The sequence below is a fragment of the Streptomyces vilmorinianum genome (assembly GCF_005517195.1).
Taxonomy (GTDB): domain Bacteria; phylum Actinomycetota; class Actinomycetes; order Streptomycetales; family Streptomycetaceae; genus Streptomyces; species Streptomyces vilmorinianum.
This window is the reverse complement of record NZ_CP040244.1, coordinates 843,694-901,364: the sequence shown is the minus strand read 5'-3', so window position 1 is coordinate 901,364 and position 57,671 is coordinate 843,694. Positions and strand designations below refer to the sequence as shown.

42 protein-coding genes and 1 riboswitch (2 of these 43 only partly in view) are annotated in these 57,671 nt (G+C 71.2%); of the genes, 9 read left to right on the top strand and 33 right to left on the bottom strand.

Annotated elements, in window-relative coordinates; translation table 11 throughout:
- The 8 genes from FDM97_RS04340 to FDM97_RS04305 all read right to left on the bottom strand — a co-directional run.
- Positions 1-769, bottom strand: partial view of an NAD(P)/FAD-dependent oxidoreductase gene (locus tag FDM97_RS04340; protein WP_137988946.1) — the 5' portion only. It extends 611 nt beyond the left edge of the window; 769 of the gene's 1,380 nt are visible here — the first part of the coding sequence; it begins with the start codon at positions 767-769; the stop codon falls past the left edge of the window.
- A gap of 380 nt (positions 770-1,149) precedes the next feature.
- Positions 1,150-2,064 (bottom strand): Ppx/GppA phosphatase family protein, encoded by a 915-nt coding sequence (locus tag FDM97_RS04335; protein ID WP_137988945.1) that lies wholly within the window; start codon positions 2,062-2,064, stop codon positions 1,150-1,152.
- Complete coding sequence (locus FDM97_RS04330; protein ID WP_137988944.1) at positions 2,061-2,618, bottom strand: DUF501 domain-containing protein; 558 nt, start codon at positions 2,616-2,618, stop codon at positions 2,061-2,063. Before FDM97_RS04330 ends, FDM97_RS04335 begins: the two co-directional genes overlap by 4 nt.
- Positions 2,619-2,680: 62 nt before the next feature.
- Positions 2,681-3,154, bottom strand: coding sequence for an FtsB family cell division protein (locus FDM97_RS04325; protein WP_137988943.1), 474 nt, complete (start codon positions 3,152-3,154; stop codon positions 2,681-2,683).
- Between the two features lie 87 nt (positions 3,155-3,241).
- Positions 3,242-4,522 (bottom strand): phosphopyruvate hydratase, encoded by a 1,281-nt coding sequence (eno, locus tag FDM97_RS04320; protein ID WP_137988942.1) that lies wholly within the window; start codon positions 4,520-4,522, stop codon positions 3,242-3,244.
- A gap of 292 nt (positions 4,523-4,814) precedes the next feature.
- Positions 4,815-5,501 (bottom strand): LysM peptidoglycan-binding domain-containing protein, encoded by a 687-nt coding sequence (locus FDM97_RS04315; protein ID WP_137988941.1) that lies wholly within the window; start codon positions 5,499-5,501, stop codon positions 4,815-4,817.
- Between the two features lie 3 nt (positions 5,502-5,504).
- A riboswitch (cyclic di-AMP (ydaO/yuaA leader) is annotated at positions 5,505-5,680 on the bottom strand.
- A gap of 259 nt (positions 5,681-5,939) precedes the next feature.
- Complete coding sequence (locus FDM97_RS04310; protein WP_137988940.1) at positions 5,940-6,923, bottom strand: LysM peptidoglycan-binding domain-containing protein; 984 nt, start codon at positions 6,921-6,923, stop codon at positions 5,940-5,942.
- A 113-nt stretch (positions 6,924-7,036) separates the two neighbouring features.
- Positions 7,037-8,278 (bottom strand): cytochrome P450 family protein, encoded by a 1,242-nt coding sequence (locus tag FDM97_RS04305; RefSeq protein ID WP_254705495.1) that lies wholly within the window; start codon positions 8,276-8,278, stop codon positions 7,037-7,039.
- A gap of 76 nt (positions 8,279-8,354) precedes the next feature.
- Here FDM97_RS04305 and FDM97_RS04300 point away from each other — a divergent pair, with 76 nt between their 5' ends.
- Positions 8,355-9,566: a globin domain-containing protein gene (locus FDM97_RS04300; RefSeq protein ID WP_137988938.1), complete on the top strand. Its 1,212-nt coding sequence runs from the start codon at positions 8,355-8,357 to the stop codon at positions 9,564-9,566.
- Here the strand turns inward: FDM97_RS04300 and FDM97_RS04295 are convergent.
- The 3 genes from FDM97_RS04295 to FDM97_RS04285 all read right to left on the bottom strand — a co-directional run bounded on the left by FDM97_RS04295 (position 9,560) and on the right by FDM97_RS04285 (position 12,296).
- Positions 9,560-10,540 (bottom strand): nucleoside triphosphate pyrophosphohydrolase, encoded by a 981-nt coding sequence (locus tag FDM97_RS04295; RefSeq protein WP_137988937.1) that lies wholly within the window; start codon positions 10,538-10,540, stop codon positions 9,560-9,562. The two genes, FDM97_RS04300 and FDM97_RS04295, sit on opposite strands and share 7 nt — an antisense overlap.
- Before the next feature lie 31 nt (positions 10,541-10,571).
- Positions 10,572-11,216 (bottom strand): SurA N-terminal domain-containing protein, encoded by a 645-nt coding sequence (locus tag FDM97_RS04290; protein ID WP_137988936.1) that lies wholly within the window; start codon positions 11,214-11,216, stop codon positions 10,572-10,574.
- Between the two features lie 81 nt (positions 11,217-11,297).
- Positions 11,298-12,296 (bottom strand): glycosyltransferase family 2 protein, encoded by a 999-nt coding sequence (locus FDM97_RS04285; RefSeq protein WP_254705494.1) that lies wholly within the window; start codon positions 12,294-12,296, stop codon positions 11,298-11,300.
- Between the two features lie 125 nt (positions 12,297-12,421).
- Here FDM97_RS04285 and FDM97_RS04280 point away from each other — a divergent pair, with 125 nt between their 5' ends.
- Together FDM97_RS04280 and FDM97_RS04275 are read left to right on the top strand one after the other, a co-directional pair.
- Positions 12,422-14,851, top strand: a complete 2,430-nt coding sequence (locus FDM97_RS04280) for a YfhO family protein (RefSeq protein ID WP_137988934.1) — start codon at positions 12,422-12,424, stop codon at positions 14,849-14,851.
- 88 nt (positions 14,852-14,939) lie between these two features.
- The gene (locus FDM97_RS04275; RefSeq protein ID WP_137988933.1) at positions 14,940-16,163 is read left to right on the top strand and encodes an acyltransferase family protein; all 1,224 of its coding nucleotides are present in this window, start codon (positions 14,940-14,942) and stop codon (positions 16,161-16,163) included.
- A 2-nt stretch (positions 16,164-16,165) separates the two neighbouring features.
- Here FDM97_RS04275 and FDM97_RS04270 read toward each other — a convergent pair whose 3' ends face one another.
- The 9 genes from FDM97_RS04270 to FDM97_RS04230 form a co-directional block, all read right to left on the bottom strand.
- Positions 16,166-16,708: a GNAT family N-acetyltransferase gene (locus FDM97_RS04270; RefSeq protein WP_137988932.1), complete on the bottom strand. Its 543-nt coding sequence runs from the start codon at positions 16,706-16,708 to the stop codon at positions 16,166-16,168.
- Between the two features lie 45 nt (positions 16,709-16,753).
- On the bottom strand, positions 16,754-17,134 hold the full coding sequence (locus FDM97_RS04265) for a PIN domain-containing protein (protein WP_137988931.1): 381 nt from the start codon (positions 17,132-17,134) through the stop codon (positions 16,754-16,756).
- On the bottom strand, positions 17,131-17,379 hold the full coding sequence (locus FDM97_RS04260) for a ribbon-helix-helix protein (RefSeq protein ID WP_137988930.1): 249 nt from the start codon (positions 17,377-17,379) through the stop codon (positions 17,131-17,133). Before FDM97_RS04260 ends, FDM97_RS04265 begins: the two co-directional genes overlap by 4 nt.
- A 44-nt stretch (positions 17,380-17,423) precedes the next feature.
- The gene (locus tag FDM97_RS04255) at positions 17,424-18,188 is read right to left on the bottom strand and encodes a helix-turn-helix domain-containing protein (protein ID WP_349775374.1); all 765 of its coding nucleotides are present in this window, start codon (positions 18,186-18,188) and stop codon (positions 17,424-17,426) included.
- A 384-nt stretch (positions 18,189-18,572) separates the two neighbouring features.
- Entirely contained in the window at positions 18,573-18,956 is a 384-nt protein-coding gene (locus FDM97_RS04250; RefSeq protein WP_137988928.1) for an LppU/SCO3897 family protein, read from the bottom strand.
- A 127-nt stretch (positions 18,957-19,083) separates the two neighbouring features.
- Positions 19,084-20,343, bottom strand: a complete 1,260-nt coding sequence (locus FDM97_RS04245; protein WP_254705493.1) for a phospholipase D-like domain-containing protein — start codon at positions 20,341-20,343, stop codon at positions 19,084-19,086.
- Between the two features lie 10 nt (positions 20,344-20,353).
- Entirely contained in the window at positions 20,354-21,862 is a 1,509-nt protein-coding gene (locus FDM97_RS04240) for a serine/threonine-protein kinase (RefSeq protein ID WP_137988927.1), read from the bottom strand.
- Positions 21,859-22,407 (bottom strand): hypothetical protein, encoded by a 549-nt coding sequence (locus tag FDM97_RS04235; protein ID WP_137988926.1) that lies wholly within the window; start codon positions 22,405-22,407, stop codon positions 21,859-21,861. The genes FDM97_RS04240 and FDM97_RS04235 overlap by 4 nt, the downstream gene beginning before the upstream one ends.
- Before the next feature lie 106 nt (positions 22,408-22,513).
- The gene (locus FDM97_RS04230; protein ID WP_137988925.1) at positions 22,514-24,577 is read right to left on the bottom strand and encodes an N-6 DNA methylase; all 2,064 of its coding nucleotides are present in this window, start codon (positions 24,575-24,577) and stop codon (positions 22,514-22,516) included.
- 129 nt (positions 24,578-24,706) lie between these two features.
- On the opposite strand from FDM97_RS04230, the gene FDM97_RS04225 reads away from it, so the two are divergent.
- Positions 24,707-25,402, top strand: a complete 696-nt coding sequence (locus FDM97_RS04225; RefSeq protein WP_137988924.1) for a tetratricopeptide repeat protein — start codon at positions 24,707-24,709, stop codon at positions 25,400-25,402.
- A gap of 127 nt (positions 25,403-25,529) precedes the next feature.
- Here the strand turns inward: FDM97_RS04225 and FDM97_RS04220 are convergent, their stop codons facing one another.
- The 6 genes from FDM97_RS04220 to FDM97_RS04200 form a co-directional block, all read right to left on the bottom strand.
- A complete protein-coding gene (locus tag FDM97_RS04220; RefSeq protein WP_137988923.1) occupies positions 25,530-26,021 on the bottom strand; it encodes a DUF4265 domain-containing protein in 492 nt (163 codons plus the stop codon).
- A gap of 80 nt (positions 26,022-26,101) precedes the next feature.
- Positions 26,102-36,748 carry a LamG-like jellyroll fold domain-containing protein gene (locus FDM97_RS04215; protein ID WP_254705492.1) on the bottom strand — a complete coding sequence of 3,549 codons (10,647 nt, stop codon included), beginning with the start codon at positions 36,746-36,748 and terminating at the stop codon, positions 26,102-26,104.
- 235 nt (positions 36,749-36,983) lie between these two features.
- Complete coding sequence (locus tag FDM97_RS04210) at positions 36,984-37,589, bottom strand: type 1 periplasmic-binding domain-containing protein (protein ID WP_137994646.1); 606 nt, start codon at positions 37,587-37,589, stop codon at positions 36,984-36,986.
- The gene (locus FDM97_RS35675; RefSeq protein WP_175439031.1) at positions 37,586-37,978 is read right to left on the bottom strand and encodes a hypothetical protein; all 393 of its coding nucleotides are present in this window, start codon (positions 37,976-37,978) and stop codon (positions 37,586-37,588) included. The genes FDM97_RS04210 and FDM97_RS35675 overlap by 4 nt, the downstream gene beginning before the upstream one ends.
- Before the next feature lie 106 nt (positions 37,979-38,084).
- A complete protein-coding gene (locus FDM97_RS04205; RefSeq protein ID WP_137988921.1) occupies positions 38,085-38,831 on the bottom strand; it encodes an N-acetyltransferase in 747 nt (248 codons plus the stop codon).
- 42 nt (positions 38,832-38,873) lie between these two features.
- Positions 38,874-39,554: an HNH endonuclease family protein gene (locus tag FDM97_RS04200; RefSeq protein ID WP_137988920.1), complete on the bottom strand. Its 681-nt coding sequence runs from the start codon at positions 39,552-39,554 to the stop codon at positions 38,874-38,876.
- A 121-nt stretch (positions 39,555-39,675) separates the two neighbouring features.
- On the opposite strand from FDM97_RS04200, the gene FDM97_RS04195 reads away from it, so the two are divergent.
- On the top strand, positions 39,676-39,867 hold the full coding sequence (locus FDM97_RS04195; RefSeq protein WP_137988919.1) for an antitoxin: 192 nt from the start codon (positions 39,676-39,678) through the stop codon (positions 39,865-39,867).
- Between the two features lie 74 nt (positions 39,868-39,941).
- Here the strand turns inward: FDM97_RS04195 and FDM97_RS04190 are convergent, their stop codons facing one another.
- Positions 39,942-40,805 (bottom strand): SCO6745 family protein, encoded by an 864-nt coding sequence (locus FDM97_RS04190; protein ID WP_137988918.1) that lies wholly within the window; start codon positions 40,803-40,805, stop codon positions 39,942-39,944.
- Positions 40,806-40,910: 105 nt separating this feature from the next.
- On the opposite strand from FDM97_RS04190, the gene FDM97_RS04185 reads away from it, so the two are divergent.
- Together FDM97_RS04185 and FDM97_RS04180 are read left to right on the top strand one after the other, a co-directional pair.
- Entirely contained in the window at positions 40,911-41,498 is a 588-nt protein-coding gene (locus FDM97_RS04185) for a TetR/AcrR family transcriptional regulator (RefSeq protein ID WP_137988917.1), read from the top strand.
- 170 nt (positions 41,499-41,668) lie between these two features.
- The gene (locus tag FDM97_RS04180; protein ID WP_254705491.1) at positions 41,669-42,850 is read left to right on the top strand and encodes an SGNH/GDSL hydrolase family protein; all 1,182 of its coding nucleotides are present in this window, start codon (positions 41,669-41,671) and stop codon (positions 42,848-42,850) included.
- 155 nt (positions 42,851-43,005) lie between these two features.
- Here FDM97_RS04180 and mfd read toward each other — a convergent pair whose 3' ends face one another.
- The 3 genes from mfd to FDM97_RS04160 form a co-directional block, all read right to left on the bottom strand.
- Positions 43,006-46,545: a transcription-repair coupling factor gene (gene mfd / locus FDM97_RS04170; RefSeq protein ID WP_137988915.1), complete on the bottom strand. Its 3,540-nt coding sequence runs from the start codon at positions 46,543-46,545 to the stop codon at positions 43,006-43,008.
- A 226-nt stretch (positions 46,546-46,771) separates the two neighbouring features.
- Entirely contained in the window at positions 46,772-49,345 is a 2,574-nt protein-coding gene (locus FDM97_RS04165) for an ABC transporter permease (protein ID WP_137988914.1), read from the bottom strand.
- Complete coding sequence (locus FDM97_RS04160) at positions 49,342-50,130, bottom strand: ABC transporter ATP-binding protein (RefSeq protein WP_137988913.1); 789 nt, start codon at positions 50,128-50,130, stop codon at positions 49,342-49,344. The genes FDM97_RS04165 and FDM97_RS04160 overlap by 4 nt, the downstream gene beginning before the upstream one ends.
- Positions 50,131-50,372: 242 nt before the next feature.
- Here FDM97_RS04160 and FDM97_RS04155 point away from each other — a divergent pair, with 242 nt between their 5' ends.
- Positions 50,373-52,025 (top strand): MFS transporter, encoded by a 1,653-nt coding sequence (locus FDM97_RS04155; RefSeq protein ID WP_137988912.1) that lies wholly within the window; start codon positions 50,373-50,375, stop codon positions 52,023-52,025.
- A gap of 105 nt (positions 52,026-52,130) precedes the next feature.
- Here FDM97_RS04155 and FDM97_RS04150 read toward each other — a convergent pair whose 3' ends face one another.
- The 3 genes from FDM97_RS04150 to FDM97_RS04140 all read right to left on the bottom strand — a co-directional run bounded on the left by FDM97_RS04150 (position 52,131) and on the right by FDM97_RS04140 (position 57,000).
- Complete coding sequence (locus FDM97_RS04150; protein WP_137988911.1) at positions 52,131-53,051, bottom strand: coiled-coil domain-containing protein; 921 nt, start codon at positions 53,049-53,051, stop codon at positions 52,131-52,133.
- 117 nt (positions 53,052-53,168) lie between these two features.
- Positions 53,169-56,006 carry an SUKH-4 family immunity protein gene (locus FDM97_RS04145; protein ID WP_137988910.1) on the bottom strand — a complete coding sequence of 946 codons (2,838 nt, stop codon included), beginning with the start codon at positions 56,004-56,006 and terminating at the stop codon, positions 53,169-53,171.
- A 7-nt stretch (positions 56,007-56,013) separates the two neighbouring features.
- Positions 56,014-57,000, bottom strand: coding sequence for an SMI1/KNR4 family protein (locus FDM97_RS04140; RefSeq protein WP_137988909.1), 987 nt, complete (start codon positions 56,998-57,000; stop codon positions 56,014-56,016).
- Positions 57,001-57,244: 244 nt separating this feature from the next.
- Here FDM97_RS04140 and FDM97_RS04135 point away from each other — a divergent pair, with 244 nt between their 5' ends.
- Positions 57,245-57,671, top strand: the 5' portion of a protein-coding gene (locus FDM97_RS04135; RefSeq protein ID WP_137988908.1) for a YwqJ-related putative deaminase. It continues 83 nt past the right edge of the window; only the first 427 of its 510 coding nucleotides appear in the window; its start codon is at positions 57,245-57,247; its stop codon lies beyond the right edge, outside the window.

Genomic DNA, 57,671 nt, shown 5'->3' with positions numbered 1-57,671 from the left:
CGAGGCCGTTCTTCAGCACGACGTGGCCGTCCACGCAGGAGTCCATCGACGTCGAGAGGTAGATCTCGATGCCGCGGCTCTCCAGGTGCTCCTTGCCCCAGCGGCCCAGCTCCGGGCCCACCTCGGGAAGGATCTTGTCGGCGGCGTCGACCAGGATGAAGCGCATGTCCTCGCGCTTCACGTTGGTGTAGTACTTCGCCGCGTCGCGGGCCATGTCCTCGACCTCGCCGATGGTCTCCGCGCCGGCGAAGCCGCCGCCCACGAAGACGAAGGTCAGCGCCTTGCGGCGGACCTCCTCGTCGGTCGTCGAGTCAGCCTTGTCCAGCTGCTCCAGGACGTGGTTGCGGAGGCCGATGGCCTCCTCCACGCCCTTCATGCCGATGCCCTGCTCGGCGAGGCCGGGGATCGGGAAGGTGCGGGAGACCGCGCCCATCGCGATGACCAGGTAGTCGAAGGGCAGGTCGTAGGCCTCGCCGACGAGCGGCGCGACCGTGGCGACCTTGCGGTCCTGATCGATGCTGGTGACGCGACCGGTGAGCACCTCGGCTCCGCGCACGACGCGTCGCAGCGGGACGACGACGTGGCGCGGGGAGATGCTGCCTGCGGCGGCTTCGGGGAGGAAGGGCTGGTACGTCATGTACGAGCGCGGGTCGACGACCGTGACGGTCGCCTCTCCGAAACGCATCTTCTTGAGGATGCGTCGAGCTGCGTACAGGCCTACGTACCCACCGCCTACTACGAGGATCCTGGGACGCTCCGTGGTGCTCATGCATCCGAGTATCCACCCCTCTCAGGGGGGTCGCTCGTGCGCCCCTTCACAAGGTCTCCGGAGTGCTCTGCTACACTCCGCGGCCCACGTGACCCAGGTCATGATGGTGCAAAGGAACCAAGGTGTACGGGTGAGCGTTGTTCACCCCTACTGAACTGGCCTGGAGAGCGGTCGGTAACGCCGAACCGCTGGATGCGTTCACACGATGGAAACATCGAGCGAACGGGGCTCCCCACCTGCGAAAGAGCCCCGAGAGGGGCCTTGGAGGCCTCGAAGACCCTCCGAAGACCCTCCTCGGCCCCCATCAGGGCCCTTTTCCTTGTGAAGAACTTCACGAACTTTTCCGACGGGCCGTTTCCGGACGCGCCGTCGGGTGCCCGTTATGCCACGGAGAGTGCGATTCCGTCGAGGATGTCGTGCTCGCTGACGACGACCCCCCGGGCCCCGGTCCGCTCCATGATCTCGAGCAGGACGAGCGCCCCGGCGGTGATCACGTCGACCCGTCCCGGGTGCATGACGGGGATCGCGGCGCGCTCGTCGTGGGTGGAGACGAGCAGCCGGCCGACGACCGCGGCGACCTGGTCGAAGGAGATCCGGGAGCGGTGGATCCTCTCGGAGTCGTACTCCTCCAGACCCAGCACGATCGCGGCGACCGTCGTGACGGAGCCGGCGAGCCCGACGAGGGTGTCGGCCTCGGCGATCGGGACCGTCCGCGCGGCGAGGTCGAGCGCGGCCCGGATGTCGGTCACGATCGCCTCGACCTCGGCGGCGGTGGGCGGGTCGCTGCGGACGTGCCGCTCGGTGAGCCGTACGCAGCCGATGTCGACGGACCGGGCGGCCTCGACGTGCTTGTTGCCGACCACGAACTCGGTCGACCCGCCGCCGATGTCCACGACCAGGTACTTCTCGGTGCCGTGCAGCTCCATGGTGGCGCCGGTGAAGGAGAACTCGGCCTCCTGGTCGCCGGTGATCACCTCGGGCTCGACGCCCAGGATGTCCAGGACGCCGGAGACGAACTCGTCGCGGTTCTCGGCGTCACGGGAGGCGGAGGTGGCCACGAAGCGCAGCTTCGTGGCGCCCAGTTCCTTGATGACGGCCGCGTACTCACGGCAGGCCGCGAAGGTCCGCTCCAGGGCCTCGGGCGCGAGCCGGCCGGTCTTGTCGACGCCCTGGCCGAGCCGGACGATCGTCATCCGCCGGTCCAGCTCGATCAGCTCGCCCGTGTCCGGATGGACGTCGGCGACGAGGAGACGGATGGAGTTCGTCCCGCAGTCGATGCCCGCGACCCGTGTCATTGCGCGTCCTCCCCTTCCTTCTTCTCCTTGTCCTTGTCCGCGCAGGGGGTGACGCAGGGGCCCTTGGCCCACCACTCCGGCAGCATCGCGATCGCCTCGTCGCCCAGCGGGTTCACGCCGGGGCCGGCGGCCAGCGAGTGGCCGACCAGGACGTGCAGGCACTTGACCCGGTCCGGCATGCCGCCGGCGCTCGGGAAGCCCTCCAGGACCTCGATGGCGTCACGGCGTGCGATGTAGTCCTCGTGCGCGGCCCGGTAGGCGGCGGCCAGCTCCGGGTCGGTGCCGAGCCGGGCCTGCATCTCCTTCATGACCCCGTTGGCCTCGAGGGTGCCGATCGCCGAGGCGGCGCGGGGGCAGGTCAGGTAGTACGTGGTGGGGAACGGGGTGCCGTCCGGGAGCCGCGGCGCGGTCTCGACGACGTCCGGGTTGCCGCAGGGGCAACGGTGCGCGATGGCGCGCAGACCCCGGGGCGGGCGGCCGAGCTGCGCCTCGAAGGCGGCGACGTCCGCCTCGGTCGGCTCGGTGCGTGCGGTCTGCGGAGGGGGCGTTTCCATGCCTGCGTCTGTCTTCTCGTCGGTGGGGCGGTTCGGTGGGGCCATCATCTCGCGTCGCCGCGTCAGCGGCCCGCGTCGGCGTGATCGACGCCCTCCCAGACATGGGAGTACCAGGGGCGGTCGGCCGCGCCCTGCTCGGTGCGCCGGGCGCGCTCGGCGTCGGGGTCGTTCACGGTGAAGCCCGTCTCGCCGGGCATGACGTAGTGCAGATGCTCGCGGGCGAGACGGCGGACGTACGCGGGGTCCTGGAGCCGGGCCTTCTCGTCCCTGAGCTGCTCGACCCGGTCGGCGGCCTCGGCGGCCCTGCGCTCCTGGTCGGCGATCTCGCCGCGCTGGGAGACGTACTGCCGCATGGGGTAGGCGAGCGCCACCACCAGCGAGCAGACGACCAGGGCGAGGAAAGCCGCGCGGCCGGTGAGGCGCGAGCGGCGGGCCTGGCGGCGGGTCTGGGAGCGGTAGACGCGGGCGGCGGTCTGCTCGCCGAGCAGCCTGATCCGGGTCGCGGTCGAGAACCGGTCCCGGTCCTTCGCTGCCATGTCTTCCGCCTCCCTCTTCAATGCGTACGTCCCCGCACACGGTACGGGACCGAGTGCGGGGACGTACGGAAGCTACCTGCGGGAGGTTCAGCCCTTGAAGCGCGGGAAGGCGCTGCGGCCGGCGTAGACCGCGGCGTCGTCGAGGATCTCCTCGATGCGCAGGAGCTGGTTGTACTTGGCGACGCGCTCGGAGCGGGCCGGGGCGCCGGTCTTGATCTGGCCGCAGTTGGTGGCGACGGCGAGGTCGGCGATGGTGACGTCCTCGGTCTCGCCGGAGCGGTGGGACATCATGCACTTGAAGCCGTTGCGCTGGGCCAGCTCGACGGCGTCCAGGGTCTCGGTCAGCGAACCGATCTGGTTGACCTTGACCAGGAGGGCGTTGGCGGTGCTCTCCTCGATGCCGCGGGCCAGGCGCTCCGGGTTGGTGACGAACAGGTCGTCACCGACCAGCTGCACCTTGGCGCCGAGCTTGTCGGTGATGGTCTTCCAGCCGGCCCAGTCGTCCTCGAACAGCGGGTCCTCGATGGAGACCAGCGGGTACGCGTCGACGAGCTCCGCGTAGTAGTCCGTCATCTCGGCGGCCGAGCGGGACTTGCCCTCGAACTCGTAGGAGCCGTCCTTGTAGAACTCGGACGCGGCGCAGTCGAGCGCCAGCGCGATGTCCTTGCCCGGGACGTAGCCGGCCTGCTTGATGGCCTCGAGGATGAGGTCGAGCGCCTCGCGGTTGGAGCCGAGGTTCGGGGCGAAGCCGCCCTCGTCGCCGAGACCGGTGGACAGGCCCTTGGTCTTCAGGACGGACTTGAGGGTGTGGTAGACCTCGGTGCCCCAGCGCAGGGCCTCGGAGAAGGACTCCGCGCCGATCGGCGCGATCATGAACTCCTGGATGTCCACGTTGGAGTCGGCGTGCGAGCCGCCGTTCAGGATGTTCATCATCGGAACGGGCAGCAGGTGCGCGTTCGGGCCGCCCAGGTAGCGGAAGAGCGGGAGGTCGGAGGCCTCGGAGGCGGCGTGCGCGACGGCGAGGGAGACGCCGAGGATGGCGTTGGCGCCGAGGGAGGCCTTGTTGTCCGTGGCGTCCAGGTCGAACATCGCCTGGTCGATCAGGCGCTGCTCGGTGGCGTCGTAGCCGACGAGCTCCGGGCCGATCTGCTCGATGACGGCGAGAACGGCCTTCTCGACACCCTTGCCCATGTAGCGGCTCTTGTCTCCGTCACGGAGCTCAATGGCCTCGAACGCTCCGGTGGAGGCACCGGACGGAACGGCAGCACGGCCGGTGCTGCCGTCGTCGAGGCCGACCTCGACCTCGACCGTGGGGTTGCCTCGGGAGTCCAGGATTTCCCGGGCTACGACGACGTCGATGGACGGCACGAGCATCTCCTTCTGGGATGTGACGCTAGATGCATGCGATGCAGGGTCGCTTTGGCCTTGCGACAAGAGCCTAACCGGCTCGGGGCCTCCGGCCAGCCGGGCGCCCGCCCCCTGGGACGAAAAAGGACCCAAGGGCATGCATCCCGGGTCAAAGGACCCCGGAACTACTCATCGGTAACACGGAAACCCCGTCCCGGCGCGCACGGGGGGAAGGGCGCGCCGGGACGGGGTGGTCACCGCGGGAGGGTCGTGGGACCCGCGTGAGCCGCCGGACTCACGCGAGCCGTCGGGCTCACTTCAGGTGAAGCTGCTGGCCCGGGTAGATCAGGTCGGCGTCCTCGACGACGTCCTTGTTGAGCTCGAAGAGCTTCTCCCAGCCGCCCTTGACGTCGTGCGCGGCGGCGATCTTGCTCAGGGTGTCGCCGGCGACGACCTTGTACTCGCCGTCGCCCTTCTTGACCTTCTTGCCGGTCGGGGTGGTGACGGTCTTCTTCGACTCGGCCTTCGGGGCGGTCCGCTGCTCGCTGCGGGTCGCCGGCTGCTCGGCCTGACGCTCCTGCCGCGGGGCGCTCCGCTGGGTGCTCGCCTCGGCGCCGCCCTCGTAGGAGGCGTTGGACAGGCCGACGCCACAGGTCGGCCAGGCGCCCTTGCCCTGGCCGGCCAGGACCTTCTCGGCGATGGTGATCTGCTGCGACTTCGAGGCCTGGTCGGCGGTCGCGGCGTACGCGGTGCCACCGAAGGCGGCCCAGGTGGAGGCCGAGAACTGCAGGCCGCCGTAGTAACCGTTGCCGGTGTTGATGGACCAGTTGCCGCCGGACTCGCACTGGGCGACGGCGTCCCACTCGGAGGTGGTCGCGGCCGAGGCGGACCCGGCGGTCATCAGCGGGGCGGCGACGGCGACGCCGGCGACACCGGCGAGGGCGACGGCGCGGGTGGCCTTGGAGGGACGACGGTGTTTGCCCTTGGCGGAAAACAGCATGGGACTTCTCCTCACCGACGCCTGCGAGGTGAGCTGTCGGGTTCGGGCCATGTGAGTTGCCCGGCCGCGCGACCCAGCGCGCGGCTTCACCCCAAGCCGGTCCGTCGGCCGTCTGTCTCAACGGCCGGGGACGGCACTTACCTTGGGTCCCCCGCTCCTGCCTTCGGCGCGTGACGCGACGACTGTTCCCATCGGCCGGCGGCAGGATTCGGCGTACCGGTCGACGAGGCCCGCGGTGGCGAGCGGTGACGACCGTAGACACAGACCCCGCCGAAGTTCAAAGACGGGCATTGAGGAGAAAACGCCCCTACTCGCCGCCGGACGAAGGGTGTTTACGCAGGTGAGAGGTGACGGAAGCAGAGTTTGCGGACGTGGCGGGCCAGTTGGGACGAAGAGACCCATGTCTCACTTGCACAGAACCGGACATACGACCCCGAACTACTTCGCCTTCTGCGGCAGGCCGATCGTCAGGTCAAGGCTCTGACCAGGGTGAATGAGGTCCGGATCGGCACCGACGGTCTGACGGTTGGCGTCATAGAGGGAGGTCCAGCCGCCGGGGAGCTCGTTCTGCTGGGCGATCTCGGAGAGGCTGTCGCCCGGCTTGACGGTGTATTCGCCCGCGATGCCCGTAGCGTCCGACGTGTCTGTTGTATCCGGATTATTCGAACCCTCACCGCCGGTCACGTCACTTGTCGGCGCGTCAGGCCCGTCGACCGGTGCGGCATGACGACCGGAATCGTCAACCTTGTCCGTAGTGCCCGATTCCTCCTTGGCGGCGTCGCCGCGGTGCTTGCCGGTGCCGGGGGCGGCCGGGGTGGAGGGCGTGACGGAGGTCTCGGGGGTGGCGCCGGAGATCGGCGCGTCCGACGGCGCCGAGGCGTCCGGCGTCGCGGGGGTGGTGGGGCCGGCAGGGGTGGTGCGGGTGGTCTCGGGCTGGGTGGGGACGGCCTCGGGGCCGGCCGGCAGGCCCTCGGTCCGGTTCGAGCCGTAGACCGGCCCGGTGGGCGCCGGCGTGACGGCGGGCCCCGGGTCGACCTCGGGAGCGGTGCCGTCGTTCGTCAGACCGGCGATCGGGGCGCAGGTGTCCCACTGCGTGTCGCCCGCGGCGAGCGCCTTCTCCGCCACCGCGATCTGCTGGGCGCGGCTCGCGTAGTCCGCGCTCGTCGCGTACGCCAGACCGCCGTGACGCTCCCAGCCCTCCTGGGTGAACTGCAGCCCGCCGTAGAGCCCGTTGCCGAAGTTGGCACTCCACTGGCCGCCCGACTCGCACTCGGCGACCCGGTCCCAGGTGGCGGCGTCGGCGGCGGAGGCGGAGCCCGCGGCCAGGAGCGGCAGCGCGAGCGCCGAGCCGGTCACACCGGCTGCGACGACGATGGCGGGGGCCTGACGGGGTCTACGGTGTCGTCCGTTCCCGGAGCGCATGCGGAGTGCCTTTCGCGTGACTGCTGAGGTGACGGTGAACGTAGCGGCATTCGAACGTCAGTAACAAGTCGATGCAGCGGAGATCACGTAAAAGTCACAGTCTTGACGGCACGTCAGTTCGCAAGAGGGGTGAACTCGACAGGAAGCGTGCGCAATCCACGCATGATGAGCCCGCCGCGCCACCGCAGATCGGCCGGATCGGCCCCAAGTCGCAGGTCCGGCAGGCGAGTCAGCAGCGTCGCGAGAGCGATCTGCCCTTCCAGCCGGGCGAGCGGGGCGCCGATGCAGTAGTGGATGCCGTGCCCGTACCCGAGATGCTGGTTGTCGCGCCGGGACAGGTCGAGCGTGTCCGGCTCCTCGAAGCGCTCCGGGTCGCGGTCCGCGGCGGCGAGCACGACGAGCACCGGGTCCCCCGCCGGGATCTCCTGCCCGCCGATGGTCAGCGGCTCCCTGGCGTACCGCCAGGTCGCCAGCTCCACCGGCCCGTCGTAGCGCAGCAGCTCCTCGACGCCCGTCTCCAGGAGGTCCCGCTCCCCCGCCGCGAGCGAGGCCTGGAGCCGCGCGCGCTGGTCCGGGTTGCGCAGCAGCGCGTACACGCCGTTGCCGATGAGGTTGACCGTCGTCTCGAAGCCCGCGAAGAGGAGGATGAAGGCCATCGCGGCGGCCTCGTTCTCCGTCAGGTGCTCGCCGTGGTCGGAGGCCTTGATGAGCCCGGAGATCAGGTCGTCGCCCGGGTCGAGCCGCTTGCGGTGGATGAGCTCGGCGAGATAGCCGCGCATCTTCTTGACCGAGCGCGCGACCCCGCCGCGCGGCCCGCCGCCGTGGCGGATCATCATCCCGGCCCAGTCGCGGAAGTCGTCCTGGTCCTCGCGCGGCACCCCGAGCAGGTCGCAGATCGCGTAGATGGGCAGCGGGAAGGCGAACTCGTGGATGAGGTCGGCCGAGCCCCGCGCCGCGAACCGGTCGATGAGGTCGTCCGTCAGCTCCTGCACCCGCGGGGCGAACTCCGCGACCCGGCGCGGGGTGAACGCCTTCGAGACCAGCCGCCGCAGCCGCGTGTGGTCGGGCGGGTCGATGTTGAGCAGATGCGTCATCAGCTCGGCCTTGCGCTCCCCCGGGATGCCCGTCTTGCCCTTGGCGTGCGCGGGCTCGTCGTGGTGGGCCGGGTTCTTCGACAGACGCTGGTCGGCGAGGGCCTGCCGGGCGTCCGCGTACCGCGTCACCAGCCAGGCCTCGACCCCGCTGGGCAGCTTCGCCCGGTGGACGGGCGCGTGCTCGCGCAGCCAGGCGTAGGCGGGGTACGGATCGGTCGCGAACTCCCAGGTGAAGAGCTCGGGGGCGGGGGGCTTGCTCACCCTGAGACGGTACAAGGTCGCCGCCGGTCCGGCGATGTGATCGTCGTGTGAAGACGCGTGGCCTAGATTCTCCCGAGTGGATGCCCAGTTGATCAGAAGCTCGTTCGCCGTCGTCGAGAGACGGGCCGAGCACGCCGTCACCTTCTTCTACTCCCATCTCTTCTGGAACAACCCGGGCGTCCGCGAGCTCTTCCCCGAGGACATGCGGCCGCAGCGCGACCGGCTCTTCGCCGCGCTCACCCATGTCGTGACGCACCTGGAGGACCCCGGGCTCCCGGATTACCTCTCCCATCTGGGCCGCGACCACCGCAAGTTCCTGGCCGCGCCCGCGCTCTACGCCGCCGTCGGGGCCAGCCTGACCGCCGCCTTCGCGCACGCCGCCGGGGCGGCCTGGACCGTCGAGGCCGAGAAGGCGTGGACCGAGGCGTACGGCTTCGTCGCCGACCTGATGATGCGGGGCGCCGAGGAGGCGGCGGAGGTCGGCGAGCCGCCGTGGTGGGACGCCGTCGTGGTGCGCCACGAGCGGCTCGGCGAGGACCTGGCGGTCCTGACCCTGCGGCCGCGGCGGCCGTTCGCGTACCGGCCCGGACAGTACGTCAGCCTCAGCTCGCCGCGGGTGCCGCGGGTGTGGCGGACGTACTCCCTGGCCAACGCGGTCCGCGCGGACGGCACGGTGGATCTGCACGTCAGCCGGATCCGGGGCGGCACGATGAGCACGGCGCTCGTCGACCGGGTGCGGGAGGGCGAGCCGCTGCGGCTGAGCGCGCCCGGCGGCGCGCTGACCTCGCGGACCGCGCCGGGCGACCCGCGCACCTACATCGCCGCCGGGACGGGCTGGGCCCCGGTCAAGGCGCTCCTGGAGGAGGCGGCCCACGGACCGGAGGGCACGGAGGGGCGGCTCTTCCTGGTCGCGCGCGCGAAGGAGTACCTGTACGGGCGGGGGGACGTCGAGCGCCTGAAGGAGCGGATACCCGGGCTGCACGTCACGTACATCACCTCCGCGCCCCGCCACCCGCGCGACCAGGCGACCGAACGGCTGCTCCACGCCCTCCACACGTACGGCCACTGGCCCGAGCACGACGTGTACGTCGCCGGCCCGCCGGGCTTCCTCACCGAGACCGTCCCCGTCCTGGAGCACCTCGGAACCGGCCCCGGACGGATCTTCCACGACGCGCTGCCGGCCGTCGGCCGCTTCCGCCCCCGCCCCGGCAGCACCGCCGAGTGGCTCCTCGAACCCCCGGACCTGGTCTGGCACAACCCGGAGGCCAGGGCGCCGCGCGGTTACTGAGCGCTCGGGACGCCCTCGGCCGCGCGGATCGTGTCGCGGTAGACGCGGGCCGCCGCCCGCAGTGCCGCCTCCGGGTCGACGCCGGACGCCTCCGCGCGGACGGCGAGGGCGAGCAGTTCGTAGCCGATGCCCTCCCCCGCGGGCGGCTCGACGTCCAGGCCCGCCGTTCGGACCCGGCCCGCCAGCTTCGCGGCGAGGGCCAGACCCGGCTGGCCGAGCGGGACCCCGTCGGTGACCGAGTCGCGCTGCTTCTCGATCGCCTTGGTGCGCAGCCAGTGCTCCTTGACGTCCTCCGGGGTCTCGGCGGTCTCGTCGCCGAAGACGTGCGGGTGGCGGTGGATCAGCTTCTCCACGATCGTGCCGGCGACGTCGTCCACGGAGAACGGCTCGTCCTCGTCCTCCTCCGCGATCCGGGCGTGGAAGACGACCTGGAGGAGCACGTCCCCGAGCTCCTCGCGCAGCTCGGTGCGGTCGCCGTCCTCGATCGCCTCGACGAGCTCGTACGCCTCCTCGATGCCGTACTTGGCCAGCCCCTTGTGCGTCTGCCGCGAGGACCACGGGCACTCGCGGCGGATGCGGTCCATGACCTGCACCAGGTCGAGGAGCCGGGCGCCGGGCAGGTCGTACGAGCCGGGCAGCAGCTCCAGGTCGGGCATCGTGACGCGGCCGGAGCCGGCCAGCCGGGCGAGCCCGTCGGTGAGGGCCTGGTCGCCCTCGCCGGAGGGCAGGACGACGACGGTCCGGCCGCCCGCGCACGCGTCGACGAGGTCCTGCGCGGCGGGGCGGGCGTGCTCGACGGCGACGCCGGCCTCGCGGAGGTACGGGAGCTGGGGGTGGTGCTCGTCGGCGCACAGCACACGGTCGGCGCCGTGCAGCGCCTGCCACGCGGGCCAGGACAGCAGTCCGGGGGCCACGCGGTGGCTGGCGGTGAGCAGAACGATACGGCCGGGCTCGACGGGTGCTTCAGCGTTCACCCTTCGACCTTACGTGGCGCCGCGTGGCGGATCAGGCCCCGGCCTCGGCGGCCGCCGGGTCCTGGCTGATCCGGCGAAGCCAGGGCGAGGTGAAGGCACCCAACTGGATCTTGGTGTCGTCCCACGCGCCGAAGCGCGGGTTCACGTCGATGTCGAGTTCCTTGGACGCGGCGGTGAAGACCTCGGTGAGCTTCTGCTGGCCCTCGGGGGTGTTCTCGACGCCGAGCTCGGCCGCGATCTTGTTCATGAGGACCGTGCGGCGGACGACCTGGTCGATCTGGTCGGGGGCGATCCCCTGCTGCTGGAGCAGCATCGCGGCGAGCTGGGCCTCGCCGCCGCTCTGCCGGGCGAACTCGCTCCGCGTCTGCTGGATCTCCCCGCGCGTGGCGGTGACGCCGTGGTCCGCGGCGACCCGTTCCACCACCCGGTCGAAGATCATCACGTTGAGTTTCTCGCGGCTGAGGTCACCGGTGGCCTGGATCAGCTGCGCGGCCTGCGGGGACGCCTGCTGCGCGGTCCGTACGTCGCGCACCTGCGCCTGGAGGCTGGACACCTCGATCCGTTCGCCGCCGACGACGGCCGCCGCCCCTGGGTGGGCGTCACTGCCGCAGGCGGTGAGCAGCGGCGCCGCGGCGAGGAGCGCGGCGGATACGGAGAGCGCAGTGCGGCGGTGCAAAGGAGCCTCCCGGCGTGGGTCGTGCGTCAGTGGGACGACCGTGCGGTGATCGATGTTAGGCAGTCGCCGTGGCCTGGGCCACTACTTCGACGCGACTGTCTCGATCAACGACTCACGTGTTCGGGTGGTGTCGGTCCGCGGCCGCCCGTACGACCCGGGGCCCGCCGCGTTCGTCGCCTGCACCAGGAAGTGCGGGCGCCGCTTCACCTCGTAGTAGATACGGCCGACGTACTCGCCGACCAGGCCGAGCATCACCATCTGGACTCCGGCCAGCGCGGTGACGATGACGAGCAGCGTCACGTATCCGGGAGTGTCGACGCCGTTCACCAGGGCGACACCGACGATCCAGGCCGCGTATGCGAGGGCCACGGAGACCAGGATCATTCCCAGATAGACGGCCGCCCGCAGCGGTTTGTTGTTGAAGGAGAGCAGCCCGTCGAGCCCGTAGTTGAGCAGCTTTCCGAAGGTCCATTTCGAGCGGCCCTGCTCGCGCACCGCGTTCTCGTACTCGAATGTGGTGGTGCGGAATCCGACCCAGGCGAAAAGCCCCTTGGAGAAGCGGTTGTACTCGGTGAGTTCGAGGATCGCGTCGACGGTACGGCGCGAGAGCAGCCGGAAGTCGCCGACGCCGTCCACGAGCTCGACGTCCACCAGCCTGTTGATCGCCCAGTAGTAGGCGCGCGCGGTCATGGTGCGGGTCACGCGGTCGCCCTTGCGGGTGCGACGGGCGATGACCTGGTCGTATCCCTCGGCGTGCAGGCTCACCATGCGGTGCACGAGCTCCGGCGGATGCTGCAGGTCGGCGTCCATGATGACGACGGCGTCACCGTGCGCGTGCTGGAGACCGGCCAGCATCGCGGCCTCCTTGCCGAAGTTCCGGCTGAAGGAGACGTAGCGGGCGCGGGGGTCGGAGGCGGCGATCTCCTCCAGGAGCGGGAGCGTACGGTCACGGCTTCCGTCGTCCACATAGACCAGTTCGAATTCTCCGTCGAAACGGGAGAGTTCGGCGGTCACATGGTCGTGGAAGCGACCGATGATCTCCTCTTCGTTGAAACACGGGACCACGATCGAGAGCAGCACGCAGGACACGACAACCCACCCGGATGTCGCCGGCTGATTCGATACATGACGACAAGGCGACCATTGCGTGAACTGGGCCCGGTGGAACACCATTTCGCGTTCCGTACTGGCATATTCACACCATCATGCCCGATCAGACGACACTGGCCGTGGGCTCCTCCGCCGGTATTTCCGCCCGTACGTCCGCCAGCCCCTCTGCCGGCCCTTCCGCCCGGCCGGCGTTTCTCGCCGCGCTCCTCGCCGCCTTTCTCACCGCGTTCGCCGTGTGCGCGGGGGACGCCGTCGCCCGCACGTTCCCGTTCGGGCCGCGGCGCCGCGGCGTCAACGACCTGGCCAACCAGTTCGTCCCGTACCACGCCCATCTGTGGGACCTGCTGCACGGGCGCGCCGACGGCGGGCTGCTGCTCAACTGGCAGTCCGGCTGGGGCACCAGCTTCCTGCCCGACCTCGGGACGTATCTCGGCAGCCCGTTCGCGCTCCTCGTCGCGCTCTTCCCGCGCGCGGACATCGAGTACGCGGTCTACACGGTCACCGTCCTGAAGATGGCCGCCGCGGCGGCCGCCATGACCGTGGCGCTGCTGCGGCTGCGGCCCGGCCCCTGGTGGGCGGCGGCGGTGCTCGGTGCCTCGTACGGGCTGTGCGGCTGGGCCGTCATCGAGGCCACGTACAACCCGATGTGGCTGGACGGCCTGATCGCGTTCCCGCTGCTGTGCCTGGTCGGCGAGTGGGTGCGGGAGGGCAGGCGGCCGCTCGTCGGCCCGCTGGTCGTGGCCCTGTGCTGGGTGGCCAACTTCTACACCGCGTACATGGCGACGATCGGCGCGGCGCTGGTGCTTCTGGTGCGTCTGGCGGCGGCGGACGCCCTGCGGGTACGGACCCTGGCCCGGGCCGTCCTGACGGTCGTGGTCGGGACCGGGCTCGCCGCGCCGGTCCTTGTCCCGGTGTTCCTCGGCTCCACGCACGCGTACCCGGGCTGGACGAAGGAGTTCCGGCCGGCCGACGGGACGGACTTCCTCGCGCGGCTGCTCCCGGCGACGTACAGCTTCGCCACCCCGGCCGCCTTCCTCGGCACGGGGACGCTGCTGCTCGCCGGAGCCCTGATCTTCCACCGGAAGGTGCCGCGGCGGGAGCGGTGGCTGTGGACCGGGTTCGCGGTCGCGGTCGCGCTGTCGCTGCAGTGGGGTCCCACTCATCTGGTGTGGCATGTGTTCGCCACGCCCAACGGCAGTCCGTACCGCCAGACGTTCGTGCTGTCGGGGGTGCTGGTGATCGCCGCCTGGATCGGCCTCTCCCACGGCCGGCCGGGGCGGCGCGCGCTGCTCGGCGGTACGGGCGTGGTGGCGGCGGTCGCCGTCGGCGCGACGGCGAGCGACCTGGTGACCGGCTGGACGTACCCGCTGCTCGCGGCCGGACTCGCGGCGGCCTGCGGCGCGCTGTGGCTGGCACGCCGGGGGCGGTACGGGGTCGTGGCGGCCGTGCTTCTGGCGGGGGCGCTCGTCGGGCAGGCCGCCGCGACCACGGCGTACGCGGACCGCGAGCGGCCCGGCCGGCTCGACGACTACCCGGCCTGGGGCGCGGAGCAGGACCGGCGTACGGCGGCGCTCGCCGGGGCCGACGGCTGGCCGGCGTACCGTACCGACTCCGGCCGCCCGCAGATCACCGGCAACGAGCCGCTGCTCTTCGGCGGCCAGGGCGCCGCGTACTACAGCAGCCACACGCCGAAGGTGCTGACGCGGACGCTGGCCGCGCTCGGCGGCGGCTGGACGTCCAACGGGCGCAATCTGCAGAGCCTGGACAACCCGGTGACGGACGCCCTGTTCGGTGTCGGCGCCCGGTGGCGCGACGAGGGTGTGGTGCGGACGGGGCCGGTGCCGCCGCTGGTGACGGTACGTCCGGAGGGGGCGGGCGCTCCGCGGTACGGGGCCTCTCCGTTCCGCAACCAGGAGATGCTGCTCGGCTCGTCCGTCTACACGCTGCCCGCGGACGGCGTCTGCCCGGTCGGCAGCGAGGTCTTCCTCTGGGCCCCGAACCTGAAGGGGACCGCGAGCCTGGGCCCGGGCGGCCGGCCGGTGAAGCTGAACGGCGGGCTGCCGAAGCGGAGGGCCGCGCTGACCTCGCTCGGCGTGCAGGAGACGGCGGGCACGGCGGCGGTCCTGAAGGGGAAGGGCACGAAGGACCGCCGGATCGGCTGCCTGGACCGGGGGCGCCTCGCGGCCGCCGTGGCCGGCCTGAGGGCCTCGGGCGCGGTGTCGGTCGACGTCACCGACAGCGGCATCCGCGCGGAGCTCCCGCCGGGGACGAGGGGGACGGTCGTCGTGGCGGCTCCGCGGATCGCGGGCTGGACGTGCGGGGGGCGGCCGGCGGACTCGTACGGCGGGCTGGTGGCGGTGCGGGTGTCCGGCGAGACGTCCGTGGCCTGCGAGTTCAGGCCACCGGGCCTGCGGGCCGGGCTGGGTGTGGGCGCGGTGGCGCTGCTGCTCTGGGTGCTTCCGGGGGTGATGCCGACCCCTGCTTCTGCGCGGAAGAGCAGAGACCAAACCCCCCTGTCCAGGTGATAAAGGACACCATGCCTCAGCTGTGAAGTCCCTGTGCCCCGACTGTACGGTCCCCTCTATCCACAACAATCACGGGGAAGGCCGCAGCATGCCCGGCACCAAGAGGGCCAGAAGCGGCGGAGAGCCGGCGAACCGTCTCTTCGCATTGGACGGAATCCGGATCACGGCGGCCCTGATCGTGGTCTTCTACCACTACATCGGCCTCAATACGGCGTGGGACAGAAACACGTCCGAGCTCTTTCCCGCGCTGCGGCCCTTCGCGGTGTACGGCTGGCTCGGCGTCGAGATCTTCTTCATCGTCAGCGGCTTCGTCATCTGCATGAGCGTCTGGGGCCGCACGGTCGGCGACTTCGCCGTGTCCCGCGTGTCCCGGCTCTTCCCTGCCTACTGGGCGGGCATCGCGCTGACCGCGCTGACCCTGTGGCTCCTGCCGGAGGTGCGGCAACTGCGCCACATGGATCAGTGGAGCGACGTCCTGGTCAATCTGACCATGATGCAGGGCGGCCTGGGCGTCGGGCATGTGGACCACTCGTACTGGACGCTGTTCGTGGAACTGAAGTTCTACGCGCTCTTCGCGCTCGTCGTGCTCCGCGGCGTCACGTACCGCAACTGCATTCTCTTCTGCGGAATCTGGACGCTGGCCGCGGTCGCCGCGCCGACCACCGACCTCCGGCTGCTCCATTTCTTCGCGATGCCGCAGTACGCGCCGTATTTCATCGCCGGTATCGCCTTCTATCTGATGCGCCGCTACCGGCCGACGATGCTGCTGTGGGGAATCGTCGGGGTCCAGTTCCTGCTGGCCCAGCACTACGTCCGCGGCCGCATGGAGACGAATCTCGGCCTGCGCCTCGCGGATCAGCTGCCGACCTGGCCCGCGCGTCTGGTCATCGCGGTCGGGTTCCTCGCGATCGCGGCCGTCGCGCTCGGCCTCCTGGACCGTATCCAGTGGCGCTGGCTGAAGACGGCGGGAGCGATCACGTACCCGCTGTACGTGATCCACATGGCCGTGGGCATCACGCTGATCCACCACTTCCGTGACCGGGTCGCGCCGGTCCCCCTCGTCGTCTCCGTGACGGCGGCCATGCTGGTCGCGTCCTGGCTGATCCACCGCCTCGTGGAGCGCCCGCTGTCGAAGCGCCTGCGGTCGGGGATGAAGAGCGGCGTCCAGGAGATCCGCCGCAACACCCCGGCCCCCCGCCCGGCCGATCCCGCCCCGGCGCCTTCCCCGTCGGCCGTGTCCGACCCGGACGCCTGGGCCCGCGCGCTGTCCACCTCGGGCGGCCGCTCCGGCCGCCCGTCCACCCACCGCTGACCTCAGGGACAGCGGGTCGGGTTCCGGCCCGGCGTCGTGTCGAGGCGCCACCGGATCTCCCCGTCGTTCCACTCGTCGGTGGGCTTCAGCCCTGCGGCGGTGGCGACGGCGGCGGACGCGGCGTGGTCGGGGTGGATGTGCGCGACGACCGTCCCCACCCCGCGCGCCGCGAGCCAGGCGACGAGCTGTCGGACGGCCTCGGTGGCGATCCCGCGCCGCTGCCACGGGGTCCCGACCATCCAGGCGATCTCGGCGGTCTCACCGCCGTCGGTCACGGTCGCCTGCACGGTGCCGGTCAGACAGTCCGCGTCCGCGTCCCCGAGCCGGACGACCCAGTTGCACCAGGAGACGCCCGGGTCGGGCGACCCGGCGGCCAGTCGCTCGTAGCGTTCCCGGAGGGCCTGCGGCGTGGGTGGCGTGCCGCCGATGAAGGCGTACAGCTCCGGGTCGGCCAGCACTCCGGCCATCTCCTCGGCGTGCGCGACGGCCAGGGGCAGAAGCGTGAGCCGGTGGGTACGGATGGGCTGGGGCTGGATCACGGGCATGCGGCCTCCGGTTCCTGCGCCGTACAGGTGCTTCTGCGCCATCCGTCATAGCTCAAAGGGATTCAGCGGAGTGACACCCGTCGCAGCATAGAGGCCCGGCTCGATGGACAGGAGCGTCACCGGGGCTCCGGTCCTGGCCGCTTGCCAGGCGATGGCCGCCGCATGGGCGACGGGCCAGTCCGTGCTCGGCCAGGCCATCGCCTCGACGGCATGGGTCTCCGCGAAGGGGACGTGCTGGGCGAACCTCAGCGACGCGGCGTGCGCACCGGCCCCGGAAAGCAGTCGCTCGGCGCCGAGAACAGCCAGCGACGGGACCATGACGCGGCCCGTCCCACGCGAGGCTTCGATGTACAGGCCGGTGAAGAACGGGTCGGCTCGATACAGGGCGGTGAGGGCGGTGTGGTCAAGCACCACAGCAAGGTTCACGCCGCACCTTGGTGCGCACGGATCCTCGCCCAGGCGTCCTCACCGGCCCGCTGAACCTGCTCGGTGTACTCGATCCCGAGCTCCTGGGCGGCCTCGCTCGCGCGCTGCTCGCGCTCGGCGGCGGTCAGCTCGCGGTTGGCCAGTTCCTCAAGGAGCTCGGTGATGGTGGTACCGCGCTCGGCCGCGAGAATGCGCAGCCGGTCGCGGACCTCCTCGCTGGTCTTGATACTTGTCGCCTTGCCCATGAGGAGGATTCTACCGCCGGTAGAACCGCAGGTCTCGTGATGCGTCATGCGGCACGCCCCTTCGGTGATGAGAGACATTCGCGGCAGCGGCCCGGCTCCGGGGCACGGAAGGCCAGGTCACAGTCCTCGCAGGTCTGGAAAGGGTGCGGGGGCGGAATCACGGGCTTTGCCGGGACCGGGGGTGGGAGCAGGGTCGTCAGGCGGTGGGACAGGAGGCCTGCCGGGTGCTTCAGGTCGGCCGGGAGGCCTGCCGTGAGCGTGCGGCGGACGGCGTCGGGGTGGGCGCCGCGGTCGAGCCAGGCGGTGACTCCGGGGGCCAGGTGCTGGATGTCCCGTACCGAGAGCAGCAGGCGGGGGTCGTGGGCCCGCAGGCCGAGGAGGAGGTCCACTGCTGGGCCCTCGGGCAGGCGGACCGGTGGCGCAGGCGGCGCGGGCGCGGGCTTCGGAGTGGGCGGAGGTTCCGGCTCCGGCTCGGGGTCCGGGTCCGGGTCCGGGTCCGGGTCCGGGTCCGGCTCCGGGTCCGGCTCCGTCACTCCTGGGCGGTTGTACGAGACTGTGCGCGTCGCCAGCCGGCCGCCCGGGAGGCGTTCACAGGTCCTCGCCAGGTAGCCGTACAGCTCCAGCTCACGCAGCGCGGCGGCGATACGGATCTCACCCTCGGGGAAGCGCTCGGCGAGCGTCCTGATCGAGATGGAGGAGCCGTTGGGGAGTGACTGGATGTGGACGGCGAGGCCGATCGCGAGCAGTGAGAGCTTCTCGTGCTGGGCGAGGTGGTTGCCGATCACGGTGAAGTGACTGGTGTGCTTCACCTTGACGTGGATGACGCCTCCGCGAGGTGCGGGCGCGCTAAAGTGCTGGGTATCCATCGGGAAGGGTTCGCTTCCTCGTTGGTCAGGCCCTCGATCGGGATTGCGAGTCCCGGCCGGGGGCCGAACTATTTTCGGTTTGGTCGCCGAGAGCATATGCCAGGCAACCGGCACCACATCCAGCCCAGTTGGCACAGTTCGCTCATGTGGGTGACGGCTCGACGCGGGGAGGCTGGAGGGGTGGGGTGGGTTCTTTCCCCGGGTACTTGGTCTTTAGGGCTCGCGTCCCGCCGGGCCGTGGGGCCCCACCATCCGGCGCCTCGTCCCACACGAACAAAGGGCCGGACCCCACCGGGTCCGGCCCCTTCGACGCGTGTGGACGCGGCGTCAGTTCTTGACGGCGTTCAGGCAGAGCACGAACTTGTCCGAGTTCAGCTGCTGCGCGAGCGCGACCTCGCTGTCCTCGCCGCACTTCTCGACGTCGAAGGTGTTGTCGTAGACCTTGACGACCTTGTAGAGGTCGGCCACCTTCTCGGTGCAGCCCTTGCTCTCGACCTCGGGGTCGTTCTCCGGGCCCGTCACGGTCACGCAGTCGCCGGCCTCGGCGTGCACGGGCGCCTCGCCGGTGAGGTGCGGGAGGCCGAGCTTCACGGCGAGGGCGACGGCGATCGCCACGACGACACCGAGGATCTTCTTGCCGATCCCGCCCTTCTTCTTCTCCGGCTCGGCGGGCGCGAGCGGCTGGTCGGGGGTGGCGGGAGGAGTCGTCATGAGTGCTTCCTTGGGGACGTGTGCATGATCAGACGCGAACGCTACAACCACCCGAATGGGCAAATCGGACCACAAAGATCCACTTCTGGATCAGTTGTGAACTCGTGATCCTGTCGCTCCGTCAGCTCTACAAGCCCTCGTTCTCCGCCGCCGCCCGCTGCGCCTCGAAGTTCTGGACGTACGCGTCGAAGACCGCCGCGTCCTCGTACTTCAGCATCGTCTCGTCGTTGTACTTGAGCGCCGTGACCGTGTACGTGTGGCTGCCGGTGAAGACGATCTTCTTGTTCTTGCCGCCGAGGTACGTGCCCTCGATCAGCAGGTACTTGGTGTGCGTCCCCGTGCCGCCGCGTTCGTCGTTGTAGAGCTGGCGCAGAGCGATACGGCCCTTCGCGGTCGGCTTGGTCAGCCAGCCGGCCACCGCCGTGTTCGGGGGATTGTCGAGCTTGCGGTAGACGATGTCGACATGACAGCCGGCGTCCGCGAGCTTCCAGAGCTCCTCGGCCACCTCGGGGCGGGTGATGTGCCCCTGGGCGATCCGGATCTTCGTCCGGCCGTCCGAGGTGCCGAAGCCCGCGTCGTTGCCGTGGCAGGGAGCCGCCGTGCCCACCGGCTGGGCCACCGTCCTGAGGACGTTGACGACCACGTCGGTGGTCGACCGCGGGAAGAAATAGACCTTGGCGGGGCCCGCCTGCGTGTCGTGCGCGTAGTCGGCGACCTGCGGCGTCTGCCCGGCCGCCGCCGCGGCCTGGTCGTTGAAGTATCCCGTGTACGCGTCGAACAGCTCCTTGTTGCCCGCGACCGTCATCGCGTCGTTCCACCCGCTGACGCGGTCCCACTCGACGAGGTTGCCGGAGGACTGCACCACCACGTTGTCCACCGGGACGACGCCGTTGCCCTTGGTGCGGGAGAAGAGGAAGGTCTTGTTGTGGTTGACGTTGTCGTACCAGCCGTTCGGGTCCGCGGCCGTCGTGCCCGGGTCCTTCGCGAGGCAGGCCTCCTGCTCCTTGCAGAACCGTACCCAGGACTCCCCGGTCAGCCCCGCCTGCAGGCGCTTGCCCGCCCCCCAGCCGGTGCTGTCGTGGTCGAGGACCATCTGGACGGTGACGCCGCGCTGGTGGGCTGCGAGCAGCTGGTCCGTCAGCCACTCCGATCCGTACAGGTACAGGGATATCCGGATGGACGAGCCCGGTTCGGCGCCGTTGACGAGGCGGCCGAGGTGGCCGAGGATGCGGCCCTCGGCGGCCGTGTCGCCCGACGGGTCGTTGAACACCGGGCCGGTGGTCACGGCCGGGACGGACTCCGCTCCGGCGGCCGGTGAGGCCATGAGGAGGGGAGCCAGCGCGAGCGAGGCGACGGCCGTTCTGAACTTGCTCTTGATCAATGTCACTGAGGCATTGTCAGGGCAGGCGGCCCATCTGCTGCTGGCGGGTCAGGGCACGTCGGAGTTCCGTCGGGAGGGCGTGGTACGGCCCGTAGGCCCGCTCCGTGTCGTAGAGCAGCGCCTGGAGCTGCTGATGCGCCGCCGTGTGGTCGCCCATCGCCAGGAGCAGGTTCCCGATCCGCCGGCGGATGTCGAAGAACCGGGCCTGGTCCGTGCCGTGTTCGTGGAACGGCAGCAGCGCGCGGTACTCCGCAAGGGCCGCCGCCGTCTCCCCCAGCTGCTCAAGACACAGCGCCACCTCGTAGCGGAACTGCAGCGTCTGCGCGTCGGCCGCGCCCGCCTCCGCCGCACGGTCCTCCGCGAGGCGGCGCAGTTCGGGCAGGGCACGGCGGTACTGGCCGTCGTCCATCAGGGTCGTCGCGTACTGCTTGCGCAGGATGCGGACGACGGGTGAGTGCTCGCCGTGTTCGGCCGCGGCCGCCGGGAGGATGGAGCCGAGGAGGTCGACGGCCTGGGTGAGCGAGCCCTCGCCGAGGAGGCGTTTGACCTCGTCGACGGTGGTGGCCACGTCGGGGCGCGCCACGGGCGGGGCTACCGGTGGGGCCGGGGCGGAGGCGCGGTCGGGCCAGGGGGCGTGCGGGCGCAGGAAGGGGCGGGTGGGGTCGAGCGGGCCCGCGGGGGCGCCGCGGGCGGGCAGCAGCGGGAGCAGGGCTTCGTAGACCTCGTGCGCGCCGGACGGGCGGTGCTGCGGGTCCTTGGCGAGCAGCCGCAGCACGAGCGCCTCCAGGGCCTCCGGCACCTCGGGGCGCAGCTGGCGGACCGGCAGCGGCGGCTCGTACAGATGCCGGTGCAGGACGCCGAGCGCCGTCGACCCGGCGAACGGCACGTTTCCGCTGAGGAGTTCGTGGAGCAGGATGCCGAGCGCGTACAGATCCGTGTACGGGCCGACGGCACCGCCCATCGCCTGCTCGGGCGCCATGTAGGCGGGGCTGCCGATCGGCGAACCGGTCTGGGTGAGGCGGGTGGTGTCGGTGTCCAGGACGGAGGCGACACCGAGGTCGAGGACGGTGAGCGTGCCGTCGGGACGCACCATCACATTGCGCGGCTTCAGGTCGCGGTGGACGATCGGCACCGCGTGCACGGCGGCGAGCACCGCGCACAGCTGCGCGGCCACGGAGACGGCCCACGGCCAGGGGTACGGGTCGTGCTCGGCGAGGTGGTCGGCGAGGTCCGCGCCGTCGACGTACTGCATGACGAGGTAGAGGTCGTCGCCCTCGCTGCCGGCGTCGTGGACGGTGACCAGGCCGGGGTGGTCGACCTGGGCCGTGACCCGGCACTCGCGGACGAAGCGGCGGCGCAGCTCCTCCGCGGCGGTCGCGGGGCCCGAGAGGGTGGCGGGACGGAGCAGCTTGACGGCGACCCGGCGGTCGAGCCGTCCGTCGTACGCCGTCCAGACCTGGCCCATGCCGCCCTGGCCGATGACGGTGGACAGTTCGTACCGTCCGCCGATGACGCGTCCGTTCACCTTCCGCCCTCGCGCGGGTCCTTGCGGAGGAGGTGGCTCAGCTCGTCGAGCTCCGCGCGGACCTGGTCGATCCGGGGGCCGGGCGGCGGGGTGGTCGGCGGCAGGGTGGTCGGCGGCGGGGGCTGCGGGGGCGGGTAGCCGTATCCGTACGGAGGCATCTGTGGCGGCATCTGCGGAGACATCTGCGGCGGCGGAGGCGCCCACGGCAGTACGGCGGGCGGCTGGTGGTGGCGGATGTCGGCCACCAGGTAGTACGCCGTCACGGCGGCCATCTGCACCAGCAGTCCGGCCATGCCCACGTTCGAGATCCAGTGGTCGGCGAGGCGCTGCTCCAGGGTCGCCAGACAGGCGATGTTGAGCACGAGCTGGCCCCAGAACAGCGCCCAGTCCCGGCCCCGGCGCCGCATGATCGCGATCCGCAGCATGGCGATCCACGCGAGGGACCCCAGGGACAGCACGACCACCAGGCAGAGGATCACGCGCACGACGATCACGCCCGCCGACGGGCCGGGCCGCGGGGGCGCCATGGGCGCGTGACCATGCATGGAGGTCGCTCCTGAGGGTGCGGACGTTCGAAGCACAAAGGACTACGAGCGTATAAGGCGACACCCACAACAGGCCCAGGGTTGTACGGAAATGATCTCTCTCACGTCACTCCGGCCGAACGGTCCCGTCCGCTAGTCCGTCGTACAGCCCCTGCACCAGCTGGTCCCCGAGCCGGCCGGCCAGCCTCAGCGCGTCCTCGAACTCTCCCAGGGCGCGGAAGCGTTCGCCGTAGCGCCGCTGGTCGGCGAGGGGCAGCCGGGGCAGTTGGAGCCGCCGGACGTCGAGCCGGGTCGCGGTGGAGGCGAAGGAGCTGGCCTGGCGGTTGTTGGCGGTGCCCCGCAGGAAGCCGGCGAGGAACCAGGGGTCGAGCGCGGCCGGGTCGGGGCGCAGGAGCTGGAGGTTGCGGCCGAGTGCGGCGCCGGCGGTGGCCGCGTCGACGACCCGGGCGATCGAGCCGCCGCCGATGACGGGGACGACGACGTCGCCCTGCTCGACGAGGACGGGGTCCTCGGCGGGGCCGTCCGGGAGCGTCCCGGAGGGTGCGGTTCCGTAGAGGACGTCCTGCTCGGTCAGGACGGGGCCGCCGGCCGGGGAGGCGCCGGCGCCGCCGGCGCGCAGCTGGAGGGCTCCGGCGCGGGCGAGTTCACCGACCGTGGTGAGGGTGCGGGCGGCGGGCCTGCCCGGGGCGGCGGGGGTCGGGGCGAGGCTCAGGGTGCGGCGCAGGGTCTCGTCCAGGCGGGCGCGCACGGCTTCGAGTTCGGCGGCGGTGCCGCCCGCGGCCGGGGCGGCCAGGTGACGGGCGGGGGCGAGGTCGACGTCGTCGTCGAGGAGCTCGATGACGGGGACCGAGCGGCTGACGCCGGGTTCGGCCCGGCCGTTCCACGCGTCGAGGACCGCGCCCTGGACGGTGGGCCAGGGCAGCTTGTCGCGGCCGCCGTCCTGGACGAGGCCGGTGGTGTCGACGAGCAGCAGCTCGGGGGCGGGCCGGTGGCCGGGTCCGGGGCGGTGCAGCACCCAGAGGTGGAGCGGGATGCCGTACGGGGGCGCGGCGCCGGCCGGGAGTGCGATGACGGCCCGCAGGGCGCCGCGGCGCAGCAGGTCGGCGCGGATGCGGCGGCCGGAGCGGCGGGAGGCGACGGCGGGGGGCATGAGCAGGACGGCGGTGCCGCCGTCGCGGAGCCGGGCGAGGGCGTGCTGGACCCAGGCCAGTTCGGATTCGGTGCGGGCCGGGAAGCCGTACTCCCAGCGGGGGTCGTAGGCGAGTTCGTCGTGACCCCAGCTGCGTTCGTTGAACGGGGGGTGGCACAGGACGGCGTCCGCGGTGAGCGTGGGGAAGGCGTCGGCGCGCAGGGTGTCGCCGGCGGCGGAGCGGATGTCGGCGTCGCCGTGGAGGGCGAGGCGCAGGGCGGTGAGGGCCGCGAGTTCGGGGTCGGCGTCCTGGGCGTGGAGGGCGGTCGGGCGCTGGACGGCGCGCAGGAGTCCGCCGGTGCCGCACGCGGGGTCGAGGACGGTGGGGGTGGGTCCTGCGGCTTCGGCGGCCATGGCTGCCATCAGCTCGGCGAGGCCGGGCGGGGTGAGCGTGTACTGGCGCGGGTTGGCGTCCAGGTGGCGGCCCAGCAGGAACTCGAAGGCCTGACGGGCTCCTAGGGCGGCGGCGAGCTCGGCCGCGCCCCGCATCAGGGGCACGGAGGGGGCGAGGTCGGCGGGCAGCGGGGTCCGTACGGCGCGGGCGAAGCCGAAGCGGGCGGTGAGGAGCTCTTCGAGCGCGGTGGGCAGGACGTCGGACAGCCGCTCGTCGGACAGCGCGGCGATCTCCGCCCAGCCGGTGGGCCGGTCCCGTACGAGCAGGAGCGCGCAGCCGGCGTGGACGAGGGCGGTCACGGATCCGGCGGGGTGGGCGGCGAGCTGCTGCCAGACGCGCTCGCGGAGCGGGACCTCGACGAGCTTTCCCTGGTCGCGCAGCCACTGCTCGATGTCGGCGAGGGCGAAGGAGGGGCTGGTCTCGGTCCCGCCCACGGGCTTGGGGAAGTCCTCGTGGCGGCGGCGCCAGTTGCTGACGGCGGCCCTTCCGACGCCCGCGAGCCTGGCGATTCCGGCGGCGGTGACCTCTGCTGCGTGCTCGTCCGGCACCTGTCCGTCTCCCCTCGTGCGGCTACGAAGACCGAGCATACCGATCGGAACGGTTCACAGTGTGAGCCGATCCGAATGTGGTGAACGTGGTTGACTCGGTTCACAGGCTCTGCTGTGATTGACCCATCGCAAGCGGAGTTCACACAGCGCCCGGAAGGTGCCACAGCCATGTCTCAGCAGCAGCGCAACTGGTTCGCCCGCCACAAGACCCTCACCACCACCGGCGCGCTCGTCGCGCTCGTCGTGATCGGCGCGACGGGGTGCGAGGGTGGCGGCGACACCACCTCCCCGAAGAGCACGTCGAAGCAGGAGCAGCCGGCGACGGGCGGTGACAAGGGCGACAAGGCCCCGGAGACGAAGAAGGCCGCCACGATCGACGGCGACGGCGACTTCGAGGTGGGCAAGGACGTGAAGCCCGGCCTCTACCGCTCGACCGGCAACAAGGACGCGGGCTGCTACTGGGAGCGCGCCAAGGACTCCTCGGGCGACACGGACTCGATCCTCGCCAACGACAACGTGACGGGCACGAGCTACGTCCAGATCGCGGCCACGGACAAGATCTTCAAGTCCGAGGGCTGCGGGGAGTGGGAGGCCGTGGACGCGAAGGCCACCGGCACCCCGAAGGCGGCCCCGAAGGGCGACGGGGGCATGTTCAAGGTGGGCCTCGACATCGCCCCGGGCACGTACAAGTCGACGGGGAACACGGACGACGGCTGCTACTGGGAGCGCTCGAAGGACGCGAGCCACAGCACGGACTCGATCCTGGCGAACAACAACGTGTCGGGCACGGCGATCGTGAAGATCTCGAAGACCGACGGGTACTTCAAGACGTCCGGGTGCGGCGACTGGGCCAAGACGGGCTGACGCCCGACCACCCGGGGGCCCGCCCAAGTCCCCCTCAGAAGAGCCCGCTCACGCAAAAGGCCCCTCCGGAGCGGAGGGGCCTTTCACTCAATTATGGTGCCGAGCACCCACATTCTTCACCGGCTGGTCAGCCGACCAAGAATGGCTTGATGTCGCTCCACTCCCAGAACAGCGACTCGGCAGCACGCCGTTCCTTCATGAATGCCTCCATGGCGCCCGCATCCCGATCAGCCGGAATGTTGATCGCCACGTGTCGGTCACCGCTCCACTCCAGCACAAACCCTTCCTGCTGAGCGAGGGAGTTGATGCCCTCCGTGAGCGAGGAGAGGTACGCGGGGTCCAGCCCCGGCACGAACAGCGCGCGCATGGTGCGGTGTCCGCTCCGGGAGACGACCTCTACGAGCATGTCGTCGTCGTCCAGACGCACGATGTCGAACAGGGAGATTCCGTAGATGCGGAACGGAATGCACTGCATGACGAAAAGTCCGTCATCACGATGCCCCAGCCAAATCTGCTCCCACTGGTCGGGGAACCCAAATGGCGCGAGGTCTGCCATGGCGATCCGCTGCCGATCGGTAATGATCGCAGGGTCGTCATGAACGATGTAATTCTTGGGCATGCATCACCGAACTTTCCAGAGGATCCGAACCAAGGATAGCCAGCCCGGCACCCGACGAGAATCGGGTGCCGGGCCTCTCGCTATGTGACCTTGTACGGACTCAATCCGTACGTGCTCGCCCATCCCCTCTGCATGTTCACCGGCCACCAAGGCGGCGGCCAGTCGCCCTTGTAGTTCGGCGGGGGCGTCTTCGGCGCGACACGCTCACGCTTCGAGCTGTTGCACCGACGACACGCCGGAGTGGTGTTGGCGTCAGTCAGGTCACCACCGTTGACGCGAGCCTCGACGTGGTCGATCGCCTGGGCCTCGTTCACCCGGCAGTACGAACACAGCGGCGGGGTCGAACCAGGTGTCGCGTTCACGCCCACGTTGTACTCGCCGAGCATCGACGCGGGGATCCCGTCGCCCGCACCCCGGCCGCCCGACGATCCACGCGGAATGCCGTAGATCTCGTTGCCACCGTTGATCGAGCACGCAATCGGGTCGTTCTTGTTGTGCACGAGCACCGGCATGTTGCCGGCCAGCACGTGGTACGTGTGCAGGTCCTCGACGCTCAGGTCGTACGTGACGCGCTGCGCCGTGTACGACTTCACCTCGACGATCGCTGTCGGCGCACCGTCACCGTTCTGGACCTTGTGGCCCACCTTGAGGTCGCCCGCCTGGGTCCAGGCGTTCCGGGTGGCCTCGTAGAACTGATGGTGCTTGGTGGTCTGGATCGTCTTCGGACCGGCCTTCGTGGCGACGACGACATCGACGTAGTCGCGGTCGGTCTTGGTGACGATCACCGCCTTGACGCGGTGCTTCTCCTTCGTCTTCTTTCCAGGCTCGGCCGTCAGGACATAGTCCCCGGCCTTGACCTTCGAGATCGGCTTCGTCGTGCCGTCGGCCAGCAGAACAGCCGTCGCACCGGTGAAGCTGTGCGGGGTACGGCAGCCCGTCGGACGCTGAGGCGTCGGCTGCGCGTCCGCCTCCGGACCCGCCTTCGACTTCGGGCCACGAGCGCTGCCCGCCGCGCCGAAGACGCCGCCCATCACCGCGCCGACCGCCGTGGCCTTCGCCGCGCCGGCGACGCTGCAACCCTCCTCGCTGTTGACGCACGAGGTGCCGTACTCGACCGCGCCGGTCGCCGCGCCTTCCGCCGCGCCGCTGGCCGCACCCGAGAGAATCCGGCCCGCCGTGCCCGAGAGCAGTCGACCCGCCGCGCCCGCGGCGAGACCGCCGACCGCGCCACCGACCACACCGGTCACCGCGCCGATCGCGACCGCGCCGAGGAAGCCACCGATCGACTTCGGCCCGTCGCTCATCATGTAGCCGACACCGTTGGCCGCCGCGCCCGCGAGGGCCGCGCAACCGAGGGCACCGACACCGGCCGTGATGGCCGTGCAGCCCGCGAAGACCACGATGCCGGTGGCCACCGAGGCGATGGTCGAGGCGTGTTGCTTGACGAAGTTGGCTGTGGCCTTGGCCGCCTTCTTGACGGCTCTGCCGACCTTCTTGGCTGCCTTGACCACCTTCTTGGCTACGTGTTTGACCGCCTTGGCGACCTTCCGCACGGTCTTCTTGACGTGCTTGACGACCTTGTGGACGTAGCGCTTGACCCGCTTATAGGTGCGTTTGACGTATCTCTTGACCTTCTTGACGCTGTCGGAGACATACCGCACGGCCTTGCGGACGTGCCTGGCAGCCTTCCTCACCGCCTTCTTGACGGCCCTCTTGACCTTCTTCGCCGCCCGCTTGACGACCTTGGCGACCTTCTTGACCGCCTTCTTCGTCTTCTTCCAGGCCGACTTGACGGTCTTCTTGACCTTCTTGGTGACCTTCTTGACGGCCTTCTTCGCCCACTCGAACCAGTGGCCCGTCGGGTCGACACCCGTCATCGGGTTGCCGTTCGCGTAGGCGTACCGGTTGGCGTTGATCGACGCCGAGGCCGGGTCGAGACCCAGCGTGTCGCGGCTGTTGAACTGGCCGGTCTGCGGCGAGTACCAGCGTGACGCCATGTTGACCTTGGCCGTCTGCGGGTCGGTCCAGCCCGACTGGTAGCCGAGAGCACCGAGCATTCCGGAGCTCTGCACGACCTTGCCGAACGGCGAGTACGTCGTCGAACCGGTCAGCGCCGCGCCCGCCGCGGTGAACTGCGCCACCACGTCGTCGTGCAGATCGGTGAGAGCCAGTACGGCCGACCCCACCGTCTTCACTCCGACCAGGGAGCCGTCCGCGTTGCGGCTGTAGGACGTCACACCGTCCGAGGCCACGTCGTTTCCGGCACCGCTGTACCGGAACGAGTGGATCGGGGAACCGGTCTCGTCCTTGGCGTGCAGGACGCGGTCCAGGCCGTCGTACGTGTACGTACGGTCGCCCTCGCTGATGACCCGGTTGAAGGCGTCCGCCTTGACGGCGGTGGAGATGCCGCCTTCGTCCGTGACCTGGCTCATCGTGCCGCGGGCGGTGTACGCGTACGTGCTGTGCCCGTCCGACGTGAGCCGGTTGCGGGCGTCGTACGTGTACGTGTCACCACCCACGCGCGTCCGGTTGCCGGACTTGTCGTAGCCGTAGACCTCCGTCGTCGTCCCGTTGTTCCAGGACGACAGGCGGTTGGCCCAGTCGTAGGTGTACGTGTTCGTCGAAGATCCCACGAGACCCGTGGTCGTCTTCGACGTCTCGTTGCCGTTCTCGTCCCACCCGTAGGTGATCGAGGACAGCACCGCGCCGGTCGGCGAGGTCAGCTTGTCACTGGTCAGCCGCTGCAGCTTGTCGTAGCCGAAGGCACGCTTCGACTTGCCCGCGCCGTAGTCGATCGACTTGATGTTGTTGTTGACGTCATAGTCGTAGGTCATCGCGGTGCCGGTGGCCCCGTCGTTGACCGTCTTCAGCCGGCCGGCCGTGTCGTAGCCGTAATTCGACGTGCCCGACACGTCGGTCCGCGTGGTCATCGCCCCGTCGCCGTTGTAGGCGAAGGACGAGGCACCCGAGGGACCTGACGCGGTCAGGAGCAGACCGCGGTCGTCGTAGGAGAAAGTGTTCTTGGTGTCTCCCTCGCCCGCGACGCCCGTGAGCCGGTCGTCGGCGTCGTAGTCATAGGTGTGGTCGACCGTGACAGCCTCCGCACCCGTGCCCGTCTGACGGATCAGACGGTTCTTCACGTCGTACTCTTGCGTGACGACGACGCCGCCCGGGGAACGCAGCTCCTTCACGCGTGCGCCGAGGTCGTAGACCGAGGTGAACGTCCGGTCCGCGAGGTTCGGATGCGTCGGCGTCGACGGTTCGATCACCGACTCCGGCAGCCCCCACGAGTTGTACGTCGTCAGGAACGCGTTGCCCCGTCCGTCGGTGAACCGCGTCCGGTTGCCCGCCGCGTCATAGCCGTACGTCGTGGTGATCGACTCGGTCGCGGAGACCGGCTCGACCACTTGGGTGATCAGACCCGTCGCGTCCCACGCGTACGTCTGCGTGTGCCCCCTGGCGTCCGTCATCGACACCGGGTTGCCCGCACGGTCGTACGTCGTGCTCGTCGTGCGCAGCACCGCGCCCGTCTCGTCCAGGTCGGTGATCGACTTCAGCAGTCCGAACCCGTCGTACGTGTTCTTCGTGCTGGTGCCGTCAGCCTCCTTGGCCGTGAGGAGCTGGCCGTCCATGTCGTACGTGAACGTCGAGACGTTGCCGGCGCCGTCCGTGGCCTCGACGACCTCGCCCACGGAGTTGTACTTGTACGACTCCGTGACCCCGGTCGGGGACACGGTCCGGGACAGCTCGCCGCCCGGAGCGTTGTACTCGTTGATCGCCGTGAACGCCCGCTGCGTCGGCTGGCGCACGATGTCCGTGCTGGTGACCGGGCGCCCCAGGTAGTCCCAGGTGGTCTCCTCACGGGCTCCGTTGGGCCGGGTCGCCGACAGCTGGTCGCCGTTGGTGGAGTAGGTGTACGTCGTCGTACCGCCGCCGGGCTCCGTGACCGAGGCCAGGTCGCCGAGCTGCGTGTACGTGTACGTGGTGCGGTTGCCGAACGCGTCGACCTCCGCCGTGACCTGACCGAGCTTGTTGTACTCGTTCCAGGTCGTGCCCTGGATCGGCGTCGACGCGCCCGGCGCGGTGTAGTTCGGCGAGGTCATCGAGGACTCCTGGCCCTCGGCGTCGTACGCCGTCACCGTCACATTGCCCAACGGGTCGGACGACTCCGTCGCCTCACCGAAGGTGTTGAAGCCGGTCAGGGACACAGGGCGAACGGAGACCGGGGTCCCGCCGTTCTGCTCCGCGTTCACGGCCGACTCCGTGACGGACGTCTGCTGGCCGGCCTCGTCGTAGCCGTAGTCGGTGACGTTGCCGTTGGCATCCGTCATCGACAGCGGCAGACCCCGCTGGTCCAGCTTCCAGGTGGTGGAACGGACGGAGCTGCCGGCGGCCGGAAGCGTCCCGCCCTTCACCGCGGACACCTGGGACGCGGTCAGCGCCTCCGCGTAGACCTGGACGTCGTCGAGACCGCCCTTGTAGTACCCGCTGTAGGCCGCGCCCGACTTGTGACGGCCGATCTGCATCGGACCGGTCGCGTCCCACGGGCTGATGGCCGCCGCCTCCTGCGACAGCGTGCCGTTGACGTACAGACGGATCTTGGCCGCCTGCGCGTCGTACACACCGGTCAGATGCGTCCAGGTGTTGGCGGGCGCCGCCGCCGTACCCGAGTACGCCCGTTCCAGGGTGCCGCCCGAGACATCCTTCGCCGAGCGGCCGAAGGTCCAGCCGTTGGCGGTCGAATAGTAGAGCGCGAAGCCCCACGTCGCCGAACCGTCCTGCGACAGCACGGTGTGGTTGACCGTGGTGTCGGTCAGCTTGGCCCACGTCGAGACCGTGAAGCTGCCGGCGGTGTTGATGACCGAACCCGGAACCTGAGCGTAGGAGTTGGCGTCACCGTCGAAGACGGCGCTGCCGCCCCGGTCGGTGTTCCAGTGCATACCGGTGCCGTGCGTGGCGGTGTTGTTCGCGCCGGAGGAGTCGCCGACGGAGTAGCCCGTCGTCTCGTCCAGCTTCCAGCGCGCCACCGGCGCCGTCGTGCCGTCGTGGACGGTGGTTCCCGTGACGTTGCCCAGGTTGTCGTACCGGGTGTCGGTCAGGGAGACGTCACCCGTCGCCGGGTCGGTCTCCGTCTCGGACACCACGTTGTCGTCCGGGTCGTAGGAGACCTTCGACGTCCGGGCGAGACCGTTCGGGTCCAGGACCGAGCTGGTCGTGCGGTCGGCCGCGTCCACCGTGAAGGTGGTGCGCGTCTGGCCGTCGTTGGTGATCTGCTCGATCAGGTTCCCGGCCGCGTCGTAGGTGTTCGCCTGCTCCGTGAAGAACGTGCCGGTCTGCGGGTCCTTGCGGACCACGCTCGCCGACAGGCCGTCGTCGGTGTAGGTGTACGCCGTCACCCAGCCCATCGCGTCGGTGATCGACGCGAGACGGCCGGCGGGGTCGTACGCCCGCGACTCCTGGACCAGGGTGGTCGGAGCCGAGGGGTTGTTCGGGTCGCCCGTGTAGTTCAGCAGGCTGGTGGTGAGCGGACGGTTCTCGGCGTCGAAGGTGTAGACGTTGACGTTCCCCGCGGGGTCCGTCTCCTTCGTCTTGTTGCCGTAGGCGTCGTACTCGAACGACGTGGTGTCGCCGCCCGGGTCCGTCCTGGTCGCCAGCTGGTTGTGCGCGTCGTACGTCATCGACGTCGTACGCGCCGTGTCACCACCGGTCAGGTCCGCCACGGTCTGCGACAGGATGTTCCCGTCCGCGTCGAAGCCCGTGGTCGTCCGGGCCTGGTGCACCGCACCCGTGACCCGGTTGGTGACCTTGGGCGCGGTCTCGGTGATGACCTGGTCGTTCTTGTCGTACGTCTGCGACGTGGTGATGCCCGCCGGGTTGGCGTCGTTCACCTCGGTCCTGGACAGCTGCCGGCCGAGGTTGTCGTAGGTGTACGTCACCTTGCCGCCGTTGGCGTCGGTGATCTGCGCGAGGTCACCGTTGGCGTAGTACGTGTACGACGTCTTCTTGCCACCGGCCGTGACGACCTGCGCCACCAGACCGATCGGCGCGCGCGCCGTGCCGCCCTCCATCGCCACCGTGTCGGCGGTGGTGTAGGTCGTCGACGCGGTCCTGCCGTTCGGGTGCCCGGGCACCGGCGGGGTCGTCACCGACAGGAGCTGACCGGCCGTGTCGTAGCTGTAGCTGGTCAGATAGGTGTTGTCCGTCGGACCCGAGGAACGGCCGTCGCGCTCGGTGAGCACCAGGTCGTTGCGCAGGTCCATCGGCGGGAACGCCGTGGTCGCGTCCGGGAAGTACGTCATGTACTCCGTGGAGCACTTGTTGGCCGCGGTGTCCTGGCACGTGGTCTGGGAGACCGCGTTGCCCCGGACGTCGTGACCGGTGATGGAGCGGTTGCCGTTGGCGTCCGTCACGGTGTGCAGGAAGCCACCCGTGTCATAGCCGTACGTCGTCCGCTTGCCCTCGGAGTCGATCGCGGCCAGCAGACGGTTGCCCATCTCCGCGTCGTACACGTAGGTCAGCGTCTTGTCGGTCGGGGTGGTCAGCTTGACCGTCCGCACCGGGGCGACACCCGAGGACGCCTTGTACGCGGACCAGCGCTTGTCTACCTCGGCCGCGGTCAGGCCCTTGGAGTGGACCGCGACGTCGGCGATGGAGCCGGTGAAGTAGCTGATGTCGGCGGGAGCGCTGAACCAGCCCTTCGCGAAGCCGGCGCCGACGTAGGTGCGAACGTTGGACTGGTCCTTGGCCGCACCGCTGAAGGTGGCCTGCTTGACGCCGTCGAGATACAGCGTCTGGCTGGTACCGGCGGCGGAGAGCACCGCGTGGTGCCACTTGTCGTCGGTGACCACGGACGTGGAGCCGAAGTCCGCGGTGCCGGAGCCGGAGACGCTCCACCAGTGGCCGCGCAGCTTGCCGTCGGCGCCGACGTACAGCAGCGGGTTCCAGCTGCCGGTGACCCCGGCGGGGTCGTCGATGGCCTTCTGCTGGTCGGAGACGAGCACACCCGCGTTGGCCGTCTTGAACCACAGCTCGACGGAACGGTCGGGCTTGTTGTGCCAGACGCCGTACGGCATCTCCACATAGGAGCTCGTGCCGTCGAACTGGGCCGCCGTGACGTCACCCGCGCCGAACGGCCCCTCCACACCCTGCGTCACGTTGTTGTACGTGCCGAACCCGGTGTGGATCTCGTTCGCGGCCTGCGCCGCGCCCTGGGTGTCGTCCAGGCGCCAGTAGCCGGCCGGGGCGGAGCCCATGACCGCGGAGCGGTACACCTGCGAGGAGCCGGTGATGGTGGCCGGGTTGAGCTTCCAGGTGCCGCCGTTGCCGTCCGTGGCCTGCAGGACCCGGTCGTCGGTCGTGCCGTAGACGACCGAGGCCTGGGTCTTGAGGCCCGGGGTGGTGATCGTCTGCAGCAGACCGGCGGACCGCTTCGCGGCCTGGTACTGCGTGGAGATCACCGAGGCGGGAAGCGGCTCGGCGTAGATGGCGACCTCGGCCATCTGGCCGGTGTAGTGCCCGAGCTGGTCGTTCGGGTTCATCGACGGCCAGCCGTCGGTGTTCACACCGGCGCCGAGGGTGATGTAGGGCTGCACCCAGTCGTTGATGGTGCCGCTGAGGGAGCCCTGCGAGACACCGTCGAGGTACAGGGTCTGGCTGGTGGCCATACCCGTGAGGACGGCGTTGTGCCACTGGCCGTCGGTGACGGTGGCCGTGGAGGTGATCGTCGTCATGCAGCCGGGCGACATGGCCAGGCAGCCACGCAGCTTGCCGTCCATGCCGACATAGACCGCGGGGGTGTTCTTCGTGGTGTTGGCGACCGGGTTGGGGTCGCTGAGCGGCTTGTCGCCGTAGTAGAAGAGGACACCGCCGGCCGTGGTCGTCTTGAACCACAGCGACACCGTCGTGTACGAGGGCGTGGCGCCGGGGGCGCTGGGCATCTCGACGTACGAGGTGGTGCCGTTGAAGGTGGCCGTCTTCTGGGTGGAACCGGCGAGCACGGACGTGCTGCCCAGGGTCACGTTGCGGTACGTGCCGTTGTACTGGCCCTGGTTGGTGTCGACCGTGTCGGCGGCGACGGTGCCGGACGTCTCGCCGAGCCGCCAGTAGGCGAACGGGTCGGCGTCGAGGACCGTCGTGCGGTAGTGGTTACCGGTGGCGTACGAGTACGTCGTGCACTTGGTCCAGTCCGCCGGCGGGCAGACCTTGGTCAGCTGGTCGGCCGTGTAGCCGTACTGCCAGGTCTGGGCGGTGTTGGCGTCGCCGACGGTGGACGGGTCGGTGGCGACCGTCTGGACGTGCCAGGCGGTGGCTCCGGCCGGCTGGAACCAGGCGAGGGTCAGCGACCGCTTGGACACCTCGTTGGTTATCTTCGTCAGCCGCTTGTTCGTGTCGTACGCGAACGTCTCGGTGCGGCCGGCGTAGTCCTTGATGCTGGATATCGCGTAGACCCCGGCCTTGGCGGTGGCCTGCGTGAAGGAGTACGCGGTGAAGTCCTTGTCCGTCAGCTTGAAGCCGACGGCCGGGGTCGTCACCGCCTCCAGGCGCGCGTAACGGCCCAGCGGGGGCACGTAGGTGCCGTCGCTGTTGCGGCCGAAGGCGACCTGCTCACCGCCCGGGTAGGTGATGATCACGCTGGTGATCACGCCCGCGGAGTCCTTGACCTCGGCCGCCTTCATGTCGACGACCGTCGACCAGCCGGCGCCGAAGGCGCTGTCCACCCGCGGGTCGAGGCTGTTGTAGGAGCGGTCGATCTCCAGGGACGGGCCGATCACCGAGACGTCGGCGTCGGTGTCCTCGGTGGTGTAGTTGCCGTCCGAGGGGTCGAACTCGTGGCCGTCGGTGTTCTGCGCCAGGCCCGAGGTGACCGGCGGCTGCGGTACCGCGGTGGTGAAGCGGCTGGACTCGACGATCTCCGTGGTGCCGTCGCTGACGGCCACGTACCAGTCGTAGTTCTTGCTCCACTTGAGCTTGCCCGCGGGGATCTTCCAGATGCCCTTGGTGAGCGTGCCGGAGGTGGCCACGGGCGTGGTGCTGCCGGTGTCGGCGTCGTAGACCTCGAAGGTGTACGACAGCGGGTTCGGCCCCTTGTCGGCGTCGCTCGCCTGGACGAGCAGCTCCGGCTGCAGGGTGTTGGCCTGGAAGCTCTCCGGCGGGTACTGGGCGTTGACCTGCGGCGCGGTGTTGGCCGTGTAGGTCAGCTCCAGGGCCGGACGCCAGCCGGTGGTCGCCGAGTTGTCGGAGTGGAACTTCTTCCAGTGCAGCGCGTCACCGGTCGGCGCGGTGAGCGCGAGACCGTAGTTGGCGGCGCCGCCGGCGACCTGGTTGAACCAGGTGGTCGACAGCGAGACCGGCATCTTCACGCCGACGCTCGCCGAGCCCGAGGTGTTCGAGCAGGACGCGCCGGGCGCGGGGGTGGCCGAGCCCATGGACGAGCCGTACGTCGGTCCGGGGTAGCTGGTGACACCGGACGGGGTCCAGGACTGCGTCACCGGGTGGACCGAGAACGACTGGGCGGTGCAGGTCGAGGACCACAGCGCGTACACGTTCAGGGTGGCGGCGGTGACCCGCTGCCCCGCGAGCGTGGTGCCCAGCGAGGAGAACTGCAGGAAGGAGTTCGCCTTGTTGGTGCCGGAGTCGTACGAGCCGACCTTGATCTGGGTCTCCGTGGAGTGGTCACCGGAGATGGTGTTCTGCGTGTACGTGGAGTTGGACGCGGTCACCGTCGGGTCGACGGTCACCGGGTAGACCCGCTCGGGGGCGTCCAGCCAGGCGCGGTCCGCGGTCATCCGCAGGGCCGGCTTGCCGTCCAGGCTGATGAGCTCGTAGCTCACGGCCCGGGACTGGGCGGCGTCGCCGGAGCGCGGGTCGACCTTGGAGTCCTCCATGTACGCGTGCGGGATGGTGGCGGTCACCTTGCCGTCGGCGTCGGTGAACTCCACGTCGCCGTCGGACGCGATCCGCGGCGTCAGTCCCTTGACCTCGAGGGGGAAGGTCCAGGAGTTCCCGGCGGTCGGGGACTTCAGGACGAGGTGCTCCTTGAAGCCGTCCGCGATCGGCACGAGGCGCAGATCGGTGTCGGGCAGGACACCCGCGTACGTCACGGTGCCGTCGGCCGCCACGGTGGGCTCGGCCTTGGTGGCGCCGCGCAGCGCGTACGCGAGGGAGCGGCCCGCGCCGAAGTCGACGGAGGCGAGCTGCCGGTCGGCGGCGTGCGGCGCGAACTCGACGTCGAGCGAGTTGGCGCGCTGCTGGAGCCGGCCGTCCTTGTCCTCGGTCAGCCGGCTGTCGATCGGCGTCCAGGTGCCGTCGGCGGCCTTGAAGTTGGTCCGGCCGCTGTAGTGGCGGACGGTGGTGGACCCGTCGGCGTTGACGTAGTAGTCCGAGGTGGCCGTGGACTTCTTCGCGTCGCGCTTGCTGGTGCGGGCGTCGAAGCTCTTGGCGTCGCCGGGAGCGGCGCCGGTCCTGGCCCGCTCGGGCTTGTCGGTGTGCCGCTTGTACGGGTCGAGTTCACCCTTGCCCTTGCCGGGCTTGCGGCCCGCGTCACCCTCTTCGCTGGTGGCGTCGGACGAGGCGTGGTGCCCCTTGCCGCGGGCGGTGCCGCCCTGCTGGTCGGGGGTGTCGAGCGGGTTCTCGTTGGCCCATTTCCACAGGCCGGAGAGGGAGAGTTCGGGCATGCGCAGCGGCGAGAGCGTGGCCCCGGTGGCCATCGCCGTCTCGGTCGTGAGCATGCAGGAGAAGAAGACTAGGACAAAAAGAGCCGTAGCCCTCAGCCTGCGTCGTCTACCGGTGCGACCCGGTGGAGACAGGCGAGAGCTACGGACCCAACGAACGCGCATGGGCGAGCCTCTACTTACGATGCCAATAAAGCCTCGTGAGCCTGCCCGAAGTGGGTACACCAGTTCCACTTGAGGTCGGGCAGTTTATAAGATCTTTACCCAACGCAAGGAACCCGCGGCTTGACCTCTACAGTCCGGAGTCCTTGACGGCCTGTCTGACAGCGTCCGCTACAGCGCTTTTGAGGGTTTTGCCGGAGGTCACGAGCGTGACATTTCCGGCCTTCTTCGAGCCGTCGACGACGACGAACCGGACCTTCGGGTGCTTCCCGGCACCTTCCTCGACGGCCTTCACCTGCGGGGCGCCGGACGCGAGGACGACATCGCACTGGCGCTGCATCAGACCGTTGAAGAACGGCTGTACGTTGGCGAGCGTCTGCTCCCCCATGACGGGCACGAACGTGACCCGAACCTGGGTGTCGCCGGACGCCTCCTGCATCCCCTCCCAGACGGGGGCGGCCGGCGCGCCGGTCACGATGCCCTTCTCGTCGGTGAGGAGACAGGCGTCGAAGTCCTTGTACTGCCGTGCCCGCGGGTCGGGCGGCCCGTCCTGACCGCCGCCGACGAAGAGCCAGACCCCGAGGAGCCCGAGGATCACGACGGCGGCGCTCGCCGTCGTCCAGCCGGCCCGGCCACGGAGCGCGCCGGCGATCCCGGCGAGCACCCGCGCGACGGCGGAAGGCGTGGGGGAATCAGAGCTCTTGGCCGAGTTGCGCCAGGTGCGACGGGTCTTCATCGGGCCTCGACCGCCGTCTTCGAGGACCGGACGACGAGGCAGTGCACCGCCGCGCCGACCGTGGAGCCGAACAGCAGCAGGACGTCCAGGGCGAACTGGGCGCCCCGGGTGCCCTCGGGGGTCAGCCCGACCTGGAACCACCAGCCGACCGTCACCGCCGTGAAGGCGACCGCGGCCAGCCAGTCCCCGCGCGTTCCCCGGCGCAGGGCGAGGACGAGGGAGGGGACGACGCCCAACACCCCGAGGCTCAGCAGCGGGACGACGGCGAGCGCCAGCCGGGCGCGTATCCCGGGCAGGGCGGCCGCGGGAGCCGCGGGGGCCGGCGGCTCCGTGACGACGGCCGCGGGGGCCGGCGGCTCCGTGCTCTCGACGGCGACGGCTTCGTTCACGATCGGGGGACCTCTCGGGGCGGGGACGTACGACGGGGACGCCGTACGGTACATCCCGCGCCCCCGAGCGTCTCCCCCGGGTCGGTCCGCCCCGCAACCGACGGGCCTACAGCGGGTGGCGGACCCATACGTTCGGCTCGACGTACACGGCGAAGCCGCGCGAGGCCTCGCAGTGCACCGGCACCAGGGCGCCCTCGACCTCCACCGGGCCGTCCGTGTCGAACGGCAGCCCGGTCCAGGCGCGCCACTGCTCCACGGAGGCCGAGACCGTCATCGAGGCCGGGGCCACCTTCTCCACCGTGGCGCCCGCCCGGACGTGGACGCGCAGCCAGGGGTCGTGCGGCAGGCCGTCCGACTCGCGGGTACGGAAGGCGTACTCATGGATGGAGGTCGCGGGCTCCAGGTGCTTCGCGTTGGGGCGGACCGGTGCGACGACCTCCGAGAAGCCGAGGCGGCGGGCGTTGTCCCGCATGGCGCCCAGCATCTTCCCCGAGAGCCCCTGGCCCAGGGCGTCCGTGGCCACGCAGACCTCGATCGCGCTGACGGTGTCGGGCTCACGCCCGAGCCGCCGGTCGGAGAACGCCCAGAGCAGGACCTGGTCCCAGCCGGTGGCGGGCAGCTCGCCGCGGCCCTCGGCGTGGAGCCGGAAGGGGACGCTGAAGGCACGTGCGACGACGTTGTCCTCGGCGTCGGTGGCGACCAGGACGTACTCAGGCAGCTCGGCGACGATCCGCGGGAAATGGGACCAGCCGATCGGGTCGTTGAGTATGAACTCCGGCCAGAGGTCCTTCATCGCCCACATCTGCGCCTGAAGTCCGGGGCGCTCGGCGAGAGTCGTGATCTTCAGCTCCATGGGAGGGGAGGCTAACGGTCGTTCGCATCCACCCCAACCGAATTACGGGAGCCGCTGGTCCGGGCAGCCGCCGAGGACCTTCTTCATCGCGTCGCGCTCGCCCCGGGTGACCCACACCCCGTACTTCTTCTTCACCGCGACCTGCGCGGCGACATACGTGCAGCGGTACGCCTTGTTGGGCGGCAGCCAGGTCGCGGCGTCCCCGTCGGACTTGCGGCGGTTGGCGGTCGAGTCGACGGCGAGCAGGTTGAGCGGATCGTTGGCGAAGCGGCGCCGCTTCTCCGCGTCCCACTGCTGGGCACCCTTCTGCCAGGCGTCGGAAAGTGCGACGAGATGGTCTATGTCGACCTTGCTGCGGCCGCGCACGAAGTCGATACGGTCCCCGGTGTACGGGTCGTCGGCGAGGACGCCGGAGGCGACCTTGCAGTCACGGTCCTTGAAGCGGACCTCGGCGAGGTCGCGCTTGAGGATGTCGTCGCGGGTCCCGCAGCCGTTGCCGTCGACGTCGGCCCAGGCGCGGCCGAACTTCTCCCGGTCGTAGCCGGTCTTGGGGGCGCGCCCCTTGACGGTGAGGGTGTCCACGGCGGCGAGCGCGGAGCCGCCGCGGCCCGCGCCGGGGGCGCCCTCGGCCGTGGAGCCGTCAGGGGGCGCCGTACAGCCGGAGGTTATGAGGACGGCGGCGGCAAGTGCGGCGAGGGGGAGGGTCCTGCGGTAGCTGGGCACGTCCGGATCCTAGCCACAGGCCCTCGTGGTCCAGACCATTGCGTCGTTCGGCGCGCGGAATCGACGGGGGGCGCGTAGCGTCGAATGCGCTGTATGTCCCCTTCCGAAGGAGTCAACACCCATGGGGATCATGGACAAGCTCAAGGGCATGGTGCGCGGGCACGAGGACCAGGCCCGCCAGGCGTCCGACGCCGCAGAGCGCACGATCAACGAGAAGACCGGGAACAAGTACACGGGCCAGGTCGACCAGGCCCAGCAGAAGATCGAGGGCACCCTCGGCATGCCGGACAGGCCGGAGCAGCCGCCGAGCTGACAACCCCCACACGCCTCCGGCCGCGGGGCGCCCCCAGGGCGCCCCGCGGCCTCGGTGTGTCCAGGCCGGTTCGGTCAGATCTTCCCGATCCCCAGCGTGTTCTCGCCCGGCAGCAGCCCGGAGCCGATGACGGTCAGCCAGGGCCCGCCGAGGAGTTCGGCGAGGCGGGCGGTGGCCTCGGGACCGAGGGCGGCCCAGGGGCCGGCGGCCAGGACGTCCGTACGCAGTTCCACCTCCGCGCGCAGGGCGCGGCCGGCCTCGGTGGCCGCGCCGTCGGCGGCGAGCAGGCCGCGGGCGGCCAGGCGTTCGCGGGCGGCGGCCCACTCGGCCTCGCTCCAGCCGCGGCTCGTGAAGGTCTGCTCGGAGGCCGCCCCGACCCCCGCGAAGGAGACCAGCGACTCGGCAGGGTCCAGTCCGGCGGCGAGGAGCGCGGCCAGGTGCCCGTCGCCGCGGTGCTCGCGCAGGATCGTCGCGGCCTGCCAGAGGACCAGGTGCGGGGCGTCGGGCCAGGGCAGCTCGGCGTTGGCGGCGGCGAGCGGGCGCCCGGCCGTCACGGCGGCCTCGGCGGCCCGCCGGGCGAGCGCGGCGGCCTCGGCGAGCTCGGGCCCGTCGACGGTCTCGGCGCCGAGCAGGGAGCGATAGGCGAGGTCGACGGCGCGCAGCCGGGCGTCGAGCACGTCGGCGGGCGCGGCCGTCCGCCAGACCTCCGGCACGTACCGGGCCACCATCTGCGGGCTGAAGCTGTAGAAGGCGGAGCCGATCCGCTCGGCCCCGGCCGGGCCGAGGGGCGCGGCGCGCCAGGCGAAGTAGCCGGGCCAGCGCTCCTTGACGTCGTAGCCCAGCGCCAGGGCCTCGTCGAAGGCCTCGGGGGCGTAGTAGAGAACCGCGTGCAGCGGTTCGAGCAGGTGCCACATCTGCCGTACGCGTCCGGGCTCCATGTCCGTCTCCTCCGTCGCTCCGTCACTCACTCATCTTGACACCGACTAGATTGCCCTCGCGGCCTCGAACTTGTCAATGCCTAGATTCGGCGTAGGCTGCTGTTCATGAGCAGCCGGCGCACCTACCACCACGGCGACCTGCGGCAGGCGGTGCTGACCGCCGCCCTGGACGTCATCGCCACCGAGGGCCCCTCCGCCCTGAGCCTGCGCGACCTGGCCCGCCGCGCGGGCGTCTCGCACGCGGCCCCGGCCCACCACTTCAAGGACCGGGCGGGCCTGCTGACGGCCGTCGCGACCGAGGGCTTCGACCTGCTGGCGCAGGCGCTCGGCGAGGCGAAGGACCTGAAGGACGCGGGGGTGCGGTACGTACGGTTCGCCACCGAGCACCCGGCGCACTTCCAGGTGATGTTCCAGCCGGACCTGCACCGGCCCGACGACCCGGAGCTGCTCGCCGCCAAGGAACGCGCCGGCGACCGGCTCCGGGCGGGCGTCGCGGGCGTGTCCGCCGACGGCCGCGGTCCCGATCCGCGCCTCGCGGGCGTCGCGGCCTGGTCCCTGGCCCACGGCTTCGCGACGCTGCTGCTCAGCCACAACCTCGCGGGCCCGGTCGGCGACCGGGACCCCGAGGAGGTCTTCCGCACGCTCGCGGGGCTGCTGTTCGCGGCCGGCGGTCCCCAAGCGCCCGGGGAATAGCCGGAGTCGGTCCGCGCTTGACCACGTGCATGGCTCCTATGACTCCCATGACCCCCCTGGCCCCCGTGACCTCCACGACGCCCATACGACGCACGCGACGCACGCGACACACGGCTGTCGCACTCTTAGGCGCGGCCGCCCTGACGGCGCTCCCGCTCGCGGACGGCGCGATGGCGTCGGAGCAGCACGGCGGCGGCGCGTGGCGCGGCGCCTGGGCCACCTCGGTCCAGCACCCGACGGCGCCCTTCGGGCCCAACTGGTCCCAGCAGGGCTTCTCGAACCACACGGTCCGCCAGGTCGTCCGCGTCACCACCGGCGGCACCAAGGCCCGTATCGAGCTCTCCAACCGGTACGGCACGGGCCCGCTGGTCATCACCGGCGCGACCGTCGCCCGCACGGACAAGGGCGCCTCCGTGAAGCCCGGTTCGGTCCGGCAGCTGTCCTTCGGCAAGGGCGGCCGGTCCGTGACGATCCCGGCCGGCGGGACGGCGTACAGCGACGGCGTCCCGATCAGGGTCGAGGCCCTGGAATCGCTGACCGTCACCCTCTACCTGGCCGCCCCCACCGGGCCGGCCACCTTCCACACCTTCTCCGCCGCCACCAGCTACCGGGCGGACGGCGACCACCGTTCCGACCAGGACGGGACGGCGTTCAAGGAGTCCAGCCACTCCTGGTACTTCCTGTCCGGCGTCGAGGTGAGCGGCGGCGCGCCCGCGCGCCGGGACGGCGTCGTGGCCTTCGGCGACTCCATCACCGACGGCGTCGGCTCGGGCCTCGGCGCCGACAACCGCTACCCCGACGAGCTGGCCGAACGCTTCGCCGCCGCCGGCAGGCCGCGCAGCGTCCTCAACCACGGCATCGGCGGCAACCAGGTCACCAACGACACGACCTGGGCGGGCGAGAAGGGGGTGGAGCGCTTCAAGAAGGACGTGCTCACCGAGCCGGGCGTGCGCACGGTCATCGTCCTCGAAGGCATCAACGACATCGGAGGCAGCGGCCCGTCCTTCCCGGGCGGACCGACCCCCGAGGTCTCGGTCGAGCAGCTCATCGAGGGCCACCGCTCACTGATCCGCCAGGCCCACGCCAAGGGCCTCAAGATCGTCGGCGCGACGCTGACCCCGATCAAGGGCTCGTTCTACGACACCCCGGCCAACGAGGCCAAGCGGGACGCGGTCAACGAGTGGATCCGCGACTCCGGCGCGTACGACGCCGTCGTCGACTTCGACCGCGCGGTCTCCGACCCGACGGACCGCGACGCGCTGCTCCCCGCGTACGACTCGGGCGACCGTCTCCACCCGAACGACGCGGGCTTCCGCGCCATGGCCGAGGCACTCGACCTCGACGCGCTCTGACGGGACCTCCGGGGGCCGGCCGAGCGCGGCCGGCCCCCGGAACTCGGCCCCCGGACCCCGGACCCGTACCCGGACCCGGACCCGTACTCGGACCCGTACTCGGACCCGGACCCCGGACCCCAGCCCCCGGCCCCCGGAACCCTGGCAACCCTCGTCTACGAGCCCAGGATCGTGGTCAGGAACTCCCCCGTCCACGCCAGCAGTTCGCGCCCCACCACCGGCTTCCCGCCGATCTTCCCGCTCGTCGGGCGCGGCACCAGGATCTGGTGGACGGCCGGCTTGACGACCGTGCGCGGGTACAGGCGCTTCAGGCGCAGCTCCTGCGACTCGCGCAACTCCACCGGCGCGAAGCGGATGTTCGGGCCCTGGAGGACGATCTCGCCGACGCCGCAGGCGCGGGCCAGCATCCGCAGACCGGCGACCAGGAGCAGGTTCTCGACCGGCTCGGGGAGCTTGCCGTAGCGGTCGGTGAGCTCCTCCCGTACCGCCTTGATGTCCTCCTCCGTGTTCGCCGAGGCGATCGCGCGGTACGCCTGGAGACGCAGCCGCTCGCCCGGCGCGTAGTCGTGGGGGACATGGGCGTCGACCGGGAGCTCGATCTTGACCTCCAGGGGCGGCTCCTCCTCGACACCGCCCTCCAGGGAGGCGCGGTAGTCGGCGACCGCCTCGCCCACCATCCGTACGTACAGGTCGAACCCGACGCCCGCGATGTGGCCGGACTGCTCGCCGCCGAGCAGGTTGCCCGCGCCGCGGATCTCCAGGTCCTTCATGGCCACGTACATGCCCGCGCCCATCTCGGTGTGCTGGGCGATCGTCGCGAGCCGCTCGTGGGCGGTCTCGGTGAGCGGCTTCTCCGGCGGGTAGAGGAAGTAGGCGTAGCCCCTCTCCCGCCCCCGGCCGACGCGGCCGCGCAGCTGGTGCAGCTGCGACAGGCCGAAGTTGTCGCCACGCTCCACGATCAGCGTGTTGGCGTTGGAGATGTCGATGCCGGACTCGACGATCGTCGTCGAGACGAGCACGTCGAACTTCTTCTCCCAGAAGTCGACGACGACCTGCTCCAGGGCGCTCTCGCCCATCTGACCGTGAGCGGTCGCGATCCGCGCCTCCGGGACGATCTCCCGCAGCCGGGCCGCCGCCCGGTCGATCGACTCGACGCGGTTGTGGATGTAGAAGACCTGGCCCTCGCGCAGGAGTTCACGGCGTACGGCCGCGCCGATCTGCTTCTCCTCGTACGGGCCGACGAAGGTGAGGACGGGGTGCCGCTCCTCCGGCGGGGTGGTGATCGTCGACATCTCGCGGATGCCGGTGACCGCCATCTCGAGCGTACGGGGGATGGGGGTCGCGGACATCGTCAGGACGTCGACGTCGGCCCGCAGCTTCTTCAGCTGCTCCTTGTGCTCGACACCGAAGCGCTGCTCCTCGTCGACGATGACCAGACCGAGGTCCTTGAACTTCGTCTCGGACGAGAACAGGCGGTGCGTGCCGATGACGATGTCGACCGAGCCGTCCCGCAGGCCCTCCATCGTCGCCTTCGACTCGCTCTCCGTCTGGAAACGGGAGAGCGCGCGGGTGACGACGGGGAACTGCGAGTACCGCTCCGAGAACGTCCCGAAGTGCTGCTGCACGAGGAGCGTCGTCGGTACGAGAACGGCGACCTGCTTGCCGTCCTGGACCGCCTTGAACGCGGCGCGGACCGCGATCTCCGTCTTGCCGTAGCCGACGTCGCCGCAGATCAGGCGGTCCATGGGGACCGTCTTCTCCATGTCCTCCTTCACCTCGGCGATGGTGGACAGCTGGTCGGGCGTCTCCGCGTACGGGAAGGCGTCCTCCAGCTCCCGCTGCCAGGGGGTGTCGGGGCCGAAGGCGTGGCCGGGCGCCGCCATCCGGGCGGAGTACAGCTTGATCAGGTCGGCGGCGATCTCCTTGACCGCCTTCTTCGCGCGCGCCTTGGTCTTCGTCCAGTCCGCGCCGCCGAGCCGGTGCAGGGTCGGCGCCTCGCCGCCCACGTACTTGGTGACCTGCTCCAGCTGGTCGGTGGGGATGTACAGCCGGTCGCCGGGCTGGCCGCGCTTGGCGGGGGCGTACTCGACGAGGAGGTACTCGCGGGTGGCGCCCTGGACGGTCCGCTGGACCATCTCGATGTAGCGGCCGACACCGTGCTGCTCGTGCACGATGTAGTCGCCGACCTCCAGGGTCAGCGGGTCGATGGTCTTGCGGCGCTTGGCCGGCATCCGCCGGCCGTCCTTGCCGGCCGCCTTCTGGCCGGACAGGTCGGTCTCGGTGAGGACGGCGAGCTTGAGGGCCGGGTCGACGAAGCCGTAGTCGATCGAGCCCGTCGCCACATGGACGACGGACGGGGAGATCTCGGCCAGGTCGGCGTCGAGGCGGGCCGCGATGCCCTCGCCACCGAGGACCTCGACCGTGCGGGCCGCCGGGCCGTGCGCCTCGGTGACGTAGACCGTGCGCCAGCCGTCGGCGAGCCAGCCCTTGGTGTCGGCGAGCGCGCGGGCGGTGTCGCCGCGGTACGTCTCCGGGGCGTGCATCCCGAGCTTCATCGTGTCCGCGTCGGAGTCGTCCGCGCTCTCGTCCGCGGCGAACGGCGAGACCGACCACCACATCATGCCGAGCTCGCGCGCCCGGTCCCGTACGTCCGCGATCCCCCACAGGGAGGCCGCGCCGACGTCGATCGGGGCCTCGCCGCCACCCGCGGTGGCCGCCCAGGACGCCTGCAGGAACTCGTGACTCGTCGCGACGAGGTCCGCCGCCCTCGTCCGGACCCGCTCGGGGTCGCAGACCATCGTCATGGAGCCCTTGGGCAGCACGTCGAGCAGCAGCTCCATGTCGTCGACGAGGACCGGGGCGAGGGACTCCATGCCCTCGACCGCGATCCCCTCGGCGATCTTGCCGAGAAGCTCGCCCAGCTCGGGGTGGAGCTCCGCGAGGGCGGCGGCCCGCTGCTTCACGTCCTCGGTGAGGAGCAGCTCACGGCAGGGCGGGGCCCACAGGCCGTGCTCGGCGACCTCCAGGGAGCGCTGGTCGGCGACCTTGAAGTAACGGATCTCCTCGACGTCGTCGCCCCAGAACTCGATCCGGAGCGGGTGCTCCTCGGTCGGCGGGAAGACGTCCAGGATGCCGCCGCGCACGGCGAACTCGCCGCGCTTCTCGACCAGCTCCACCCGGGAGTACGCGGCGGCCGCGAGGCCCTCCACGATCTCGTTCAGGTCCGCCGTCTGCCCGGTGCGCAGGGCGACGGGCTCCAGGTCTCCGAGCCCCTTGACCTGCGGCTGGAGCACCGACCGTACGGGCGCGACGACGACGGACACCGGGCCGGCGGACGGGTCGTCGGCGGAGGGGTGCGCGAGGCGGCGCAGCACGGCGAGGCGGCGGCCGACGGTGTCGGAGCGGGGCGAGAGCCGCTCGTGCGGCAGGGTCTCCCAGGAGGGGTAGTCGACGACCGTGTCCGGGTCGAGGAGGCTGCGCAGCGCGGCGGCCAGGTCCTCGGCCTCCCGCCCGGTCGCGGTGACGGCGAGCACGGGCCGCCCGGCCTCCCGCGCGAGCCCGGCGATGGCGAAGGGGCGCGCGGCCGGGGGCCCGACCAGGTCCACATGCATGCGGTTGCCGTCCGCCGCGGCCTTCACCGCCTCGGCGAGGGCCGCGTCCTTGACGACTACATCAAGCAGACCGTGCAAACTCATGGACTTCCATCCCGGGGGTTACGGGGGGTGGGCAACGCGAACAGCCCGACACGTCTCACGGGCCGGGGGTAGTCCCACCCTACGACGCCCCGCCGGGAGCCGCGCCCGAAAACCCGCGGCGGCGGGTGGGACGCGCGCGACACCGGTTGACAGACGCACGCGCGGCGGCCCCGGTCCGGCATCGGGCGATGCCGGACCGGGGCCGTACCCCCGTGACTCCGCGCCGCTACTCGGTCGCGATCGCGTTCAGGACGTTCATCCGGCCCGCGCGGAACGCCGGGATCAGGGCCGCGAACAGGCCCACGAACGCCGAGCCGACGAAGACCGTCAGGATCGTCGGCCACGGGATCTCCAGGACCCCCAGGCCCTCCAGGGCCAGGAGCTTCTGGGCCGCCGTGCCCCAGCCCATGCCCAGGGCGAGGCCCAGGAGGGCGCCGAAGAGGGCGATGACCACCGACTCCAGGCGGATCATGCGGCGCAGCTGGCGGCGCGAGAGGCCGATGGCGCGCATCAGGCCGATCTCCCGGGTCCGCTCGACCACCGACAGCGCGAGCGTGTTCACCACGCCGAGCACGGCGACGATGATCGCCAGGGCGAGGAGCCCGTACACGATGTTCAGGAGCTGGCCGACCTGGTCCTTCAGGTCCTGCTTGTAGTCGGCCTGGTTGCTCACCTTGTACTGCGGGTAGGCGGCGAGCGACGACTTCAGGGCCGCGTACGCCTCCGCCTCCTTGCCGTCCTCGGCGGTCGCGAACATGATCACGCTCTTGGGCATCTTCTCGGCAGGGAGGTAGCGCTCCGCGGTGGTGATGTTGGTGTACATCACCCCCTTGTCGACGTTGTTCTCGTCCGAGGTGATCGCCGCGATCCTGAGCTTCGCGCTCTCGCCGCCCTTGAAGGCGACGGTCAGCTCGTCGCCGACCTTCACTCCGTGCTCGCTCGCGTAGTCGCTGCCCACCGACATCGCGTTCGTGCCGTACGCGTCCAGGAGCGTGCCGGCGGTCGTGTCGCGGCGCAGGTCCTTCGCGTAGGTCGGGTCGGCGGCGACCACGCCCTTGTCCACGGTCTTGCCCCGTGGGTCGGTGATCTTCGCCTCGACCCACTTGTACTCGGTGACGTGGTCCAGGCCCGGGGTCTTCTCCAGGGCCGCCTGGGCCTGCGGCATGACCGGCTGCCCGTTGGTGGACCGGACGATGAAGTCCGCGCCGACCGAGCGGTCCAGCTCCTCGGTGGCCGAGGCGACCATCGACGAGCCGACCACCGAGAGGCAGGCGACGAGCGCGAGGCCGATCATCAGGGCGGCGCCGGTGGCGCCCGTACGGCGCGGGTTGCGCAGCGCGTTGCGCTCGGCCATCCGCCCGACCGGGCCGAAGATCCGCAGGACGACGGCGCCGAGGACCCGGACGACCCCGCCCGCGAGCAGCGGTCCGACGACGATGAAGCCGATGAGGGAGAGGACGACGCCGAGGCCGAGCCAGAGGGACCCGGTGCCTGCCTTCTCCGCCTGGGTCGCCGTCCACAGCGCGGCGGCGCCGCCCGCCGTGAGGGCCAGGCCGAGCCCGGCCCGTACCAGGCCCGCCTTGCCGTCGGCCGGGGTCCCGGCGTCGCGCAGGGCGGCCATCGGGGAGACCTTGCCGGCCCGGCGGGCCGGGATGTAGGCGGCGAGGACGGTGACGACGATGCCGAGGAGGAGGCCGACGGCCGGGGTCGTCCACTTGACGGTCAGGTCCTCGGTGGACAGTTCCATGCCCATGGAGCCCATGAGCTCCATCAGGCCGATCGCGAGTCCGACGCCCGCCGCGACACCGGCGATCGAGCCGACGACGCCGAGGAGCAGCGCCTCGACGAGGACGGAGCGGTTGACCTGCTTGCGGCTGGAGCCGATGGCCCGCATGAGGCCGATCTCGCGGGTGCGCTGGGCGACCAGCATGGAGAAGGTGTTGACGATGAGGAAGATGCCGACGAGGAAGGCGATTCCGGCGAAGCCGAGCATCGCGTACTTCATGACGTCGAGGAAGCCCGCGACGTCCTCGCGGCCCGCGTCGGCGACCTCGGCCGCGGTCTGCAGCGTGTAGCCGCCGCCGACCGTCGCGGCGATGTTGCTCTTGAGCGTCTCGTCGCTGACCCCGGGGGCGGCGTCGGCCGTGATCTGGGTGAACAGGCCTTCCTTGCCGAGGAGTTCACGCTGCGCCGTGGCGAGGTCGAAGTAGACGACGGTGGCACCGGGGTTGGTGACCTTGAACTCGACGATGCCGGAGATCCGGGCCGTGAAGTCACCGGTGACGGCGATGGTGCGCAGCTCGTCGCCGATCTTCAGCTTGTGCTTCTCGGCGGTGCCGGCGTCGACCATCATCTCGGTGGGCCCGCGCGGCTCGTGGCCGGAGGTGATGTCCACCGAACGCAGCTCGTTGGGGCCCCAGTTGACGGCGATCGTCGGGGCGCCGCTGGTGGGCCCGACGTTCTTGTCGCCGGAGTCGACGACGGTGACGCTCAGCGAGATGACCGAGCCCTGGGCGTCCTTGACGCCCTCGGCCTTGCGGACCTGGTCGACGAGGGAGGCGGGCAGGGTCTCGGGGCGGCCGCTCTGCGGCGTCTCGTCGTCGACCGCCGCGTCCTTGGGGCTGAGGGTGACGTCGGAGGCCGTCGACGCGAAGAGCTTGTCGAAGGTGGTGTTCATGGTGTCCGTGAACACGAGCGTGCCGCTCACGAACGCCACGGAGAGCAGGACGGCGACGGCGGAGAGCGCCATGCGGCCCTTGTGCGCGAAGAAGTTGCGCAGCGAGGTCTTGAGGACGGTCATGACGTCCGCCCGCGCGCGTCGAAGTCCTTCATCCGGTCCAGTACGGCGTCGGCGGTGGGCCGGAACATCTCGTCGACGATCCGGCCGTCCGCGAGGTAGAGGACGCGGTCGGCGTACGACGCGGCCACCGGGTCGTGGGTGACCATGACGATCGTCTGGCCGAGCTCGTCGACCGACTGCCGCAGGAAGCCGAGGACTTCGGCCCCGGCGCGGGAGTCGAGGTTTCCGGTCGGCTCGTCACCGAAGATGATCTCGGGCCGGGCGGCGAGCGCGCGGGCCACGGCGACGCGCTGCTGCTGGCCGCCGGAGAGCTGGTTGGGCCGGTGCCCCAGCCGCTCGGCCAGGCCGACGGTGGACACGACCCGGTCGAGCCAGGCCGCGTCCGCCCTGCGGCCGGCGATGTCCATCGGCAGCGTGATGTTCTCCAGCGCGTTGAGGGTCGGCAGCAGGTTGAACGCCTGGAAGATGAAGCCGATCCGGTCCCGGCGCAGCTGGGTGAGCTTCTTGTCCTTCAGACCGGTGATCTCGGTCTCGTCGAGGAAGATCTGGCCGCTGGTGACGGTGTCGAGACCGGCGAGGCAGTGCATCAGGGTCGACTTGCCGGAGCCGGAAGGGCCCATGATCGCGGTGAACTGGCCGCGGGCGATGTCCACATCGACATGGTCGAGCGCGACGACCCGGGTCTCGCCCACGCCGTACGCCTTGACGACCTGCCGCGCCCGCGCGGCGACGGCCGTAAGCCCTCCAGTGCCCCCGTGCCTGGGGATGGTCACAGCCGAAGTCACGGTATGTCTCCTATGTCTGTGTCGGATCCGACTCGTGTCCGAGTCTGCGAGAGGGCGGGGCGTCGGGTCACTGGGGCCTGTCGCACTCTTCGCCCTGGGGTTTTCCGTAAGACCAAGCTAAAGACCGAGGACGATCGTTCTCGTCCTCCGCCGGGACGAAGGACCCCTGCCCTCTATGGGGGAGGGACCCCTAGGGGTTCTCCACCCATGGTTCGAGTGAGAGGCTGTCCCGACGAAATTAGATGTACGACCCATCAGGTGGCGTCGGCGGGCGGGGAGGGGAATCCGGGGTGTCCGAGACGACGGCGGAGCAGGCCGCGGCACCGGTCGCCACTCCGCGCGGCCGCGGACCGGTCGTCGCGGCGCTCATGCTGGGGATGGCCCTGGCCGCGCTGGACGGCACGGTCGTCTCGACCGCCGTGCCGCAGATCGTCGGCGACCTCGGCGGTCTCTCGGTCTTCTCCTGGCTGTTCTCCGGCTATCTGCTCGCCGTGACGGTGACACTGCCGGTGTACGGGAAGCTCTGCGACACCTTCGGCCGCAAGCCGGTCCTGATCGCCGGGACCGTCCTCTTCCTCATCGGCTCCCTGCTGTGCGCGGCGGCGTGGAGCATGGGCTCGCTGATCGCGTTCCGGATCGTCCAGGGCCTGGGCGGCGGCGCGCTCCAGGGCACGATCCAGACGATCGCGGCGGACCTGTACCCGCTGAAGGAACGCCCGAAGATCCAGGCGAAGCTCTCCTCGGTCTGGGCCACGGCCTCGGTCGCGGGCCCGGCGGCGGGCGGACTGCTGGCGGGGTACGCGGACTGGCGCTGGATCTTCCTGATCAACCTGCCGGTGGGCCTGGTGGCGCTGTGGCTGGTCGCGCGGTATCTCGTGGAGCCGGGGAGGGCGGGGGCGGGGCGGACGCGGGCAGGCCGGACCGGCGCGGGGCGGACGCGGGCACGGACGGCGCAGGCGGGGAAGGCACAGGCAGGGAAGACGGAGGCCGGAGCGACGCGGCCCCCCGTCGACTGGGCCGGGGCGGTCGCCGTCTTCGCCACCGGGGCCCTGCTGCTGACCGCCCTCGTCCAGGGCGGCATCGCCTGGCCCTGGCTGTCCGCGCCCTCCCTCGGCCTGTTCGGGGGCGCGCTCGCCCTCGCCGGGGTGACGGTCCTCGTGGAGCGCCGGGCCGCCGAGCCGATCATCCCCGGCTGGATCTGGCGCCGCCGCACGATCGCCGCGGTCAATCTGGCCCTCGGCGCGCTCGGCCTGCTGATGGTCGCCCCGACCGTCTTCCTGCCCACCTACGCCCAGGCCGTCCTCGGCCTCGGCCCGATAGCCGCCGGCTTCGTGCTCTCCGCGATGACCCTCAGCTGGCCGGTCACCGCGGCCCTCTCCAACCGGATCTACACCCGCATCGGCTTCCGGCTCACCGCGGTCGTCGGCATCACCCTCGCGCTCCTCGTCCTGCTCGCCTTCCCCTTCCTCCCCTTCCCCGGAGAGCCCTGGCAGCCGGCGCTGCTCATGCTGCTGCTCGGCGGCGCGCTCGGCCTCTTCCAGCTCCCGCTCATCGTCGGGGTCCAGTCGACCGTCCCGTACGGGGAGCGCGGCACGACGACCGCGTCCGTCCTCTTCTGCCGCCAGGTCGGCCAGAGCGTCGGCGCGGCCCTCTTCGGCGCGATCGCCAACGGCGTCCTCGCCTCCCGCCTCGGCGGCGCCACCGACCTGGACAGCCTGGCGTACGCCCTGGACCACGCCGACGACAGCCTGCGCCGCGCGGTCGACGCGGCCGTCGACTACGTGTACCTGGGCGCGGCGGGAGCGGCGGCGCTGGCGCTCCTGGTCCTCCTCACGCTGGCCCCGCGCCGCTTCCCCGTCCTCAAGGAGCATCAGGACGAGGGTTCCTCGGCCTGAAGCTCACGGACGCCCCGTAGCGCGAGGAGCAGTGGAGCCCGGAAGAACGGCAGCGCGAGCAGATCGCGGCGGTGACGGCGCCGCGATCCGCCGTGGGCAGGCCGTTCAGCCGTCTCCGTCTCCATCTCCCCCTCCCCCTCCCCCTCCCTCGTCACCGTCCTCCAGAGCCAGAGCCGTACGCCCCGTCAGAGACGCCAGCGACGTCCGGATGTGGTCCACATGGGCCAGGATCTCCTCCCGCGCCTCCTCGTGCTCCCGCAGGACCCGCTCCGTCGCCCGCTCGATCCGTTCCTGCTGCGACCGCGCCTCCGCAAGGAGCTCCGCCGCGCGAGCCTCCGCGTCCTCCTGGCCGTGGCGGATCTGCTCGCGCGTCCTCGCGAGAGCCCGTTCGGCCTCCGCCAGGCCGGCCCGCGCGTCGGCGAGGAGCTCCTGGTGGCGGGCGTCCAGCTCCGCCGCCTGCGCCGTACGCTCGCGCTCGGCCTCCTCCCGGAGCGCCGCCTGCTCCGCGCGCCGGGTCTTCAGCAGCCCCGCCGCGCGGCGGGCGGCCTCCTCGAACTCCTCCCGCGCCTCCGCCCGCTGCTCCTCCGCCGCGCGGCGGGCCGCCGCCCGGGTCGCCTTGGCCTCCTCGTCGGCCCGTACGAGGATCGCGCCGGCCGCCGCCTCCGCCTCCGCCCGCACCTCGTTCGCGTACACCCGCGCCGCCTCGGCCGCCGCGCGGCCCTCCTCCTCCGCGGCCTCGGCGAGGGTCTGCGCCCGGGCCTCCGCGGCGCGTACGAGGTTGTCCTCCTCCGCCTCCGCGAGCTCGAGGATCGTCCGCGCCCGCTCCCCCAGGGACTCGTACCGCTGCGGGGCGAGCGCCGCCACCACCTCCCGCAGCCCGGCCGCCTCCGCCTCCATCTCCTTCGCGAGGACGGTCAGCCGGGCCGCCCGCTCCCAGGCGGCGTCCCGTTCGCCGGAGAGCGCGGCGAGGTGGCGGTCGACCTGCTCGGGGCGGTAGCCGCGGCCCCGCCCGACGGAGAAACCCATCTCTGACGCCCCTTCCGTAATGGCCCGAATGACCAGGATGCGACACCAGACTCCCTCAGACACGACAAAAGGCGCCCGACGTGACATACACGTCGGGCGCCTTCGGTCACCAATGGGCTAGAGCAGACCGTCCCACATCTGCTCCAGGAGCACCGACCACCAGTTCTCGGGCGACGCGAGCGCCGCCGGGTCCAGCATCGCCAGCTGCGCCTGGAAGTCGACCGTCCAGCGACCCGCCTGCTCCGGGTTGAGCCCGAACCGCAGCCGCCACATCCGGCCGAGCAGCGCCATGGAGCGCGTGAACTCCGGCAGCCCGCTGTTCACGAACTGCGGCGGCACCGGCTGCCCGCCCGGACCGGCCTCGACCGGTACGGCGACGATGTGCGCGGTCCCGTACTGGACGCAGATCGCCCGCCCGAAGTCCGAGCCGATCACGAGGTACGAGCCCGCGTCCGAGGCCGGCTGGACCTGCCGCTGCGCCGCGAGTTCGGCCAGCGTCGGAACGACCGGCTGAGCCGGCTGCGCCCAGAAGAACGGCCCGAAGTCGGCCGGCAGACCCGCCCATACGAGAGTCAGCGCGACGACCTCCGGCACGCCCTGCCGGGAGACGGCCCGCTGGTCGAACCGGCAGATACCCGGGCCGAAGGCACCGGCCAGCTCCTGCGCCACACCCTCCGGAGGGATCGGCGGAGCCGGCTGCACCGGCGGCAGCGGGGCGCGGACCGGCGCCGGGCGGGCCGGACCGTCCGCGACCTGATGCAACTCGCCCTGGTGGGTGAGGAGTTGCCGCATGCCCTGCTGACGCCCCGCGTGATCCCTGCCGTACGGCGCGATGTTGGTGATCCGCGCCTGCGGCCAGGTCTCCCGGATCATCCGGGCACAGTAACCGCCCGGCAGCTCACAGGACTCCAACTCCGTGTGCAGTTCGAGGACTTGCTGCGGCGGCACGTTCATGGCGCGCAGCTCGTGCAGGATCTGCCACTCGGGGTGCGGCGTACCGGGCGCGGACCGCCGGATGATCTGCGCCTCGGAGCCGTCGGGCGCGCGGTAACGCAGCACGGCCTGGTAGCCGGGGCCGACCGTGGGCTGACCGGTGGGCTGCTGCGGGTACCCGTACGCCGGGGGCGGCGTGCCCTGGGCGCCGAGCGGGGCGCCGGGAGCGGACGGCGGAGGCACCGGCGGTCCGGGCGGACCACCCGGACCGGGGTGCGCCAGCATCGTCGCCGCGTGGTGCACCCCACCGGGCGGAGTGCCCGGCGCACCGGGCGGCCCGGGCGGTCCCGGCGGACCGCCGGGACCGGGGTGGGCCAGCATCGTCGCCGCGTGCGCGACACCGGCACCGGCGCCGTCGGAACCACCGGGCATCCCCGGCGGCGCGGGCGGAGGCGGCGGCGTACCGGGCCCGCCCTGGCTCGGGTTCGCGAGCATGGTCGCGGCCTGGTGCACGGGCCTGGGCGGCGTGGGCGGACCGGGCGGCGTGGGTGGCCCGGGCGGACCGGGCGGCTGGGGCCCGTCGGGCCCGAGCTGCGCCACCAGCTGCGTCGGTACGTAACCGCCGGCGGGCGCACCGGGAACTCCGGGCGCCTGAGGCGGCGGCGGAGTGTTCCCGCCACCCCCACGTGCGGCCCGCGGCGGCAGCACGGCCTTACTGGTGGCCGCATCCGCGATGTCCCCCGCCCGGGAACCCCCGGGGGCGGGGGGAGGAGTGGCCGTCGAGCTGGGAGCGCCGGGGGCGCCGGGAGCGCCAGGCGCCGCAGGGACACCCGGGGCTCCGGGCACACCAGGACCACCGGCCGACGCCGAGCCTCCCGAGGCCCAAGGCGCACCGGAACCACCGGTGGACGCCGGACCGCCGGGACCACTGGCAGTACCGGGACCGCCCGAAGCGCCAGGCGCACCGGCAGCACCCGGCGCCGGAGGAACATCGGGGCCACCGGACGGTGACGGGCCACCGGAACCCACGGGCGCGCCGGGAGCACCCGGCGTCGCAGGCATAGCGGGTCCGCCGGCCGAGCCCGGGCCGCCCTGCGGCAACGGACCACCCGCGCCCCCGGGCAAACCAGGCGCACCAGGCGCACCCGGGTCGGCGGGAGCACCCGGCGTACTACCCGGGCCCGCGCCAGGCGCCGAAGGCGCCCCCGGCGGCGGGGCGTTCGGGTCGAGCCTCGGGGCCACCGCCGTCGGCGGCAGTGCGCTGCCGCCCGACATCAGGGCAGTCGGGGCGTCCGCGCCCACCACCGGGGGCGGGGTGTCGTCGTCGTCCGCGCCCGAGAGCGGCGGTGCGAACACCGTCGCCGGCAGCGGCACGGAGCCGTCCGCACCGCCCAAGCTCGCGTTCGCGTCCACCCACGGGCTGCCGCCCGGCGGCGTCTCCGCCGGCACACCGTCCGACGCCGTCGGCTCGTAGTCGACCGGACGCCCCGCCGAGGCAGCACCCACGGAAACGCCCTCCGAGGCGTCCGCCGACGCACCGACCGACGCATCGGCCACCGCCCCCGCCCCCGCCGACTCCCCCGCCGACTCCGCGGACGACGAACTCCCGCCCGCCTGCGACGCGTTCGGCCCCTTCGGCGGCAGACCCAGCTTGTCCGCCGCGTCCTGCAGCCACTCCGGCGGGCTCAGCAGGAACGACGTCGCGTTCAGATCGATCCGCTCCGGCGGCGCCGGCGCCGCCGACCCCGTACCGGCGTCCTCCGGAGCCCCGTACTCCTCCTCGTACCGACGGATCACCTCGCCCACCGGCAGCCCGGGCCACAGCGTCGCCTCGCCGCTGTCCCGCGCGATGACCAGCCGCTGCCGGCCGCCGACCGAGGTCGGGCCCTCCTCGCGGTCCTCCGCCCACACGACGAAGCCCAGCTCGAACTCCCGTACCCGCACCTCGCGGTGCTGGTACGCCGGCACATCACCGTTGATCCATTCCTCGGCGCGCTCCTGCGCCTGCGCGAACGTCACCACAGCCAGTTCACTCCCCCACCGGGACCACGGGCACGGCGCGCGCGAAGCCGCCGTCCACCATCAGGTTCGCCACCGTCTCCAGCTCCGGCGGATTGCCGGCGAGACGCTGCAGGAACACGTCGAAGTCCTCGCCGCACGGAAGCAACAGCCGCTCCACGCGCTCGTTCACCGTCCACCCGTCCTGGTCACGTGCGTCGTCGTACGCGCAGAACCACACCGAACCGATCCTGTCGCCCTTCACCTTCACCGCCAGGATCCCGCCCTGCACGAACGCGACGCCCAGGTAGTCCTTGGTCAGATGGTCACGCAGACACTTGTTGACGTAGACGAGGTCGTTGACCCCCGCCTCCTCGCGCACCGTGAAGAACGGCTGGTCCACCAGAAGACCGAGCTCCGCGTCGAGACCCGCGCCCACCGGCGCGCAACCGCCCGCCGCCTTCAGGAAGGAGCGGTACGCGTCCGGCAGCCGGTAGCCCAGGTCCTCCTCCACACCGAGGAGTTGCTGCTCCGTCACCGACACCAGGCCCTTGGGCAGCCCGAAATGGACCGGCCGGGTCTCCTGCAGCGGACGCGTGCCCCGCTTGGCCTGGTCGACGGCCGCGGTCGCGACCCCGCCGTGGTGACGCAACAAGGCCTTCACCTCGACCGGTACGAGCTCCATCCGCCGGCCGCCCGCCACGTGGTGCCAGGTCCAGCCGTGCGGAGTGGCCACGGCGGGGATGGTGTCCCACAGTTCGTGGCCGGTCGCGGCCAGCGCCGCGTTCGCCGACACGTAGTCCGTCAGACGCAGCTCGTCGACGCCGAAGCCCTCGGGTGGATCGGCGATCTCCGCCGCCGCACGGGCGTACGGCGAGAAGTCCGGATAGCCCCGTTCGTCCACCCTCACCCCTCTGGGGTGCCGGGAGGCGCGGACCGGGTCCGGGAAGTGCACGACCTGCCCGGCGTAAGCCGCGTTCGGTGGCGCGGCGTGCTGCCCGAGCCGACCTGTCGTCATGGCGGTTGCCCCCTGCGCTGGCTGCTGGCTGATTCCGCACAGCCTATGCGCTGCCACAAGCCCGCGACCCGGCCCGATCCGCCCACGGCCACAGACCGTGACCAAGTGTCACGAGCGGATGACGCACCGGCGATAGTTCCGACACGCCGCAGCACGTTTCACCTACCCCGCTTCCGCATGAGGCGTCCCATTTGGCAGTCTGTTCCAGCAACTCGGGGGATTGCAGGAGGGGAAGACACGCACCATGTACGCCGCACCGACGCCCACGCAGGGTGACCCACGCCTCAACTGGAGCAGCACGGAATCCACCCGCGCCCCGTTACTGCGCTTCCGCCGCGACGGAATCCTGCCCACCGTCGGCGCCGCGCTCTCCGTACGTGGCGAAACCCTCACCTGCACCGCGGGCCGCGGCGACCAGCCCCCCGCCCTGCATCCGCTCGTCCAGGACTTTCTGGACACCCTCACCAGCGGGCAGCGCGAACGCTTCACGGGCCGCTGCCCCGAGGCGATCCTGCTCTCCCGCCATCTGACCGCCACCGAGACCGGCCGCTCCAAGCGCGCCCAGCGCAAGCCGCTCACCCACAGCGAGGCCCGCCGCTCGCTCAAGAACGCCAAACTGACCGCGCGCCGCATCCGCGAGGACGGCGACCCGCTGCACGGCGGTTACGCCG

What these genes read in the sequence shown, in the direction of transcription:
- FDM97_RS04335 (WP_137988945.1), bottom strand. Translation starts at nt 2,064, where the DNA reads ATGACACGGGTCGCGGGCATCGACTGCGGGACGAACTCCATCCGTCTC.
- FDM97_RS04330 (WP_137988944.1), bottom strand. Translation starts at nt 2,618, where the DNA reads ATGGAAACGCCCCCTCCGCAGACCGCACGCACCGAGCCGACCGAGGCG.
- FDM97_RS04325 (WP_137988943.1), bottom strand. Translation starts at nt 3,154, where the DNA reads ATGGCAGCGAAGGACCGGGACCGGTTCTCGACCGCGACCCGGATCAGG.
- FDM97_RS04315 (WP_137988941.1), bottom strand. Translation starts at nt 5,501, where the DNA reads ATGCTGTTTTCCGCCAAGGGCAAACACCGTCGTCCCTCCAAGGCCACC.
- FDM97_RS04310 (WP_137988940.1), bottom strand. Translation starts at nt 6,923, where the DNA reads ATGCGCTCCGGGAACGGACGACACCGTAGACCCCGTCAGGCCCCCGCC.
- FDM97_RS04280 (WP_137988934.1), top strand. Translation starts at nt 12,422, where the DNA reads ATGCCCGATCAGACGACACTGGCCGTGGGCTCCTCCGCCGGTATTTCC.
- FDM97_RS04275 (WP_137988933.1), top strand. Translation starts at nt 14,940, where the DNA reads ATGCCCGGCACCAAGAGGGCCAGAAGCGGCGGAGAGCCGGCGAACCGT.
- FDM97_RS04270 (WP_137988932.1), bottom strand. Translation starts at nt 16,708, where the DNA reads ATGCCCGTGATCCAGCCCCAGCCCATCCGTACCCACCGGCTCACGCTT.
- FDM97_RS04260 (WP_137988930.1), bottom strand. Translation starts at nt 17,379, where the DNA reads ATGGGCAAGGCGACAAGTATCAAGACCAGCGAGGAGGTCCGCGACCGG.
- FDM97_RS04250 (WP_137988928.1), bottom strand. Translation starts at nt 18,956, where the DNA reads ATGACGACTCCTCCCGCCACCCCCGACCAGCCGCTCGCGCCCGCCGAG.
- FDM97_RS04235 (WP_137988926.1), bottom strand. Translation starts at nt 22,407, where the DNA reads ATGCATGGTCACGCGCCCATGGCGCCCCCGCGGCCCGGCCCGTCGGCG.
- FDM97_RS04230 (WP_137988925.1), bottom strand. Translation starts at nt 24,577, where the DNA reads ATGCTCGGTCTTCGTAGCCGCACGAGGGGAGACGGACAGGTGCCGGAC.
- FDM97_RS04225 (WP_137988924.1), top strand. Translation starts at nt 24,707, where the DNA reads ATGTCTCAGCAGCAGCGCAACTGGTTCGCCCGCCACAAGACCCTCACC.
- FDM97_RS04220 (WP_137988923.1), bottom strand. Translation starts at nt 26,021, where the DNA reads ATGCCCAAGAATTACATCGTTCATGACGACCCTGCGATCATTACCGAT.
- FDM97_RS04215 (WP_254705492.1), bottom strand. Translation starts at nt 36,748, where the DNA reads ATGCTCACGACCGAGACGGCGATGGCCACCGGGGCCACGCTCTCGCCG.
- FDM97_RS04210 (WP_137994646.1), bottom strand. Translation starts at nt 37,589, where the DNA reads ATGAAGACCCGTCGCACCTGGCGCAACTCGGCCAAGAGCTCTGATTCC.
- FDM97_RS04205 (WP_137988921.1), bottom strand. Translation starts at nt 38,831, where the DNA reads ATGGAGCTGAAGATCACGACTCTCGCCGAGCGCCCCGGACTTCAGGCG.
- FDM97_RS04195 (WP_137988919.1), top strand. Translation starts at nt 39,676, where the DNA reads ATGGGGATCATGGACAAGCTCAAGGGCATGGTGCGCGGGCACGAGGAC.
- FDM97_RS04190 (WP_137988918.1), bottom strand. Translation starts at nt 40,805, where the DNA reads ATGGAGCCCGGACGCGTACGGCAGATGTGGCACCTGCTCGAACCGCTG.
- FDM97_RS04185 (WP_137988917.1), top strand. Translation starts at nt 40,911, where the DNA reads ATGAGCAGCCGGCGCACCTACCACCACGGCGACCTGCGGCAGGCGGTG.
- FDM97_RS04180 (WP_254705491.1), top strand. Translation starts at nt 41,669, where the DNA reads ATGGCGTCGGAGCAGCACGGCGGCGGCGCGTGGCGCGGCGCCTGGGCC.
- mfd (WP_137988915.1), bottom strand. Translation starts at nt 46,545, where the DNA reads ATGAGTTTGCACGGTCTGCTTGATGTAGTCGTCAAGGACGCGGCCCTC.
- FDM97_RS04165 (WP_137988914.1), bottom strand. Translation starts at nt 49,345, where the DNA reads ATGACCGTCCTCAAGACCTCGCTGCGCAACTTCTTCGCGCACAAGGGC.
- FDM97_RS04155 (WP_137988912.1), top strand. Translation starts at nt 50,373, where the DNA reads ATGTACGACCCATCAGGTGGCGTCGGCGGGCGGGGAGGGGAATCCGGG.
- FDM97_RS04150 (WP_137988911.1), bottom strand. Translation starts at nt 53,051, where the DNA reads ATGGGTTTCTCCGTCGGGCGGGGCCGCGGCTACCGCCCCGAGCAGGTC.
- FDM97_RS04140 (WP_137988909.1), bottom strand. Translation starts at nt 57,000, where the DNA reads ATGACGACAGGTCGGCTCGGGCAGCACGCCGCGCCACCGAACGCGGCT.